At 39.0% G+C, this 47,801-nt stretch carries 46 protein-coding genes and 1 pseudogene; 29 read left to right on the top strand and 18 right to left on the bottom strand.

The annotated features are described in order from the left end of the window. Positions 1 to 95: 95 nt before the first annotated feature. The 3 genes and pseudogenes from BUC12_RS18805 to mobA all read right to left on the bottom strand — a co-directional run. Positions 96 to 1,247, bottom strand: a pseudogene (locus BUC12_RS18805) (YWFCY domain-containing protein); the annotation flags it as partial. A gap of 39 nt (positions 1,248 to 1,286) precedes the next feature. After that, positions 1,287 to 2,516: a conjugal transfer protein MobB gene (gene mobB, locus BUC12_RS18800; RefSeq protein ID WP_062184703.1), complete on the bottom strand. Its 1,230-nt coding sequence runs from the start codon at positions 2,514 to 2,516 to the stop codon at positions 1,287 to 1,289. Then, positions 2,491 to 2,940 carry a conjugal transfer protein MobA gene (gene mobA / locus BUC12_RS18795; protein WP_062184699.1) on the bottom strand — a complete coding sequence of 150 codons (450 nt, stop codon included), beginning with the start codon at positions 2,938 to 2,940 and terminating at the stop codon, positions 2,491 to 2,493. The genes mobB and mobA overlap by 26 nt, the downstream gene beginning before the upstream one ends. Before the next feature lie 1,093 nt (positions 2,941 to 4,033). Between mobA and BUC12_RS18790 the strand changes: the two genes are divergently transcribed. From BUC12_RS18790 to traJ, 14 genes are all read left to right on the top strand, one after another. Further along, positions 4,034 to 4,795, top strand: coding sequence for a ParA family protein (locus tag BUC12_RS18790; protein WP_062184696.1), 762 nt, complete (start codon positions 4,034 to 4,036; stop codon positions 4,793 to 4,795). 4 nt (positions 4,796 to 4,799) lie between these two features. After that, positions 4,800 to 5,240, top strand: coding sequence for a DUF3408 domain-containing protein (locus BUC12_RS18785; protein ID WP_157257597.1), 441 nt, complete (start codon positions 4,800 to 4,802; stop codon positions 5,238 to 5,240). Next, on the top strand, positions 5,233 to 5,934 hold the full coding sequence (locus BUC12_RS18780; protein ID WP_139262125.1) for a hypothetical protein: 702 nt from the start codon (positions 5,233 to 5,235) through the stop codon (positions 5,932 to 5,934). The genes BUC12_RS18785 and BUC12_RS18780 overlap by 8 nt, the downstream gene beginning before the upstream one ends. Before the next feature lie 210 nt (positions 5,935 to 6,144). Beyond that, entirely contained in the window at positions 6,145 to 6,444 is a 300-nt protein-coding gene (locus BUC12_RS18775; protein ID WP_062184687.1) for a DUF4134 domain-containing protein, read from the top strand. 76 nt (positions 6,445 to 6,520) lie between these two features. Further along, entirely contained in the window at positions 6,521 to 6,850 is a 330-nt protein-coding gene (locus BUC12_RS18770; RefSeq protein WP_062184684.1) for a DUF4133 domain-containing protein, read from the top strand. Continuing rightward, positions 6,847 to 9,354, top strand: coding sequence for a TraG family conjugative transposon ATPase (locus tag BUC12_RS18765; protein ID WP_062184681.1), 2,508 nt, complete (start codon positions 6,847 to 6,849; stop codon positions 9,352 to 9,354). Before BUC12_RS18770 ends, BUC12_RS18765 begins: the two co-directional genes overlap by 4 nt. A 136-nt stretch (positions 9,355 to 9,490) precedes the next feature. After that, a complete protein-coding gene (locus BUC12_RS18760) occupies positions 9,491 to 10,033 on the top strand; it encodes a DUF3575 domain-containing protein (RefSeq protein WP_062184678.1) in 543 nt (180 codons plus the stop codon). A 12-nt stretch (positions 10,034 to 10,045) separates the two neighbouring features. Beyond that, on the top strand, positions 10,046 to 12,238 hold the full coding sequence (locus tag BUC12_RS18755; RefSeq protein WP_062184674.1) for a hypothetical protein: 2,193 nt from the start codon (positions 10,046 to 10,048) through the stop codon (positions 12,236 to 12,238). Beyond that, a complete protein-coding gene (locus BUC12_RS18750; RefSeq protein ID WP_062184671.1) occupies positions 12,231 to 13,130 on the top strand; it encodes a DUF5119 domain-containing protein in 900 nt (299 codons plus the stop codon). Before BUC12_RS18755 ends, BUC12_RS18750 begins: the two co-directional genes overlap by 8 nt. A 29-nt stretch (positions 13,131 to 13,159) precedes the next feature. Then, complete coding sequence (locus BUC12_RS18745) at positions 13,160 to 14,101, top strand: fimbrillin family protein (RefSeq protein WP_082141951.1); 942 nt, start codon at positions 13,160 to 13,162, stop codon at positions 14,099 to 14,101. After that, a complete protein-coding gene (locus BUC12_RS18740; protein WP_062184664.1) occupies positions 14,101 to 14,976 on the top strand; it encodes a fimbrillin family protein in 876 nt (291 codons plus the stop codon). The genes BUC12_RS18745 and BUC12_RS18740 overlap by 1 nt, the downstream gene beginning before the upstream one ends. Before the next feature lie 98 nt (positions 14,977 to 15,074). Further along, a complete protein-coding gene (locus BUC12_RS18735; RefSeq protein WP_062184661.1) occupies positions 15,075 to 16,037 on the top strand; it encodes a fimbrillin family protein in 963 nt (320 codons plus the stop codon). Positions 16,038 to 16,140: 103 nt separating this feature from the next. Beyond that, positions 16,141 to 16,770, top strand: a complete 630-nt coding sequence (locus BUC12_RS18730) for a DUF4141 domain-containing protein (RefSeq protein ID WP_062184658.1) — start codon at positions 16,141 to 16,143, stop codon at positions 16,768 to 16,770. A 19-nt stretch (positions 16,771 to 16,789) separates the two neighbouring features. Then, entirely contained in the window at positions 16,790 to 17,782 is a 993-nt protein-coding gene (traJ, locus tag BUC12_RS18725; RefSeq protein WP_062184655.1) for a conjugative transposon protein TraJ, read from the top strand. 2 nt (positions 17,783 to 17,784) lie between these two features. Here the strand turns inward: traJ and BUC12_RS18720 are convergent, their stop codons facing one another. Next, a complete protein-coding gene (locus BUC12_RS18720; RefSeq protein WP_062184652.1) occupies positions 17,785 to 18,126 on the bottom strand; it encodes a hypothetical protein in 342 nt (113 codons plus the stop codon). Between the two features lie 29 nt (positions 18,127 to 18,155). Here BUC12_RS18720 and traK point away from each other — a divergent pair, with 29 nt between their 5' ends. The 6 genes from traK to BUC12_RS18690 are packed head-to-tail and all read left to right on the top strand — an operon-like array spanning position 18,156 to position 22,572. Beyond that, positions 18,156 to 18,779: a conjugative transposon protein TraK gene (gene traK, locus BUC12_RS18715; RefSeq protein WP_062184649.1), complete on the top strand. Its 624-nt coding sequence runs from the start codon at positions 18,156 to 18,158 to the stop codon at positions 18,777 to 18,779. A gap of 11 nt (positions 18,780 to 18,790) precedes the next feature. Next, complete coding sequence (locus BUC12_RS18710; protein WP_082141949.1) at positions 18,791 to 19,189, top strand: TraL conjugative transposon family protein; 399 nt, start codon at positions 18,791 to 18,793, stop codon at positions 19,187 to 19,189. Then, positions 19,143 to 20,450, top strand: coding sequence for a conjugative transposon protein TraM (gene traM / locus BUC12_RS18705; RefSeq protein ID WP_062184646.1), 1,308 nt, complete (start codon positions 19,143 to 19,145; stop codon positions 20,448 to 20,450). Before BUC12_RS18710 ends, traM begins: the two co-directional genes overlap by 47 nt. A gap of 35 nt (positions 20,451 to 20,485) precedes the next feature. Further along, complete coding sequence (traN, locus tag BUC12_RS18700; RefSeq protein ID WP_062184643.1) at positions 20,486 to 21,472, top strand: conjugative transposon protein TraN; 987 nt, start codon at positions 20,486 to 20,488, stop codon at positions 21,470 to 21,472. 40 nt (positions 21,473 to 21,512) lie between these two features. Then, entirely contained in the window at positions 21,513 to 22,094 is a 582-nt protein-coding gene (locus tag BUC12_RS18695; RefSeq protein WP_062184640.1) for a conjugal transfer protein TraO, read from the top strand. 43 nt (positions 22,095 to 22,137) lie between these two features. Further along, positions 22,138 to 22,572, top strand: a complete 435-nt coding sequence (locus tag BUC12_RS18690; protein ID WP_062184636.1) for a TraQ conjugal transfer family protein — start codon at positions 22,138 to 22,140, stop codon at positions 22,570 to 22,572. Between the two features lie 251 nt (positions 22,573 to 22,823). Here BUC12_RS18690 and BUC12_RS18685 read toward each other — a convergent pair whose 3' ends face one another. The 5 genes from BUC12_RS18685 to BUC12_RS18665 are packed head-to-tail and all read right to left on the bottom strand — an operon-like array spanning position 22,824 to position 26,552. Beyond that, positions 22,824 to 23,510 carry a hypothetical protein gene (locus BUC12_RS18685; protein WP_062184633.1) on the bottom strand — a complete coding sequence of 229 codons (687 nt, stop codon included), beginning with the start codon at positions 23,508 to 23,510 and terminating at the stop codon, positions 22,824 to 22,826. A gap of 29 nt (positions 23,511 to 23,539) precedes the next feature. Further along, positions 23,540 to 24,793, bottom strand: coding sequence for a PcfJ domain-containing protein (locus tag BUC12_RS18680; RefSeq protein WP_062184631.1), 1,254 nt, complete (start codon positions 24,791 to 24,793; stop codon positions 23,540 to 23,542). A gap of 3 nt (positions 24,794 to 24,796) precedes the next feature. After that, positions 24,797 to 25,210, bottom strand: a complete 414-nt coding sequence (locus tag BUC12_RS18675; RefSeq protein WP_062184628.1) for a PcfK-like family protein — start codon at positions 25,208 to 25,210, stop codon at positions 24,797 to 24,799. Between the two features lie 8 nt (positions 25,211 to 25,218). Continuing rightward, positions 25,219 to 26,277, bottom strand: coding sequence for a hypothetical protein (locus tag BUC12_RS18670; protein ID WP_062184624.1), 1,059 nt, complete (start codon positions 26,275 to 26,277; stop codon positions 25,219 to 25,221). Between the two features lie 11 nt (positions 26,278 to 26,288). After that, positions 26,289 to 26,552: a hypothetical protein gene (locus BUC12_RS18665; protein WP_073357341.1), complete on the bottom strand. Its 264-nt coding sequence runs from the start codon at positions 26,550 to 26,552 to the stop codon at positions 26,289 to 26,291. Between the two features lie 4 nt (positions 26,553 to 26,556). On the opposite strand from BUC12_RS18665, the gene BUC12_RS18660 reads away from it, so the two are divergent. Next, a complete protein-coding gene (locus BUC12_RS18660) occupies positions 26,557 to 26,808 on the top strand; it encodes a hypothetical protein (RefSeq protein ID WP_139262123.1) in 252 nt (83 codons plus the stop codon). A 363-nt stretch (positions 26,809 to 27,171) separates the two neighbouring features. On the opposite strand, the gene BUC12_RS20210 is transcribed toward BUC12_RS18660, so the two are convergent. After that, positions 27,172 to 27,318 (bottom strand): phosphoribosyltransferase, encoded by a 147-nt coding sequence (locus BUC12_RS20210; RefSeq protein WP_157257595.1) that lies wholly within the window; start codon positions 27,316 to 27,318, stop codon positions 27,172 to 27,174. Positions 27,319 to 27,745: 427 nt separating this feature from the next. Between BUC12_RS20210 and BUC12_RS18655 the strand changes: the two genes are divergently transcribed. Genes BUC12_RS18655 through BUC12_RS18640 form a run of 4 tightly spaced genes read left to right on the top strand, consistent with a single transcriptional unit; the run spans position 27,746 to position 37,238 of the window. After that, positions 27,746 to 28,396 (top strand): hypothetical protein, encoded by a 651-nt coding sequence (locus BUC12_RS18655; RefSeq protein ID WP_062184616.1) that lies wholly within the window; start codon positions 27,746 to 27,748, stop codon positions 28,394 to 28,396. 20 nt (positions 28,397 to 28,416) lie between these two features. Continuing rightward, on the top strand, positions 28,417 to 29,490 hold the full coding sequence (locus tag BUC12_RS18650; protein ID WP_062184613.1) for a phage tail protein: 1,074 nt from the start codon (positions 28,417 to 28,419) through the stop codon (positions 29,488 to 29,490). Between the two features lie 41 nt (positions 29,491 to 29,531). Next, positions 29,532 to 30,005, top strand: coding sequence for a phage tail protein (locus BUC12_RS18645; protein ID WP_062184610.1), 474 nt, complete (start codon positions 29,532 to 29,534; stop codon positions 30,003 to 30,005). A gap of 24 nt (positions 30,006 to 30,029) precedes the next feature. Beyond that, positions 30,030 to 37,238, top strand: a complete 7,209-nt coding sequence (locus BUC12_RS18640; RefSeq protein ID WP_062184607.1) for a LamG domain-containing protein — start codon at positions 30,030 to 30,032, stop codon at positions 37,236 to 37,238. Between the two features lie 85 nt (positions 37,239 to 37,323). Here BUC12_RS18640 and BUC12_RS18635 read toward each other — a convergent pair whose 3' ends face one another. Further along, positions 37,324 to 37,581, bottom strand: a complete 258-nt coding sequence (locus tag BUC12_RS18635) for an HU family DNA-binding protein (protein ID WP_062184604.1) — start codon at positions 37,579 to 37,581, stop codon at positions 37,324 to 37,326. Between the two features lie 127 nt (positions 37,582 to 37,708). Further along, positions 37,709 to 38,905, bottom strand: coding sequence for a hypothetical protein (locus BUC12_RS18630; RefSeq protein ID WP_062184602.1), 1,197 nt, complete (start codon positions 38,903 to 38,905; stop codon positions 37,709 to 37,711). A 1,250-nt stretch (positions 38,906 to 40,155) separates the two neighbouring features. Here BUC12_RS18630 and BUC12_RS18625 point away from each other — a divergent pair. The 3 genes from BUC12_RS18625 to BUC12_RS18615 all read left to right on the top strand — a co-directional run bounded on the left by BUC12_RS18625 (position 40,156) and on the right by BUC12_RS18615 (position 43,085). Further along, the gene (locus tag BUC12_RS18625) at positions 40,156 to 40,923 is read left to right on the top strand and encodes a hypothetical protein (protein ID WP_062184599.1); all 768 of its coding nucleotides are present in this window, start codon (positions 40,156 to 40,158) and stop codon (positions 40,921 to 40,923) included. Between the two features lie 95 nt (positions 40,924 to 41,018). Next, positions 41,019 to 41,795, top strand: coding sequence for a hypothetical protein (locus BUC12_RS18620; RefSeq protein WP_062184596.1), 777 nt, complete (start codon positions 41,019 to 41,021; stop codon positions 41,793 to 41,795). A gap of 561 nt (positions 41,796 to 42,356) precedes the next feature. After that, the gene (locus BUC12_RS18615; RefSeq protein WP_062184593.1) at positions 42,357 to 43,085 is read left to right on the top strand and encodes a hypothetical protein; all 729 of its coding nucleotides are present in this window, start codon (positions 42,357 to 42,359) and stop codon (positions 43,083 to 43,085) included. A gap of 890 nt (positions 43,086 to 43,975) precedes the next feature. Here the strand turns inward: BUC12_RS18615 and BUC12_RS18610 are convergent. From BUC12_RS18610 to BUC12_RS18585, 5 genes are all read right to left on the bottom strand, one after another. After that, positions 43,976 to 44,170, bottom strand: coding sequence for a hypothetical protein (locus BUC12_RS18610; RefSeq protein ID WP_175552653.1), 195 nt, complete (start codon positions 44,168 to 44,170; stop codon positions 43,976 to 43,978). A 522-nt stretch (positions 44,171 to 44,692) separates the two neighbouring features. Further along, complete coding sequence (locus BUC12_RS18600) at positions 44,693 to 44,902, bottom strand: hypothetical protein (RefSeq protein WP_073357313.1); 210 nt, start codon at positions 44,900 to 44,902, stop codon at positions 44,693 to 44,695. After that, positions 44,899 to 45,045, bottom strand: a complete 147-nt coding sequence (locus tag BUC12_RS20490) for a putative peptidoglycan-binding domain-containing protein (RefSeq protein ID WP_139262122.1) — start codon at positions 45,043 to 45,045, stop codon at positions 44,899 to 44,901. The genes BUC12_RS18600 and BUC12_RS20490 overlap by 4 nt, the downstream gene beginning before the upstream one ends. Beyond that, the gene (locus BUC12_RS18590) at positions 45,042 to 45,239 is read right to left on the bottom strand and encodes a hypothetical protein (RefSeq protein ID WP_062185334.1); all 198 of its coding nucleotides are present in this window, start codon (positions 45,237 to 45,239) and stop codon (positions 45,042 to 45,044) included. Before BUC12_RS18590 ends, BUC12_RS20490 begins: the two co-directional genes overlap by 4 nt. Positions 45,240 to 45,379: 140 nt before the next feature. Next, positions 45,380 to 45,571, bottom strand: coding sequence for a hypothetical protein (locus BUC12_RS18585; RefSeq protein WP_317041636.1), 192 nt, complete (start codon positions 45,569 to 45,571; stop codon positions 45,380 to 45,382). Positions 45,572 to 45,757: 186 nt separating this feature from the next. On the opposite strand from BUC12_RS18585, the gene BUC12_RS18580 reads away from it, so the two are divergent. After that, the gene (locus BUC12_RS18580; RefSeq protein WP_062185337.1) at positions 45,758 to 46,147 is read left to right on the top strand and encodes a hypothetical protein; all 390 of its coding nucleotides are present in this window, start codon (positions 45,758 to 45,760) and stop codon (positions 46,145 to 46,147) included. A gap of 682 nt (positions 46,148 to 46,829) precedes the next feature. On the opposite strand, the gene BUC12_RS20205 is transcribed toward BUC12_RS18580, so the two are convergent. Then, the coding region (locus BUC12_RS20205; protein WP_175552652.1) for a hypothetical protein at positions 46,830 to 47,801 on the bottom strand (972 nt) is incomplete at its 5' end.

Raw genomic sequence — 47,801 nt, 5'->3', positions numbered from 1 at the left:
GACGGATAAGCCGGGTGATGATAGGTTATTTTTCAAAGAACGCGAACCTAATAGCTTGCCAAAGCTATATTTATTATATACCCTTACGGGCGCACTTGCAACTGATCTTGCGCTCCGCCTTCCCAAGCATCCATAAAGGGGCTCAGGTAATTCTCAAGTTCGGGATAAGAAGTCAGAATAGTAAATGTATCTGCATATTTCTTATTCAGGAACTCGATAGCATGAGGAAATGTGCAATATTTTCCATTCTTATATATTTTCAGATACCAGATAATGGCGGCCAGTAAGATAATAGGTGATTCCACAAAGAAGTCCCCCTGTTTTTGTATCCATGTCTTATTCAGGTTAAGCATTATCGTATATGCCGATTCGTATGCGTCACTAATGTCGGTCATAAACTCGGGAGCAATCGGGTTACATCGGTGGCTTTTAGCCGGATTATCGAAGTTTATTACATAGAATTTTGGTTTCACCTTGTATTTATCCATATTCTTCAATAATTCGTTATAAGCAATGGTACTCAAATCATCAAATTTGTAATCATATATATACATAGAGAACCCTTTGCTTAATTGCTGCCTGATATAATTATTGACAATAGCATAAGATTTTCCACTTCCCGGAGTTCCCAAGACAATAGAAGCCCGAAAAGGATTAACAACATTTATCCATCCCTTATGTTTCCTCCCTTTGTATTGAAATAATGTGGGCAGGTTTACCGAATATTCGTTCTCCATCAACCGTGTTTCCTGCATGAATGATTCATTCTCGTTGTTGAAAACATCTTCCATCAGGTTGGTCTTTAATAAACGACTCATCCAAAGTCCGGCCATCAATAACAGTATATATCCAATGGTCATGGTAAAAATATAAATACCGGTATTGGCAACTAATGGCAAAGGTAAAACCAGTATCCACCAGTTGAGAAAGAAAAATATAAAGCCAAAGAACAGGAATACATATATCTTGCTCCATGTGATTTTTTCCTCCTTTACACCTTTTGTCCCCAGACAGGATAAAGCCAGAAACACCACAGCAAATAACTTTGTCCATAGGATATTTGAAAATAGTCCTGCGGTATTCTGGAAATTCAGCAGAATTTTATCCACAACTCCTATATTAATACCCGTTTCCCGAATAGACTGGTAACAGAACCAATAAATATGAATGATTACAAATAATATACTAATGGCCCTCATGAACTCCATTACTTTGGCTAAGCCTCTTAAATCATCTTCGTTTTGCATTTTATCTGAATTTTTAATTGTTAGTAATTTTGAAATCTGTTATAATTTCGGCCTGCGTGGCTTTTTCTTCTTGCGTTTCATCCGGTTAGAAAAAACAATCTCTTCATAATTATCCCCGTGCTGTTCCATAGAGAAAAGCCCTGCCATGGCCTCGACTGCCGACTCTTGAGAAGTAGTGTAGTCCTTGTCATTATCGAATACCTGATTATTGGTAGTTTTATCATCAGATTGTCCGTTAAATAGATTCTGAAAAGTATTAGCCGAAAATTCTTTACCCATCTTTGAACCATTGAATACTGCTTTTTCCTGATGGTCGATAAAGGTTACCCCATAGATACGTTTATCCTTATTCTCCCGGAATAATACGGAGATACCATTCTTTGCCAGCTCCTTTTCAAAATTCTTACGCTTCGGTTTGCTGTGTAGAGCATTTGAAACTATGGCTTTAGTTCTGTTATATACCGGATTTTCTCTCATTGACTTTTTAGAAAAGGCAATCCGGTTCTGCAAAATATCATAGCCTACATCCCTCCCAATCAGAGATGCCTTAAATGGATTACCTGTTTTTTCTCCTTTCTTATCCAATGCCGAATAAACCAACCCGTTGTAGGCTTTATCCCGAACCTCTCCTTTTACTTCTTCTACAGTTACACCATAAATATTGAGGAGCGCCCGATACTCATTGATGCTTTGAAAGCGGTAGTCTTTCATCAGGCTTTTAGCAATGTTTCCCACTTGCCTTTTTACATTACCTACTTTGATGTCCACAGGCTTTAGTGGTAAGTTATTACTGTTCTTTTGTTGTTCAGCCGGTAGCAGATTGTACTTCTTTTCAAGTTCCTTTCGGATAGTATCAGACCGCTTTTTCTCAAAAGAATCGTTTATCTTTTTACCATTCTCGTCTATCCGTATTGATACTATATGAATGTGTTTCCGGTCAATATCGTCATGCTTATATACCAGATAGGGTTGCCTGCCATAACCTAACTTATCCATGTACTCCTGTGCTATACAGCTTAACTGTTCGTCGGTCAATACATCATCCGGATGAGGATTCAATGAAATATGGATAGTCGGATTTATAGTTTTATTATTAGCTGCAAGATAAGGAGCAAAGGAGCGCATACATAGAGGAATATTATAAGAACCATCTATTGTGCGGATAATATTTTGACTGAAAAGAACATCTGCCTGACCTTTATCAACCTTGGTCTGGTTATATGATAGTGCTCCGAAAAGCGATTTACCCGAGCTGATTTTGGCTACCATCCGCAAGATATTTTTGTTCAAACTCGTGTGTCAATTCTATAATTTTCTTATTCAACCCAGCCAATTCGATAGTTGCCTGCTCCAGTTTATAAAGAAAAGCCAATGCTTTTTTCTCTCCGAAATTGGAGTGAAGCATCTTTATAAGTTGGTTGTAATTGTGCCCGATTGCACGGAACTGGTCAAAAAATGTTGTCAATCGCATATAATAATCATGCAGCCCTTTATCTATTTTGACGACTTTTACAGGGTTGTCAAATATGCAGGAGGTAATAAAGTGAGCCATATTCTTGGCTTCCGATTGATGATAAAGAGTCGTAAAGCGAATTTCGTCTGCATCGTTCAGGTAAAATACATGCCGGTTCTTCGCCGGATCTGCAAGGGGGATTCGTCCACCCTTGTTCTTTAAATTATTCTTCTGTTTCATAAACATTAATAATTTGGATAATCAGTGAAAAATATGACTTCGGAATATTTTTATCCCCCGATTTCAGAGGAGTGGGGCAAGATGGTTTTAAGGCACTTAAAACAGTTTTGAGTGTACTCAAAACACATCTTGCCATGTTCTGACGAACATTAAAATCCGCCGAGTTAATAATGAGAGCGGATTTGTCATTTTAGCTGAAAGGGGATAACTTTCAGCTAAAGGAAAATATGATGATTGTCATAGAAAAGATAGCTTAGAAACTATCCTTTTACCGTTACAATACTACCCCATATATCCCATTGGCCAGGAGTTTATATTCCAAAGCCACGAAGATATAAACTATTGAAATACAGCGAATGGACATAGTCGGACAAAGGCTGCCAGCCTATTTTGAGGAGCATTTTTTTGTCTGTGGTCATTAATTTTATTGGGAGTTGTAATACTGAAATTTTCTATTTCCATAATGAAAAACAACAATAATAAGATGTCACCATTATAAAATAAAAGCATCTGTTTTAATAGATAAACTATTGTTTTTTAATATTGTATCTGATTAGCTGGCTAGCCAATTAGCCGGATTGCCATATGATTTAGGCATCGGATAAATAATCGGCATTGAGGTTTACTGATTCCCTTGCTTCCTTGTCAAATAATTATACAGCTGATTAATCAGCCTTCCTATTAACTGCATAATCATTACTCTTACCATTTAGTTTGCTTTATGACTACTCACCCAGTTTGCTTACCTGTTAACCGTCAGAATAATCATCCCTCTAATCAACAGGCAAATTAGTCACATTGCTTTACAGTTATTCACTTACCTGATATTCTGGTTTGTGGGCTGGAATGTTATCTACATGAATATGCAGTAAGCCTGCTGATAGGCTATTTATTTAATTAGCCTTTTGGTTATCCTCTCTTCCTGATAATTGATTTTCTAACTACTTGGCTGGTCTTCAAAACATCAAAAAGGCGACATAGCAGGACAAAGACTTCCTGAGTAGTTGATATTGAATGAATTAATGAAAAATCTATCTTCTTTTGTGTGAAAATCAGCCGGAAGGCATCAGTATAAACCTCAAAATATATCTATATGGAACGTGAAACATTATTTATAGCATTCAGTACACAAAAAGGGGGAGTAGGTAAAACAGCTTTTACGGTTCTGCTGTCCAGTTATATGCACTATCTGGATGGAAAGTCGATTGCTGTTATTGATTGTGACTTTCCCCAGCACAGTATCATGGAAATGCGTAAACGGGATTCCGAGTTAGTTTTCAGCGATCCCTTTTATAAGCGTATGGCCTTTAACCAATTCAAGGAAATAAAGAAAAAAGCTTACCCTGTCATCGCCAGTAATCCTATTGATGCGATAGAAGATGCAGAAAAACTTATTGCCGGCAGTGCAGAAAAAATAGATATTATATTCTTTGACCTGCCCGGAACAATGAATAGTAAGGGAGTCGTAAAAACACTGCGAGAGATGGATTTTATCTTTGCTCCGATTAGTGCTGACCGTCTGGTACTGGCCAGTACACTCAGCTTTGCTTCTTCCCTGAATGAAAACCTGATAACAGTAGGTAAATCCAGCATAAAAGGGTTATACCTGCTTTGGACTATGGTCGATGCCCGGGAAAAGACACCATTATATGATGCCTATACAGATGCCATCGACGAATTGGGCCTGTCTATACTTAATACCCGTATTCCCGATACAAAACGATTCAGGCGAGAAATGGACGAAACGCACCGTCCCTTTTTCCGCTCTACAGTCTTTCCCCCTGATAAACAGCTGATAAAAGGCTGCTATATAGAAGAATTAGTAGCAGAAATATATCAAATTATTAATGTTTAGTCATATGGCAAAGAAAACAGAAGAAGATATTGATGAAGACTTCATCATTGCATCCATGAATATGACGGGACCTTCGGCTTTAAATAAGGTCAGAAAGCCGGATAATATTCCTTCACAAAAGCAGGAACAAGAAACATCTGAGGATGAAAAAGAGTATACGGAGTTGGCTACACAGAAGGAAGGTAAAGAGAGCAAAAAGAGAAAGACTAAGGGTAATTATGAGGAACTGTTTATCAGACCTTCCGATATTACGGGCAGGCAGGAAAAGACTATCTACCTCCGAGAAGACCATTATGATCGTATTGACAAGATGCTCAAACTATACCGCAACACAAAGCTGTCTGTCTTTTCTTATGTTGATGCGGTACTGGAACATCACTTTGAACTTTATAAACAGGAGATGAAAGAAATACATGATAAATTATATAAAGCCCCTTATGAGTAGCAGATATGTTGTACAGATAGTTATTGTGATTGCTTCAGTTGTGTTGGGTATGTTTCTTTATCCGATTTTACTAAGAAAAGTGATACGACTTGTTGAATGGATGTATTGGAACCTACCCGGAAAAAAGGAAGACAAAAAAGAGGATAAAGTAAATAAAGTAAAGCCTGATGTAAATGAAAAAACTTCCGTAATCGGGGAAAGTAGAACAAAAATAGGACATAGCCGGACAAAAACTTCCTCAGATGCTGAAAATGAAAAAGTTATAGAAAAAGAAAATACTTTTGTTCCGGAAACGGACGAAGATCCGGGCTTGATGGATGATGTCGATGTCCCATTGGAACGATCCGAAAGTTTACCACAGGAAGAGATTGATCCGGAAGAGGAAGCGATTGAACTTGAATTGGAGAAAGGGGCTATCCTGGCAAGCGGAGCCAGCTATGACGAACTGGTAAACACCGGACAGGTAATTGCCAAAGAGAAACCATCGGATGATGAAAAAGATGAAGCCGGACGTGTCCTGTATGAGAATAAGTTCACCGAAATAGTAGAACAGGTTATTTCAAATGATGAGCAAACGCTGACAAAGGTAAATACCCTTATTCGTTTCCATATGAAAAAGCATAACCTGAACCAAGAGGAGGGAATATCCGGCTCAGAGGAGTTTGAGAGTTTTGACATTAACAGTATTTTTTAGGAGTATAAACAATTTAAAACAATGAGCCTATGTAAAAATCAATTAACAGTAATCAGTCAACAGTTAACAAATAAACGAGTTGACAAGTATTTCCGGTCGTAGATTCTGTAAAACAAGACAGCCTGCGGCTGCACTAATTATCCAGATTATTCAAGTTTAACCCGCCGTGGGGCCTATCCAACCTTACGGCACCTAAAAGAATCAAGATTTATGAGAAAGAAGACCCTTCTTTCTATGGCTATGTTCTTAGCCATAGGTTCAACCCTTTTTGCCCAAGGAAACGGTTTACAAGGTATCAATGACGCTACCAATATGGTAACATCTTACTTCGATCCCGGAACAAAACTCATTTATGCTATCGGGGCAGTAGTTGGTCTTATCGGAGGAGTAAAGGTGTACGGGAAGTTCAGTTCAGGCGATCCCGACACAAGTAAAACAGCCGCTTCGTGGTTCGGAGCCTGTATCTTTCTGATTGTTGCAGCCACTATCCTTCGTTCATTCTTCTTGTAAGGGTCGCAGACCCTCTTATTAACTCAAATGAGAAATAAAAATCTACATGAGTTCAACAACTATTAAAACAAGAAGAATGGAATACTCAATCAACAAAGGGATTGGCAAGCCCGCTGAATTCAAGGGTTTGAAGTCTCAATACCTTTTCATTTTCGCAGGAGGACTGCTGTCCGTATTTATAGTCTTTGTGATTATGTATATGATAGGCATCAGCCAGATAGTATGTATCTGCTTTGGAGTCACTACAGCCGGCATACTGGTCTGGGGAACTTTCTACCTGAATGATAAGTACGGGGAATTCGGACTAATGAAGATGCAAGCCATAAGCCACCATCCTAAGTATATCATTAACCGGAAAAGGATTGAAAACCTATTCCATAGAAAAAGGAAGGAGGCTGGCCTATGAGAAATACAGCCAAAGCAGCAACACTGGAGAGTAAATTCCCCTTATTGACAGTCGAACATGATTACATCCTGAGTAAAGATGCCGACCTGTCGGTAGCCTACCGTGTAGAACTGCCCGAACTGTTTACCGTAACATCCGCCGAATACGAAGCAATGCACTCCGCTTGGCTGAAAGCAATCAAGGTTCTGCCTAATTACAGTGTCGTACATCGTCAGGACTGGTTTGTGGAGGAAAAATACAAGCCAGAACTGGATAAGGAGGATATTAGTTTCTTATCACGGAGTTTTGAACGCCATTTCAATGAGCGTCCGTTTCTAAACCATAATTCCTACCTGTTCGTTACCAAGACGACTAAAGAGAGGGCACGCCAGCAAAGCAACTTCAATGCACTGACACGGGGCTTTATCATTCCCAAAGAAATGCAGGATAAGGAAACCCTTCAGAAGTTTATTGAAGCAGTCGGGCAATTTGAGCGGATTATTAATGATTCGGGGTTTATTAAACTGATTCGTATTACAACTGATGAGATTGTCGGCACGAGTGAGCAAGCCGGAATTGTAGAAAAGTATTTTTCCCTTTCGCAGCAAGACACGACCTGTTTACAGGACATTGCACTGAAGGCAGGAGATATGAAAATAGGAGATAAACACCTATGCCTGCATACACTATCGGATGTGGAAGACCTGCCGGGGAAAATCAATACCGATATCCGTTATGAACGTTTATCTACCGACCGGAGCGATTGCCGCTTGTCCTTTGCTGCTCCTATCGGAGTGTTGCTGTCTTGTAACCATATAGTTAATCAATACATCTTTATTGATGATCATACGGAGAATCTCAAACGTTTTGAGAAACAGGCACGTAATATGCATTCCCTGTCAAAGTACAGCCGTTCCAACCAAATCAATAAAGAGTGGATCGAAGACTACCTGAACGATGCTCATAGCTATGGACTGACTTCGGTGCGCTGCCATGTCAATGTAATGGCATGGAGCGATGACAGGGAAGAACTAAGCCGGATAAAGAACGATGTGGGAAGTCAGCTGGCATTAATGGAATGTAAACCAAGGCATAACACGGTAGATACAGCGACTTTGTTCTGGGCGGGTATTCCGGGTAATGCGGGGGACTTTCCAAGTGAAGAATCCTTCTACACCTTTATCGAGCAGGCATTGTGTTTCTTCATCGAGGAAACCAACTATAAAAGTTCGCCTTCTCCGTTCGGTATTAAGATGGTAGATAGGGTAACGGGAAGACCTCTCCATGTAGATATTTCCGACTTACCCATGAAAAAAGGAATTATTACCAACCGTAACAAATTTGTACTGGGACCTTCGGGCAGCGGAAAATCCTTTTTTATGAATCACCTCGTCCGCCAGTACTGGGAGCAGGGCACGCACGTTGTCCTTGTGGATACGGGTAATTCCTATCAGGGCCTATGTGAGATGATCCGCAGCAAGACTAAAGGGGAAGATGGGGTCTATTTTACCTATACCGAAGAGAATCCGATTTCTTTCAATCCGTTTTATACGGATGACAACCAATTCGATGTGGAGAAAAAGGACAGCTTGAAAACCTTGTTACTGACACTTTGGAAAAGTGAAGACGACAGGATATCCAAGACTGAATCGGGAGAGCTGGGCAGTGCCGTCGATGAATATATCAGGCGGATACAAACAGATCGGAACATTGTGCCAAGTTTCAATACTTTCTATGAATTTATGAGAGATGAGTATAAAGCCGAACTGGGTAAACGGGAAATTAAGGTAGATAAGGAGGATTTCAATATTGATAACCTGCTGACTACGCTTCGTCAATATTACAAAGGCGGACGCTTTGACTTCCTGTTAAACTCGGATAAGGAACTGGACTTGTTGAACAAACGCTTTATCGTATTCGAGATTGATGCCATCAAGGAAAACAAAGACCTTTTCCCTGTAGTAACCATTATCATTATGGAAGCCTTTATCAATAAGATGAGACGGTTGAAAGGTATTCGTAAACAATTGATAATTGAGGAAGCATGGAAAGCCCTTTCTACTCCGAATATGGCCGAGTATCTGAAGTATATGTATAAAACCGTCAGGAAGTTTTATGGTGAAGTCGTTACTGTTACACAGGAGATCCAGGACCTTCTTTCTTCAGCGATTGTCAAGGAAAGTATTATCAATAATTCGGACTGTAAAATACTTCTTGACCAGCGAAAGTATATGAATAAGTTTGACTCAATACAGGAACTGCTGGGACTGACGGACAAGGAAAAGTCACAAATACTATCCATTAATATGTCCAATAACCCGGGACGGTTTTATAAGGAGGTTTGGATCGGTCTGGGGGGCGTACAATCGGCTGTCTATGCGACGGAAGTTTCCAAACAGGAATATCTGACCTATACGACAGAGGAAACCGAAAAGTTGGAAGTATTGAGGTTAGCCAATAAGCTGGGAGGGGATATAGAACAGGCAATAAAACAACTGGCAGGAAGTAAAATAAACAAAAGCTAAAAGCTTTCTACAACAATAGTTACCCCTATATATAGACTCTAAAATTAAAAAGAAGTGTTCGGATTTTTCATGTGGCTTCATTTTCAATCGACACACTTGATTTTATTCCGAATTAACAACCCTGAATAAAAATAGTATGAGAAAGTTATTATTCAAATACATATTGTTATCTGTCTTTCTTTTATCGTGCAGCGGATTACGGGCCCAGTTCTATTCGTTGGGCACCAATATCCCGGCATTAGGAACTGCAACCTTCAACGCGGAGATAAGTATGACCCTAGACCGTAAATGGTCATTGCACTTACCGGTCTATTATAATCCTTTTGTCTTTAGTGATAATAAGAAATGGCAGAATTTCACGATAATGCCCGGAGTACGGTACTGGTTACTGGAATCCTATGTAAATGCTTTTGCAGGGGTTAATGCAATCGGTTCGAAATACCATCTGACATGGAAAGACAGCCGTTATGAAGGAACAGCTTATGGTATAGGGGCCAGTATCGGATATGCGTGGATGTTGTCGACACGGTGGAATCTGGAAGTGGAGGGAGGGATCGGGCTTGTTTGGGCAGATTATTCCCGGTACGAGTGTGAGAAGTGTGGCAGGAAGGAAAAAGATGACTCCCACTGGGTAACGGTACCCGATAAGCTCTCCCTCTCTCTTATTTATTTATTTTAAATCTAAATGAAAATGAAATTGAAATTTTCGACATATCCTTTTGCGTACCTGACCGGTGTTGTCATGATACTTTCCTGTATAATACTGATAACATCCTGCGGCACAAAACATATCAACCGGGATGCTCGGGCGAACATCCATTTGCCGGTCAATCAGGTAGAAGAACAAAAGGATATAAACAATAGTAAAAAGCTGCCTTCTGTCATTGACATGAAAGACAGGCACGGCAATGTGACTACCTATGCACAGACAGAAACGGATGAAAAAGGCAACAGCCATATTTCCGTGCAGCTGGGAGAAGTGACGGTAACCGCAAAGCTAAAGAATGTACCGGAGCGTTTCGGGAAAGTAGATGTGGATTTTATCGTATCGGTACCGGAAGAACTTATAAACAAGAACTGGCAACTGAACCTGACCCCACACCTGATAAAGGCAGACAATATATCGGATTTTGAAGAATTGGTTATTAGCGGGGAAGACTTTAAGAAAATCCAGCAAAAACAATATGCGGATTTTGATAAATACCTTTCACAGATTGTCCCTGACAGCTTATTCAATGAATATTTTGTTAAAACAGGTGCTTTTAACCGCTTTATCAGCCGATATAACCGGAATGAACTGCAACGGGTTTTCAGAGATTCGATGGATCATGTGGGTTATTCAAAATATAAAGCCAGGCTAAACAAACGCTATGAGTTTTTCAATAATAAAATGTGCCGTAGCAGGAATTGGTTATGGCAAAAGCTGTCTACTTCTAAAACAAATGAACGCAATATTGAATTTAGACGGGATACCCTGGCATTAGCTGCTTTATATACAAAACGATACGAACAAATAGTAAACCTGATTCCCCAGTTTCACTTATTACGTGAATTCTCTCCACAGTATATAAGAAAAAAATACCGAGATGAGAAATATTCCATTGGTTTCACAAATGACTATTCACCTGTTTCCGCCGCCGATTCGGCTTTCATCAAGAAACGTTTCCTGAAGGATAAATCGATAGCTGAAAATCAAAAGCTGATTGACAACAAACATATCGCTTTTGCTGATATGGTTAAGTACCCCAGAAACGATAGGGCAAGGCTCGATACGGTTATCTATAACAAAGGAAAATTTGAGTATTACTATAAACAGGAAGTCATGGCTGATGAATACAGCCGCAGGATGAAAATCTATCTCGACGGGTATGTCCAATCGGTACAGGATGAAAATTTTCTGTTGCCTCATTCCGATACGCTCGACTATATCGTTTCATCGATGGTGCAGTTCTTAGATACGACTCCCAGGTATATGCGTAAAATCATTGAACGTAAAGCGACTTCTTCACTCAGAGCCAATATTACCTTCAAAACGGGTAAGCACGATATGGATATTGAATTGGGGGACAACCGTTACGAACTGGAAAAAGTACAGGATATGGTGGACAACCTGACAATGGCAGATGTATTTGAAATGGATAGTATTTCACTGGTCGCAGGATGTTCGCTTGAAGGCAATTACCGTTCAAATATGTCCCTTTCGAAAAAAAGGGCTGAAGAAATTCAAAAATATTTATCCGGATTATTGAGTGATATCGACGGTATTGGCAATATGCTGAAACCATATCCGAAAGGCGAAGACTGGGAGAATTTAAGCATGTTAATACAGGATTCCGTTCACAGCTCAAACAAACAGGCAATACTCGATATAATTGCTGCCAACACAGATCCGGACGATAAAGAAACAGCTATAAGGCAAAAATACCCTGCCGAATATAAAGAGATCAGGGACCGGTTATATCCTTTATTGAGGGCTGTAGATTTTACCTTCCATGTACATCGCAAAGGAATGGTAAAGGATACGATCCATACGAGTGAACCGGATACAATTTATGCTAAAGCGATGGAATTTATGAATAAACGCAGGTATAGCGATACATTACCGATCTTGTCGGAATACAATGATTTTAATACGGCTATATGTTTAATGAGCCTCGGCTATGACGTTGCAGCTTATAATATCCTGGTAAATGAAACTGAAACGGCAAACAGGGAATATTTGCTGGCTATTGTCGCCTCCCGCATGGGAAAGGTAGAGGAAGCCGTCAGCCGGTACCTGCGCTCTGTCGAACTCGACCCTGCAAAACGTTGGAGGGGGACTCTTGATCCTGAAATCAATAAACTGATTAAAGCATATAACCTAAATAACGATGACGATGAATAGGTACGCATATTTAAAAGCATTGCTTTATGCCATTTTGAGTATATGCTGTAGTAACAGTTGTAGCCTGGTCGATTTTTCAGAGGATTGTACCTATTATGGCCATGTGGAAATTAAACCGGACTGGTCGGAATTACCGCAGCAGAAAGGAAAGCCAGGCTTAACGGATATTCATTTCTTATCCTGTAATGCCAATAACCGGGATTTTAGAATTTCAAACGATACGATCGTAAAGGATATGATTGCATCAACCTATAAGGTCCTGGCCTTTAATTCTTATGGTTTACAAAATATCTCCTTTACCGATATGGGTTGTCCGCAAACGGCAAATGCAGTTTTGGATACTTATGAGAGGGATAGTAAGGTGTATACCTATCAGGCACCGGACTTATATGCTGCTAATATCGATCTGACAGTGGTTCCTTTTGATACGGTTATTTGTTCGCCCCTACTCAGGCCGGCAACAAGGCAGGTCAATATCCATTTTATAGTTATAGATAACGGTATTACAAAAGTCGAAGCAATAAATGGGGAATTATCAGGAATTGCCTATATCTACGGGTTGGAAAATCTCGACCAGATAAAATCTTCTGCCCGGATAGCTTTCAATAGTGTCAGGTATTCGGAAAATGACAATATTTACTCTTCCGGGTTACAGGTATTCGGGATAAATCCGGATAAACAGGGACAGGGCAGGATCGATAATCTGCTTGATATATCATTGCTGACGACCAACGGGAACTCATACTCGGAAACAATTGATCTGACTTCTGTTTTCAGTGGATTTACGACACGGATTATAAATATTACAATTGAAATACGGCTCGGACTTTCCGGTATCGAAGTGTCTGTCTCCGGTTGGAATGTCAGTGATGGCGGGCACATCGAGTTATAAATACTAGTAATCATTTAAAATTCATAGAAATGAGATATTTATTAATAAATGTAATCGCAATCCTTACAATGTCCGGTCTCTTGTCATGTATCGATAATGATTTACCGGAGAATACACCCTCTCCGGAAGCCGTGCTGATGGATATAAGGACTGTTATGGTACCTGAAAATGCTAGCTTGGAGGAAAAAGTCGGTGGTACAATCCGCGAGTTTCATGTTGGGGATTCCATCGGTTTATACCTGCCGGATTATTTCTGGGGCAACCAGTTTGTCTATACTTACTGGGATCAATATGCATGGATAATGTCCGAAGCGGTATGGTTGTTCTCCGAACCACAGCGTGTGTTTGCCTTTTACCCGTACCGGTATAACGAACACGGAAATTTCTTTTTATATGACGTAGTTGTCGAACATACATCACAAACCGACTATATGTATGGATGGCCTTATGAGCCATATGTGAATATAGACCAGCCCCATGCCTTCCTGCTGATGCACCATGCGCTTAGTCTGATACAGTTTAGATTCGTTAAGAATGATTATGCCGCCGGAATGGGGCATATACAAAGAATCACAATCCGTAATAAAGAAGGCGGTAAACATTTGCATAGCAAAGGGATTATGCATTTTGAGTTTGAGATGGAGGGAGCTATTGAAACCCTGGATGGATATTATGAGGAGGCAACTGTATATCCTGTCGATCTGGTGATTCCTAATCCGTATGAAGATGACAATGAGTTATTGTCTGTCATGGTACTGCCTATGGACCCAATAATAAACGACGGGGATGTGGTTTTTGAGATTCAAATCGATGGGGCTGTTTACACATGGCCTGTTCCGGCAGGAGTTATCTGGGAAAAGGGAAAAAAGTATACCTATCTGGCCGAAATGGTAGCAGCGGGTAGTAATCTGAAATCTGCTTTGAATCAGGGGAATATTAATATTAAGATAATCCAAACAGCTGAATGGTGATGAAAAAGATATGTTTAATAATTGCATCCGGCTTATTTCTTTTATGTGGCTGTGAACAACAGGATTTTTTAGAGGAACAGGGTAATAGTGATACTGCTTTATCACTTGAAGTTGCCGGTTTAGGCATCTGGACAGCAGACGGAATATCAAAATCAGTATTCGAGCAGGGAGACCAGATCGGTTTACATATATTTTCCGGCAATAACGCTTCACAAAATAAAATAACATATGATGGTACAAAATGGTCTTTGCAAACATCGGTCCTACTGTCCGAATCGGATAAAGAGATATATGCTTATTATCCTTTCAACTCTGAATATACACCGGATAATCCGGTATTCATAGATCATACCAGTGGCATTGATTACCTGTACAGCAGTGCATATACGGTAAACCAATATAACCCTTCTTTATTATTGGAAATGAAGCATGCACTGGCTCTTATAGAATTTGAGTTTGTAGCTGTAAACTTACCGTTTCCCATCATGATTGAACGTATCTTAATAGAAGGTACCGGCCTGCACAGCAGGGCAAAACTAGACCTGCAGACCGGTAATCTGGAATATGTGGAAGGCATATACAATCCTGCTATTATTTATGGATGGCAATTGGATAATGAATATGCCACATATGGAATGAAAGTTAACCTGATGGTCGTTCCGGTCAAGGCGACAGAAGCTGCAATGGGGATCATCGTAAATTTTCAATTTGATAGTTTTATCAAGTCATGGCAATTTCCGTTAAGTACGATCTGGCAAAGCGGTAAAAAGTATACTTACAGGGTATATATAGAAGGAACCCATTTGTGGGTGGTACAGGCAGATATCGCAGAATGGACAGATGGCGGATATACCCGCATACCATTAATTTATTAAGGAGTAGAAAATCATATACTAATCAAAAACTATAAAGCAGAAATAAGGTGCCAAAAATCTGTGATATAGCAATTTCTAAACAATTAATTTATTAAATCATGAAAAGATTCTTATTATCTATGGCGGTTATTGCCGTATCAATAACAGGTTTTTATAGTTGCAGCAATGAGGAGGAAGGAATTAACCGGACTGCAAATGGTACGGCCAACCTGAGTATTGAAACCGAGATATCAGCAACAGGTACTGCATTGAGGTCTACAAAGTCCTCATTAAGCGCCTTTGGAGAAGGTTCTCAGCTTGGATTGTATGTTACTAACGGGACAATGGGTAGTGATTATCCGCAAGGGCCGTATAATAATGTAATGGCTACATTAACATCCGGTAAATGGGTATTGAATCCATCTGTAAAATTAGGGATTACACCGGCGACTATTTTTGCCTATTATCCTTACAACCCGGCTCAGGGCTATACATCTACAAATTTCCATGTTTACCATACGAACCAGGTCGATTATATGTATGGTACAAATGCCGAAGGACAGGGAAGTATCAACCGGGACAACCCGAATGTACGCCTGCGCATGAACCATGCCTTATCCTTGTTGCAATTTAAAATCAGCAAGATGAATTATCCCGGGGAAAGCAAGCTGACAAGGATCGAAGTTTCCAATGCTTCGGGTAAAATGGACTTAAAAAGCTCTGCCACACTGGATATTGCCACGGGTGCATTGACATTTTCGGATGCAGGGTATGAACCTGCCTTTATTGAGAATGTAAACGGGTTATATAATATTTTAGAGCCTTCGGTTGCTGAAGCTGATATTAATGAGGTAATAGTTATACCGGTTGACAATGTGAATGCAAACGGGAACATACTTATACGGTTCACTATTGATTCCACAGTATATAGCTACTCTGTACCGGCGAACACTTCCTGGAAACAGGGGTATAAATATACCTACGATGTTCTCGTTAACGGTACTGAGCTGGTCATCGACGATGTGGTTATTACAGACTGGCAGGAAGAGGCGAATAATGGAGGACGTATAGACTTCTATTAAGTATTACACAAAACGGAATGGAAGAACTCTTCCATTCCGTTATATCTCTGACAGAAGAATCATTCTGTAGAAATCAATTTTATTTAATTAAATATTTTGCTGCATGAAAATAAAAATCTTCATGTTGTGCCTAAGCCTTGTGCTTTTCACAACCCATATAAATGCTCAATGGACAGTTATTGACCCTTCCAACCTGGCACAGGGAATAGCCAATACAACCAAACAGATTGTACATACTTCCTCGACAGCGACTAATATGATCAATAATTTTAAGGAAGTCCAAAAGGTTTATAATCAGGGAAAAGAATATTACGATGCCCTGAAAGCTGTCAACAATCTGGTAAAAGATGCCAGGAAAGTCCAGAAGACCATACTGATGGTTGGAGAAGTATCGGATATCTATGTCAACAGTTTCCAAAAGATGCTTCAGGATCCGAATTACACCATAGAAGAACTCAATGCCATTGCATCCGGCTATGCCAAACTGTTGGAGCAAAGCAATGATGTATTAAGCGAACTGAAAGAAGTCGTTAATATCAGCACCTTATCTCTGACGGATAAAGACCGTATGGAAGTTGTGGATCATTGCCATGACTCGATGGTCCGTTACAGGAACCTTGTTAAGTATTACACCAATAAAAATATTGGCGTTTCTTACCTCCGGGCAAAGAAAAGCGGTGAGACCTCCCGCATAAATGCCTTGTATGGTAATCCGGACGAACGCTATTGGTAATCTTTAAGCAAGAATAACTATGGATTTTGATCAATTTCATGAAACATTACGGACACTCTATGACCAGATGATACCATTATGCAGTAATATGGTCGGAGTAGCCAAAGGGATAGCCGGACTGGGTGCATTATTTTATGTCGCCCACCGTGTCTGGCAATCTCTCTCTCGGGCAGAACCGATAGATGTGTATCCGTTACTGCGTCCCTTTGCCATCGGTCTTTGCATTATGTTTTTTCCGAGTATTGTACTGGGCACCATCAATAGTATATTGAGTCCTGTCGTTCAGGGAACACACGGGATGCTCCAGTCTGAAACATTCGATATGCAGAAATATGCAGAGATAAAAGACAAGCTGGAATACGAAGCCATGCGGCGAAACCCTGAAACCGCTTATCTGGTCGATAATGAAATCTTCGAAGCCCAACTGGATGAACTGGGGATTATGGATGCGGGACAGATAGCAGGCATGTATATCGAACGGGGACTGTACAATGCCAAGAAATGGATACGGGAAGCATTCCGCGAGGTGCTTGAGATCATTTTCAAAGCGGCAGCGCTGGTGATAGATGTAATCCGAACTTTCTTCCTGATAGTACTGGCTATCCTCGGACCTATTGCCTTCGCCATATCTGTCTGGGACGGCTTTTCATCGACCCTAACCCAATGGATTACCCGCTATGTATCGGTCTATCTGTGGCTGCCTGTTTCGGATTTATTCAGTACAATACTAGCCAGGCTTCAATCATTGATGCTACAAGCTGATATTGAACGGATGCAGGCTGATCCGAACTTCTCACTGGACAGTTCCGATGCCATTTACATTGTGTTCCTGATTATAGGTATTATCGGATATTTTACCATTCCGACAGTTGCCGGATGGATCATCTCAGCAGGAGGTATGGGGAACTTCGGTAAGAATGTAAATCAGACTGCAACCAAAGGCGGAGCAATCGCCGGAGGTGTAGCCGGTGCCGCAGGTGGTAATATTGTCGGAAGGTTAAAAGGAAAATAGGATTATGCCGGAGCTAATAAAACTCCAAAGAGAAGAGTACTTAAAACATAAATACAGTGTAAGGCTGTATTTAGAATGATAAGTAAACAATCCATCAGCAAACTCTTTCTATTATTCTTTTCAGCAACTGCCCGAATAATAAAAACACCCAAAAGTATAACGTTTACCATAGAAATTATACAGCCCAAAGGAAGAGACAGGTAAAGAGTATTAAGTAATAAAGAACCAACAGCAGATTTATTACTATCCAAAATAAAAGGCAGTGCAATGAAAGACAGCACCATAATTATTGATGTAATAATGAGGTAATGCTTTAATACTCTTCTGTTTCCGGGTAAAGCCATAGTTCCGCTATTTAAATACAAATATATAAATGGAATTTAAGTCATTAAAAAATATTGAAACAAGTTTTAAGCAACTTCGGATTTTCGGCATTGTGTTTCTGTGTATGTGTGCCCTTGTTACGGGTTACTCCGTATATAGTGCATATAACTTTGCAGAAGCCCAGCGTCAGAAAATATATGTTCTGGATAATGGAAAATCACTGATGCTTGCTCTCTCTCAGGACCTGTCACAAAACCGTCCCGTAGAGGCAAGAGAGCATGTCAGGCGTTTCCATGAACTCTTCTTTACCCTGTCTCCAGACAAAAGCGCCATTGAAAGTAATATCAACAGGGCGTTGCTCCTGTCCGATAAAACAGCTTTCAACTACTATAAGGACTTGTCAGAAAAAGGCTACTATAACCGGATTATATCGGGAAATATCAACCAGACGATCCAGATAGACAGTGTTGTCTGCAACCTGAGTGTCTATCCCTATCAGGTAGCTACCTATGGAAAGCAGATGATTATCCGGGAAAGTAATATAACCGAACGTTCCCTGATTACATACTGCCGTCTGTTGAACTCAGTCCGCTCCGATAACAATCCGCATGGCTTTACCATAGAAGGTTTTGAGATCAAAGAAAATAAGGATATCCGTGTCCTTGCCCGTTAAAACCACTGCCTATGAAAGAACAATTAAAAGAACTGGCTTATTGGTTTGAGGATAAACTCAAAGACCTATGTGGGGAACTGACACCCGACAAACGGATAATAATAATTCTGATTATGCTCCTGATACTGACAGTAGGTAATCTTTATATCACATTCTCGACCATTTACAATTGGGGAAAAGAGAATGAGAAAAAACAGATGGAGATTGAACATATCAGACAATTGGAATTGGAACAGTATAAAATCAAAAAGTATGATTTTATGGACTCTGCTATAAACAAAAGACTGTTCGACCTGCATCGACAGAAAATCAAACAGGACTCTGTTAACAGTATAAAAATTAACAAACAAAGATTCAAAGAATATGAGCGAACAATCAGGAATAAGCCCGGTACAAAAACAAAAGCTTAAGAAATATGTCGTATTCGCATTGATGGCGATTGTTTTTGCGGGCTGTATGTGGCTGATCTTTGCTCCTTCACAAGCTGATAAAGCCAAAGAACAGGAAGGAACCGGCTTTAATGCCGATATACCCGATCCCGATGGAGGAGGGCTTATCGGTGATAAGAAAGATGCCTATGAACAGGAGCAAATGCAGAAACGCCAGCAAGACAGGATGCAATCCCTTCAGGGATACATGGATGTTCTGGAAAATGAGACAAAGGATAAACAGCAGGTTAGCCTTTCCCTTACAGATGAGCCGGAACAGCAGTCCCCAATACCACAACAGAAAGAGAAGAAAACTCCGATCAGTAATTCGGTTTCTGCCTATCAGGATATAAACAAGACACTGGGGAGTTTTTATGAGAAACCGCAGGCTGATCCTGAAAAGGAAGAGCTAAAGAAGAAGCTGGAGGAACTGGAAGCTAAAGTACAGGAAAAAGAAAATGCTAAAAGCTCGATGGACGAACAATTGGAACTGATGGAGAAATCCTACCAGATGGCAGCAAAGTACCTGCCACAGGGACAACCGGACAATACCTCTTCTCAGGAAAGCCTGAGTAAAAAAATATCCAATGGTACAGTAAAAAGTAGTAGTGACAAGGATAAGACAAAAGTTACACCTATCCGGCAGATACAGAACCGGACAGTCACTGCACTTTCTCAAAACCTGAGTTATGAGGAACTGTACCGGATGTATGACCAGTCCAGAAATACAGGTTTTAATACCATGGGCGGAGAGACAGGCGTATCGGAAAAGAATACAATTTCTGCCATTATCCATGATGACCAGGTTATAGTTGACGGACAAACAACCCGTTTAAGACTCACTGAGCCATTAATGGCAGGAACGATGCTTGTGCCGGAGAATACTATTGTAACCGGAATAGCCAAAGTTCAGAATGAACGGCTGGATATACAAATATCCTCCATTGAATACCAGGGAACCATAATTCCAGTAGAAATGTCAACCTATGATTCGGATGGACAAAGAGGCATTTATATTCCAGGTTCATTGGAAATGAATGCCGCCAAAGAAATCATGGCGAATATGGGAAATAGTGTAGGCACAAGCTTTACCATGACAGAGAGCACAGGTGCACAACTGACTTCAGATCTGACAAAAGGAGCCATACAAGGCTTATCTGCCTATATGCAGAAAAAGATAAAGCAGGTAAAGGTTACGCTGAAGTCCGGATATAAGGTAATGTTGATGCCGAAAAACAGTTAGTAGTCAACAACAATAATAACTAAAATAAAAATCAAATGAGAAAATATATAGTCGTATTAGCATTAATGATAGCAAGTCTGAGTATTAATGCCCAGACAGAAGAAACAATTCCTGTTGTAAACAAAACTTCGGAAGATATGCAGGAAGATCTTCAACAAGTTCTCAAACCCACATATGGAGATTATTATGAAGGTTTATCCAAAAAGATAACCTTCGACCGTATGATACCACCATACGGGCTGGAGGTGACTTTTGATAAGACGGTGCATATTATCTTTCCAGCCCCGATTCAATATGTGGATTTAGGCTCAAACCGTATTATTGCTGGTAAAGCAGGAACATCGGAAAATATCCTGCGGGTAAAAGCCTCCATCAAAGACTTTGAAGCCGAAACGAATATGGCAGTTATTACTCAGGATGGCAGCTACTATACCTTCAATGTAAAATATGCCAGTGAGCCGGAGAAGCTGAATATAGAAATGAAAGATTTCATGCATGATGGTATAGCTGCCAACCGTCCGAATAACTCAATGGATATTTACCTAAAGGAATTGGGGAGTGAGTCTCCCCGCATTGTATACCTGGTAAACAGGGCGATTTACAATACGGATAAGCGGTTGGTAAAGCACATTGGGTCTAAACGTTTCGGTATTCAATATCTGTTGAAAGGTATTTACTCCCATAATAACCTGTTGTATCTGCATACTTCCATCAAGAACTCGTCCAATGTGCCTTTCGATATTGATTTTGTGCGGATGAAGATTGTCGATAAGAAAATGGTAAAGCAGACAGCTATCCAGGAAACGGTTATCTATCCGTTGCGTGCCTACAACTTTATTTCGTCAGTTGGCGGTAATCAGGTAGAGCGGACTGTCTTTACTATTGATAAGGTAACGATACCAAACGACAAGCAACTGGTGATTGAACTCTTTGAAAAGAACGGAGGGAGAAATCAATCCTTTGTGATTGAAAATGAAGACCTGTTACGGGCAGAAGAGATTAATGAACTAAAAGTCAAATAGGGTTATAGACCTTTTTATTAAACATTGAATACAATAACATATGTATAGATATAAAATAGCTTTATTATTTGTTCTGAGCCTTGCCCTGATTGGGCAGGCTCAGGCTCAACGCTACCTGCCGGGACAAAAAGGCATACAGGTTACAGGAGGCTTTGTCGATGGTTTTGCATTGGAAAAGAAAGACGGGCAGGCATTCTTCGGTGGTGTCGGATTATCTGCTTACACGAATAATGGTAATCGTTGGGTATTTGGTGCGGAGTATATGCAAAAATCGCATGAGTATAAAGATATACTGATACCTGTATCACAGATAACGACTGAAGGTGGTTATTATCTGAAATTCTTATCGAATGCGAGTAAAACAGTATTCTTCTCGGTTGGGGCTTCGGCTATGGCAGGCTACGAGACTGTGAACTGGGGCAAAGAACTGTTATTTGACGGAGCAACCATTATTACTGAAGAGAATTTCCTATATGGTGGAGCTGTATCCTTTGAGATAGAGACTTTTCTCTCGGACAGGTTTGCCTTACTTGTCAATGTAAGGGAGCGGATACTACTTGGTTCAGAAATCAATAAGTTCCATACACAGATAGGAATAGGATTCAAAGTAATCATTAACTAAGGTCTCAGACCTTTTTATTAACAATACCAAAAACAAGAGAATTATGAGAAAATGTGCATCATATATAATCTTTACGCTATTGCTTGCTGCAATAGCGTGTGCCTGTAGTGACAATATTGATATTAAGCAAGGCTATGAATTCCAGATTACTCACCTGCCTGTTCCGAAAAAACTGAAAGTCGGGGAAACTGCTGAAATCAGGTGTGAATTGGAACGGAGTGGATATTTTAATGAAGCTGCATATCGCTTTCGGTACTTCCAACCCGATGGAAAAGGAGTGTTGCAAATGGATGACAGTGAGCCATTCTTACCGAATGACTATTATGATTTGACAAAAGAGACATTCCGATTTTATTATACTTCCCATTCCGATGAGCAACAAGTGATTGATATTTATTTCTTCGATAATAGAGGAAATTCTTTTACTCTTTCATTCACATTTAATAATGATAGTAGTAGTGAGGAGGAAGAGGTATGATGACAATGATGGTGGTTTCGTATATTATCAGTTGGATAAATATGATTTATTCGTATCTGACTGTAAAAAGTGATACAGAGTTGTGGGGAGAGGAAATTGAATAAATTAAGAAAGGGCTATTTTGTTTAAAAATAGCCTTTTTGCTACTGTTTGTTTAATCTTACTAGGATAAAATTAAAGGGAATCTCACCTCGGTTTTTGTTTCTTTTTTACCCGCACAGGCTCATTGAAAAAAGAAACGGACTGAAAAATCAGTCCACTTGCTCTTTAGATTTTAAATAGGTCGGAACATACCAACTATCCTTATACTTATCCCCAATAAGGTTGAATGTTCCCGATAATCCACTATCATCTGCATATTTTTTGGCTTCCGATATGGTTTTGAACTCACCTAACTTCTTGAATCCTATAAATAGCTTATACATAGTCTTGTTGTTTTTATGTTTTTCTACTTCTGTTTGTAAAATGGCATACGCCTCATTATAATTGTTCTTTTTCTTTTCCAACTTAGCTTTGGCTTTAAGTAGCTGCTCATCTGTATTTTCATCAAAGAACAGATTATTCTGTGTTTCATCTTTTATATATTGGGCAATAACCCTCTCGACTTTTGTTATCTGTGCCTTTGCGGAAGCTACTTTCGATAATAGAAAATTAAATCCTGTTTGTAAGCCTGTACGCTTGTCGTATGCACAATGATATACTGTTATCCGTTTGCGTGGATACTTACAGACAAGTTTTGCTCTTCGCCATTCGATAAGCCACTGCCAACGGTCTACCATTTCTCGGGGTAAATCTATTTTGTGCAGTATCTCCCGATTTCGGTTTTCATCCCTTACTTCAAAAGTGATATATACCCAATGCTCTATCTTTAGTTCTCGTTCAGCTTTTGCCAAATCTTTAGCATACTGCATCCAATCGTCCATTACTTCCTGTGCCATATTAATACAGATTAAATATTACGACTCCTTTATGCTGCCAATCTCTGTTCGATAAGAGGTATATTCTTTTCTACAAGCTGTACGATTTGATTGTGGTACTCGGTGTTCTTGTTACAAACACCCCTGCTTTGTATAACTTGTAGTTTTGAGAGTGATACTTCAATAGTTTCCATTTTCTTTCCGTCAATACAGGCGGTAAGAATCAAAGAATCTATTTTTGAATAATAACCTCCTACACAATGGTGCATCAACTTACCCTCCAATATGATTTCCTCTATGCTTTCAAGTACCCGTACTTGAATATGTCCGTCAGAAAATACAAGTCCGAAGAATTTAGCTTTGGCTTCTCTAAATGATTCTTCCTTTTCCCGTAGTTTTTCGATTTCTTCCTGTGCATCGGCTTTTGCTTTCTTCTGTATATACCTGTCATGTTCTTTGTGCAGGTCATTAGGACATACATATTTAGCATTATGCAGGTCTTTTCCGAACATGCGTAAATAATCGATATAGTCAAACCACATGGTAGCATCTTTTATTTGATACCCGTTACGGATGCAGATACGAATAGATGCCCAGTAATTATCGAGTTTTCGGCTTGTATCACTTAGGAATGCTTTGAATAGATGTGTTTGTCCCGATTTCAAAAAAGTTTCCATTCGGTTATCTTTTAATAATGCCCTGTATACATCAAAAGGTCTTTGATTGAAATGACGCTTTTTAATGCCTGTTCTTTTAAGTTCGGGTATTAACTGCCGTTTCGGATAGTAGTAATACGGGAACAATCTGTTATAAGCATCTACTTCGCTTCTTAGCTCCAAAGGTGTGCTGAATATCCACGAATCATAATACATTGTACCCATAGTTTGGCGAAGCTTTGCAAAGGTGCAGTATCTGCCATCAGGTGCAATCCATCGTTGCATAACTTCCGCATGAGTGTATTCGGGATATGAGTCTGCTTTTGCCGTGCATTTTATCATCAGATAGCGGATGACCTGATAGCCTTGGCATGTCGTTATGAAACATAGGTATTCACAGCTTTTAAAAATCCGCTTATTAGTAGTCTGAACTTTCAATTTTGCTTTGCAATTAGGGCATTGGTGTTCTCCTTCCTCGCCTGTGAATACATGGTTACATTCTGTACAGGTGATTTTAGCTTTGGAGGTTCGCTGTCCGATATGCTCGATACAGTTTTGATATCCCCATTGTATCTGTTCTTGTGTGATAGACGGTAATTTTTTACTCGCTTCTACAACTGCTGCTTGGAACTTATTTTGTGGTTTCATAGGTCAAAAATCAAATAATGTGGGTTGTGGATTCAATTCTACTCTTTTAGCCTTTTTAACAGGCTGTTTCATCTTGGTATATGCTTCGTTCTGTAATTTCTTGATAGCTTCCTGACGTGCTTCTGCCTTTTCTTCTTCGGTGAGTTCTACGACATGATTGACTGCTATATGACAACCATTCATAGAATTACCGACTTCAATAATATCTTCATCATAATAGTGTACTGCCATTGAGTAAACCTCTATATCTGTAAAGCCGTTACAACCGCTTTTCTGTACTGTATTCAGAATATATGTGATACAGTCGTCTATGTTCTTATCTGTTTTTGCAAATGATTTGGCAAACAACGGGTCTGTTTCTGCCCGTTGCTCTAAATACGTTAATATGGTTCTTGTAAAATATGCTGTTGATTTCATATCTTGAGTTATTTGTTGTTGTTATTATTATTATTCAGATTCAATACTCCTTCTAATTCTTCTCTCTTGGTTTTGGAAAATATCCATCCTGCTTTCTTTTCGTTGTTGTGGGTTAATCTTGGATTGAATTTCCCACCCATAGCAGATAATAAGTTTTTGATAGGCTTCGTATCTCCGAACAGGGTAATCGCTTTCTCTGAATAATCGACTATCTCAAATTGCAGGTTCTCAGATTGTATTTGTATGGACTCTTGTTCCGAATCGTTTGGATTGGTATTATCGGTTTTGTTGATATTCTTCTCTGTCTTATTCGGTTTAATATGAATACCATCGGGAGAACCTGCTGTATAAGCAAATTCTTCGATTGCCCTTTCTCTGTTATAGATAGGCTCTTTCTCTATTATCCAACCTCTGTATTTGCTTTCCCCTAAATAATAGCCTGCCCCCATAGAGTATTTTTCCCTATGCTCGTAATCTTCATTATATTCCGCTAAATAAGCTGTTCCTTCAAAGTTGGATGCGTGTTTACGCATTTCGGAGAATATATCCCTTGTGTGTTTGGAAAAACCTAATATTACATTACTTACGGTAGAGGATGCAAAGTAGTCTGTCTGTGAATCGGATTCATCCTGTTTCAGACGACCGACAATAATTGCTTTTGCATCGGCAGGAAGATTGTTCCGAAGCCATTCACGACCAACAACCCGAACTTCTTCCCTGCGTTTTTCTTCGGCTCTCTGCTGTTCCATTTCATCTACCCGTTTGGCTTGTGCCTTGGCGTAGAGTTCTGCTACTTCTTCTTCGGTCATAAACTCGATGTTCTTATCATCGTAATACATACCGATACCGAACTTTTGACTCAATGGTTTAATTATTTCGGATTGGTGGAAATCAAGCGTTCTGAGGTTGATTAAGTGGTAATGATAGCCAAATTGGTTATGTGTTATCTTATGGACTACATCCCTGCTGTATGAATAGCCTTCCATTTGTATAATTTGGTTGACTTCTACTGATTTAACTTCCGTATCTGTTGTTGTTCCTCCGAAAAGGGAATATAATTTTGTCATGGCTGTAAAGTTTAAAAGATGAGTAATAGAATTAATGCGGTAATGAGGATAAAGGAGAGTAACGAAAAAATGACCTTTAGTACAAACTTCACTACCTTAAATACAAGGCATATCCCCATATAGGCAAGTATACAACCCAACACTATGGATGTGTTTATACTCAGATGAACAACCACCCATGCACACAAGGCAAACCCTGCTACCCACAAACCCAATTTTATGATGATTCCAGAGGGGAGGGAGTTTTGTTTCAATATGTTTTTTCCGTTTCTCATAATTATGACATTTTTTTTCATGCGTCATCCGTCAGGTCGGTCGTTTTTGTTTCATAGAGCAACAAAAGGTATTGTGCTTTCAGTACAGGCATATTTTTTCGTCAATAAATACGCTCGCCGAAGGAAAGAGGAAGATTTTTACGGAAACCCGTCAGGGCTCGAATATGAATGTCTGAAACACTATCATACCTTTGCTCTGATGAACAATAGACCGAACAAGGATGGCGCCCAGACAAACGTGGAATGGTTATGGTAGAAACGGGAAAGGGCATCGTTAGAAAAGAGAATAGTAGAAATATATGCTGTCGCAGCATATCAGATACGGTAGAAAGTTTAATACTCAAGTGTAGCCTGAAAGTAGCTACTCTTGGTTTATTATCCGAGACTGTTTCCGAAATGTAGGTTATTAATGTAATTATAGAATGCACAGTAATAGTGTGTATTCGAATTACTGATTATATAACCTATGGAGGGAAGGGTCGCAGGATTCATTATAATATAATTTTTATGTTTTATTATCATATGAAGTTTAAGTACAATCCTCTTTATTCGAAATAAAAAATAGAGAATATTTGAATAATAATACTGGATTCTATAATAGACAAGAAGAACTAAGTTCTTATTTTGAAATTGTTTTTCCCAAAAATATACCAATAATGGATTTAGCTCCGAGTTCTGTCAATTTTCGCTTTATTTGAATAAAACTGTTTCCGCTTGTAAGTATATCATCTATCAGTAGGTATTTCGCCAAATTCAAATTCTTCATGTGACTCGTTTTTTGTATATCTCGTTTGGGGTGCTTACGTCAAAATGAATCTTCTATAGCCATAATATTTGTAGATTATTTTAAACAATTTCCTCAAACATATGTTCAAATGAGAGGTTTATATTTGGACTCAATGTTGACTTGCCGTCTGGATTATGAGCCTAGTGATGCTAAGATGAATGTTATTTTATTATTGGGTACAAACTTTATTATAAGGCTATTGGATTTAGACATGGGAGAATCTACGCATATTTGTAATAAGCTTTTGGAAAATAGCTTTTTTATTATCAGGAGATTGTACCTTCAAATTTAGGACGGAAATACCATACAAAATGTAGTGGTGTAAGATTTCAAATACATACTTTTCTAAACATATAAGGAAGTTAACTAAATGTCTCAATTATATTCATCTAAAACCCAATACAACATGGACTATTCAATTTCTACAAACGAAAAACAAAAAATCTTAGAGAAAAGGATTTCCTACGACGACCTGAAAAAATGGAACGCACTTCCCACATTACTTGCCACAAAAGAACATCTGGATACTCGAAAAAGTGTCTACCTCGGAATCAATAACATATTTGACGAAGAAACTTTCCTGAAATGGATCGGTCTGAAGAATCCACACTCTTTTACGGTAGCCGAAGTGCTTCAAACCACCATACACCCACATTTTAAATGCTGGTTGCTCTTCCGGCAAGAACTGATACCCCCAGCTATTATGGGATATTGGGGACTCGGTATGTGCCGGAAAATACTTTCAAAAACAAACGCCACGAATCAGGACTACCGGTATGACTACCTTCTGCAAATAAAACAAGCCTGGTTACGGCATGAAGTCAGCCTCGGTAACCTGATGCATGCCACCCGTAAAGCCAAAACAATATACGAAGACAGCTATATGACCGGAAATGAAAGTGTACAAACGGAAGCTTATGCCCTTTATGCTGCCATGCAGGAAGACCCTGTTACCAGCTACCGAATGCTGTTTGATGCCATGAGCTGGACAGCGGAAAATATATCCGAAGTGTATTCGGACATCCTTCAAATCATATCGAATAGTTTACAATCGTAATAAACTTAAATATACTCACTATGAACACAGATGTTTCAGTTTTTTTGCCCATAGGAACAATCCTGTCCTATGCCGGAGCTATAAATAGAGATAAGGAAAAAGAACTCAAGGAATTGGGTTGGCTCTATTGCAACGGACAATCACTCGCGCGTACCGGAGAGTATGGAGAACTTTTTAATGCAATAAGAATGAACTATGGACAGGCGGATGATAACCATTTTAATGTACCCGACCTGCGCGGAGTATTTATTCGCGGTACAAGCGGTACAACAAATAATGACCCCGATAAAAATGACCGCACATCACTCTTGTCCGGTGGTGCAATAGGAAATAAACCTGGATCATACCAAGGTTACGCTACCGCCGTACCGAAGAACAGTTTCAAGGCTCGTATAGATCGCAACAATATTGTAAACAGGAGCGTTGATGCCGGCTGTAATGTTGCTAGCTCTGGAAAATACGGAGGAAACAGCGCTGGAGTATCTACCGATGGTAAGGGAGGGGATCTGGAAACCCGCCCTAAAAACAAATACATATATTATATCATAAAGCACTCATTCAAAGACAAATACAATGAGGATGTTATTCCACCCATAGGTTCAGTTATTCCTTTTTCGGGAATAAAGATTCCGGATCAACTGACCCAAAATTGGATGCTTTGTGACGGGAAAGAGGTGTCGGCTAAAGGATCATTCGATACATTATATAAAGTGATAGGAACCGCGCATGGCAGTTCGGGGAATTTCCTTTTTAATTTACCTGATTACAGAGACTATTTTCTAAGAGGAGTAAGCGAAAATACCAATCGTGATCCTGATGCCGGAAAAAGGGAAACTTCTTTGGCAGGAGGAAACATAGGCAATGCTGTTGGCTCTAAACAAAATGATGCCACAGCCTATCCGATGAATGATTTTGTTACTACAATACCTGGTTTGCCCTCAAAAGAAGGTAGCTCCATTATTTCCGGAACAGCAAAAGACGCTTTTATATGGAATAGTGGTGTAGTAAATAATGTAAATGTTGCCACCGGAGGCGGAGATTCTGAAACAAGACCCCGGAATTGGAGCGTAGATTATTATATCCGTTTCCGCTGATTAACTACTTAGAGGATTTTATAACTAAAAAAACGAGTAAGATGAATAAAGATATTTTTCCGATAGGTGCCATTTTGTTGCAAGGAAATGACTTACCAAAGAATGATCGTTGGCTTCCATGTGATGGACAGAACCTTTCGAAGGCAGAATATGCCGAACTTTTTGATATAATCGGCAACAGATACGGAGAAGATAAGCAAAAAGGAACATTCCGGATACCCGATTATCGGGGTGAATTTCTGCGCGGAGCCAAAGCCGGAACTAATCTGGAAACTTTAGGTCCGGGACTGTTCGAAGACTGTAGCACAAAAAAGCCGAATGGTACATCTTTCTCAGCTAATATTCCACATCTCCCTACTTCCGATAAGGGAACACACGGAGTTACAAAAGGTGATAATATCGGATATAATGATAACACAAAAACCATAGAACAAAATACCTGTACCAAAGGAGGGGACAAAGAAACCAGACCTATAAATGTATATGTAAACTACTACATAAAAGCTCGTACCTAAATCTCACTAAAAAATCCTGTTCACATGAAAAATTCATTCTCCGATAGCCCTGTAGCAATAAATCATCAGGGAAAAGCCATTTATTTTTCGGCAGCGAAAGATCGCGATAACGCTACCGTAATCTATAAATACAACATATTAAACCTGAAAGTAGATTCGCCCGACGACAACGGCTGGCAGGGAAAACTGACCCTCAGCTTTCCTGAAGAAACAGCAATGATGGGAATAAATATCCTCCGTGTTCCCCAAACAATAAATACAACAGACTACTTTCAGGTAGTCACCGATCAGGAATACATATATCTAATCCGCAGCCATGAGAACATACTCTACCTCAACCGCTACCTTATGGTACAGAAAGAAAAGGCTGACGTTCAGACCGACGCGCAATATGAGCTGCAACCCTCATGGGAGGTGCGTTTTCAGCGAAGCGGAAAACCCGACACACCGCTCAGCAAAAAAGATACCCAGAGTTTCCTCAATCTGGACGGGAAAAATTTCGTGGAACCCATTTATATTCTTCCGCTAGGTACCGCTAACGGATATGTAAATCTCGGAAATGGTAAATTCAGTGCCGAACTGCTTCCTACCGGAGTACAGGGAGAACTACGTTGGCAGTTTATTTTAGTCAATGAAGAAGACGGATGCCTTTATTCATATTCTTTTGCCAGAACCCAAAACGGTTGGATCTCTTTAGAAGATGTACCATTTTCAGGAGAAAAAAAAATACTATTGCCAAACCGCGTAATGAGATTAACACTCGAAGAAGAGAATTTCACTGTACAAGGAATACCCGAAGCGGTAGTATACAACAAACAAGAAGCCGTCAGGACCGCAGACAACAACCGCCTGCAAATGCAACGCAGCTACCGATATCTGTTAACTGTACAAGGAAAATCTACGAATGGAAAAGTTTCGTTAGCTACTATCGACAGTGCGATATCAAAAGACGGAATCCCCGCATTCTTCGATGGAAATGGTACTTTACTTACTATCCAATTGGGGACTATCCAGCCTGCGGGGTTCTGTCTTCATTTTGATAACAAGGCGTATCTCACTATTCCTTCGGGAGAAAAACCGTTAATACTTGATTCTTCTTTCACCATCCAATTATGGATATACCCGGAAGAAAATAATGAAGGGAAAAACTACATATTGGGACCCGACACCGGAACACAGGAAAAAGACTATCCACCACTACTGTGGATTACAAACAAATATCAAATTGGTATGGGATTTGGAAACGGGACAAAATTCCTATCTACCCAAACGGAAAACAATGTGCTTGTTAATGATAAATGGAATAATGTGGCTGTAATATTCTGTCAGGGAGAATACAAAATATACATCAATGGCAAAGAACAGGCTTTAAGCCCCGAAGGAGATGTATTTAAAGATCAGCAGCCCACAGCCAAACCAATAAACCGGATAGGTTTTGAATCGGGTTCTTTCCGGGGCGACCTGGATGAGGTGAGGATATGGAGCGGAAATCAACTTGCCAAAGTAACGGAATTTTTATATAAGGAATTACCCGGAAAGGAAACTGCCGACAGTGCGTTGCTTGCCTACTGGAAATTAAATGAAGGAAGCGGTACACGAGCATACAATGGAGCATCAACATATCCTGGTCGCGATGCAATTCTTGAAGGTCCTATATGGAAAGACAGTAGTTGCCCTGCTGTCCCCCCCACATTCAACACGCTGACAGATGACCAGGGACTCACTCTTGAAGCAGGATTGCTTACTGCCGAAATGAACAATTTGCAATCTTTTAACCTCTTTGGCGATATGCAGCCGGGAACAAGGCCATGCTTGCTAAGTAGCTACGATGGTATGATACATCTGTATTATCAAGGTGCAAAACAGCGATTTCTTGCTGCACAGTATAATACAAATATAGCAAGAGCAGTAACAGCGCTTAACTGGGGGGCGGGTGATCCGCTAAACGACAATTACCTGCACGGTACCATTTTGTTTGCCTCACGCCAACCCGGTACGATCATGAATAACAGCACTGCTGTAATAAAGAAAACAGAAGAAAATAGTTACAGCCTCCAATTATCAGATGGGCTCAGCGCGTCCGAAAAATGGCAAGGCATGCTTCCTCGTGCCGATTATATCCTTTCCGTTGTAGGTGGTCAATATGTAACAGACCCCGTGGACCTCAAATCCCAGGAAGAAAAATTTGTTTTTTATGACGAATCAGGAGCTTATAATATAGCCTTCATGCATATGGGCAATCCGAGGTTAGAAAGATATATGCTCTATATCAGTAATCAAACAGATCATTTCGTAGTACAAACAATCACCATCGAAGCAGAAACAACAAGCAATTACCTATCCGTTAAAATAACAGGCCCCATAGACCCGCAAAACCCACAGGCGGGAACTTTTGTGAGCGGATGGAAAAATGTACCCTCAAACGCTTCTCTTTTCACGGCTGTACTAAACGGAACATCCGATAATTACGATTATACAACCGGAGCAAACATATACCCCGGCAGTACCCGTGTATACACTCTACAGGCCAGTATGTTTAAATTACTGGTTGCTGTTCCCGATTTGCAGGCCTCATTAAAAGAATTTGTTATAACCCCTGCCGACAATGATACAGAAGCATATTGTGATGTGAAAATTATCCTTGAAATCGGTGGTGAACGATTAATCGGAATCTGGAAAAAAGTGGACCGGAAACTCATGCTGTTTGTCAATACCATGAAAAACAGCGGGGCGGAAACAGAAAAAAAGATTGCAGGTTATTTATTCTTTAATCATTCCCGTCAGGCTGTAGACACTTCAATAGATAATACTATTGTAAATATGCCGTCGGAGGCAAGCTTATATTCTCTTTGTTCGTTCCTTTCCGTTGTGAATATGGGAGTAGAAAACGATGTAGAAGCGCATACGCTACAATTGAAAAAAACACAAGGCTTGGAAACAATGGGATGGTCCAAAATGGTGCGAAGACAACAAATATCAGTAAAATCCAAAGGTTCCGCTATGTTTGCAGCTTATCTGTCTCATCAATCCGATAATGGATATCCACCCGCTATCCTCACAGACAGCAAAGGAGAACAGACAGGCATTCTTCAACAGGTAGGACAAGACGGCGGATGGCGTGTCTTTCCCCCGGGAAATGCTGTGAAAATCATCAACAAACGATCGGGAATAGAGATACCAGCTGTAGAAGCAACAAAAACACTTGCAATATCTACCGGATTAACCCTCGAGTCGTGGTTAAACATACATCAACTCCAGATAAGAGACATACAATATTCGCGTGTAATACATGCTAACTTGGGAGAAGACCAGAACAATTTCCCGTATATGATGGGATGCGCGAATACAGCATCCCTGAAATTTTTAAAGGGAACCCAACTCCAAACAAAAGATGACAGTGTAGCAGAAAGTGAGAAAAGATTATTCCAATCATCAACCTACACTATCCAGTTTTATATAAAACCCGATTTAAATACCCTTGTAGACAAGGCAGGGCGGTTATATGTAAAATCGACAATTAACGCAGATCAATATGAAGAATTACAGGCCAGCCTGGAAGGAGAGTTAATATTTGTAATAAAAAATAACGGGCAACAAACGACACACATACTCGGTACAAAACTTACAGACAAGGAATGGAATATGGTGACCGTTGTGCGGAATGGAGATAACTGGAGTTTTTATATAAATGGACAAGCCGATCAAAAGGCACCCTTCAGATTAAGCGGCTATACCATTAATACATTCCATTCGCTAATACTGGGAGGAAACACCCATCAATATGCGCTCGAAATGGAAATGAACCTATTCACTGTATGGAATAATGCATTTGCTCCAAAAGAAATTTCCGACCAGTATCAGAAAGCAGTAGCTCCCGATGCCCTCGGATTGTTGCTTCGCTGGGGAATGGATATATATCAGAAAGAGGACAAAGTGAATAATACCGCCACAGCCACCGAAGGACGATATAATACATCGGTAACCGGTGCGTATTATTGGGAATATGGAGGTTTGTTCTACCGCGTATATGCAGCTGTATATAACAGCGCAGTGCAAACAAGAGACGCCGTTATCGCTGGAAATGACTGGCACCATATCGCAGTCGTGTATACTCCACATTTTGGTGTGAAATTGGAAAATGAAAATTATGCTGATTGCGGAAATCAGGAATTATTAAATGTGGAAAACGAAATATCTTCCGAAGCATGGTTTGTTTCTTCTGAAAAAGAAAACAACCAGAGAGTAATATGCAGCAAATTCGGAAAAGATTTGGAAAACCAAAGCTACGAGTTGGGTATTACAAAAGATAACTATCCTTATTTTACTATCGGCCTGTCCGGAATAAGCGAATATGAAGGGAAAGCAGTAGATAAAAATAAGTTATTTACAGTAACAGGGAAGGATAAAATAGTTATCAGCGGAGAGTACTATATAGTCGCTACTGCAAAATTAAGTGAAGAAATAGAGGAAGTGAAAGCAGGAGGGGTGAAAAAATATTTCCTGCTCGAAATGTATATTTATATAAACGGTGAATTAGTGGGTACAATATTTGACTCTAATAAGAAAATGTACACAAATAATACCGTGTGTATAGTTTCATCAACCGCAGCTTTTAATATCGGACGCACTAAACCCGACAGTAGCGAGCAAAGGGAGCATACGTATTTTTATGGAAAATTATCGGACTTGTATTTGTGGAATAAAGTTTTATCCGCTCCGGAGGTTAAAAATCATTATTCTTCTCATGTACTCGACCGTAGCCAATTAGATGGAATTATAGCTTGTTGGACATTTGAGGAACAGGTGGGAAGGGTTGGCTATGATAAGAAAGGTGATAGTAACGCAACTTTTCGTGATAGCGATATGTGGATTCTGTATCATGATAACGCTAACCTTATTCTACTTATAGACGGAAAAGAAGAAATACTAGAAAGCTGTGATTCCAGTGCCTTTGGCGGGTTTGAGCCTCAGTTAAAACAATTCACTATAGGTAATATGTACAGCCGTGATAAGGCTTTCCTCTATCCGTTCCTGGGAAGTCTCGACGAGTTGCGTATATGGAATCAGCCCCGCACTTGGGAGCAAATTTCCGATAATATGGAACGAAAACTATCGGGAGCAGAGTCCAACCTTGTCGGATACTGGCGATTTGACGCAGGATCGGGAAAAATAGTTGTAGATTATTCCGTAAATGGTAACGACGGTAAATTTGTAAGTATGAAAGATACAGAATTACCAGTATGGGTATTATCAGATGCTCCCGTAAGCAACGAAGCTTCAGTAGTACTCAATGCCCTCGGAGGAGTGACAACAAGTAAACAGGTTATGATTGATGGTAGTCCCGCGGTTATTGAATATTCGGACAGCCAATACGACAGCAGAGGTAATCTTTTCAGCGTATTAAAACGCGCCTATATCTACAAAACAACCGATGGAGTAATGCGTCTTATTACGGGATACAAGGTTGGCGATTTGCAGATGGTGTATCTCGGACAAATACAAATGAAACCCTCACTCATCGGATACATAGAAGGAGCACCACCTATTCCAAGCGAAAATATGACACGTCCTTATTATCAAGATCCCGCCTTTTATGGTTCATACAATAACGTAACCTCCGTAAAACTCACGCAGGAGAAAACAGATAAAATCACCATCAACGGACAGCGTAATAGCGGCAGTCAAACCAATTTTGCCTTTCAGATCGGAGGAGGGTATTCAGGCGAAAGCGAAGCTGGACAATTCATATACAAGAAAATAACCAAACTTGAAGCTAAATTTCTCGTAGCCACAAATATTGACTGGGCCGAAAACGAAACTAACGGAAAATCCATAAGTTCTTCTTTCCATACAGCTGAAAGCCACCTTATGTATAACTGTGGCGACTGGGAAGCCCCAGATATCAAAGGGGGATTTTTCCTACAATCCGGCGAGAGGAGGTTTATTCCAAGTAACGAAGGGTATGCTCTTGTAAAATCCGGCTCGGCGGACATGTACACCCTACTATTAGAAGATACAGGTACTCTTGTCGGTGTGTCGGTCGTACCCAATAAAGAAATTCCCGAAGACGTAAATATAGTGTACTTTCCGATTAATCCGGCCTATGTGAAAAATGGATGTCTTGATGGAAGAATAGGCTTACAACAAGACCCCGAATCCTCCGACCGGAGTTATTTCAAACCTGGGGAGGCTTATGCTCTGAAGCAGAAAATAGAGCGCGAAGAAGAAAATCTACGAAGCACCTATACCCAGTTCAACGCAGCAAAAAAAGGGAAGAGTCACGATGAAAACCTTGACAGTGTGATTGACAACAACCTATTGTACGAATGGAAAAATAACGTACCTAAGAAAAATATGGTAAACACATACGTTTGGACAGCAGCCGGAGGTTTATATAGTGAACAAAAAGATTACGTATCTGAACTAACTGAATCACAAAGCGGAAACTATGATTTCAATTGGAACTTAGGATTCAACTTTAATCTGGAAACCGTTTTTGCCGGTACTGCTCTCTGGAATGAAACATCATTACTAGGAGGAACACACTTCTCCGTAACCGTCGAGAAACAAAAAGAACAAGGCTCTGCCCTTAACCTCGAAATAAATGCCGACCCGGAAGGATTCCTCAACAAATATTTGGGCGATTCAGACCCTCTCCGCTACTACACTTCAAAACCCGAACCAGGAAAAGTGGATACTTATCGGTTTATGACGTTTTATCTCTCGCCCAACGAAGACAATTTTACCCATTTCTTTGAAAAAGTGGTGGATCCGCTATGGCTCAACACGTCCAATGACTCGCGTGCCATATTACTAAGAGAGGCAAAAAGTAACTTCAATCCTACATGGAAAGTAATGCACCGCGTAACATTTGTAAGTCGTATACCACCCGAATATCAATCTTTTCCACTCGAAAGCCAGGCGGTGGATACTAATCCTCCGGTTAACCTGCTCGAAAATATTTTCATACTCGATTTGGTAAAAGAACGGGTTTCTTCTATAAATCTTGCCGACACTCCCGCCCCCGCAGCCATCGGACAAGCCGTCAGGGAGGTGTTTTACAAAGATTTAATTAATCTTATTCCTTGGTGGAAGGATTTTCTGGATAAGGCGAAGATCGAAAATTCTGAAGAGTATGTTTTGTTGAATTCACTGGTTTTTGATACAATTCAGTATGTTTCGAATTATTATAAAATAACAGGAGGGAAAATGACTGGTTTTTTGAAGTATTGAGTACGAAAGGGTGATTTCTATGCTTGGAGGGCAGGACAATAAGCTTTGTTCTGCTCTGTCTTTCCATAATCTAATAACCGATGGACTAGATTTTGAATGAATGCGAAGGTTTAAAAGCAGGAATTACATGAGCCGGAATGATAATTATAGTGTTTTTCGATATATTGTGGGCAGTCTTTTTTGCTCTTTTTTTTATAATGAAACAGCCAAAGCCACGTAGATAAACTTTTTTCCCACTACTCAAAGAGTCTTTTACGATCTCCATAAAGGATTCAACGATTTTCAAACTTGATGTTTTGATATCTGCATATTCTATATTAGCTTTATTGATTTCTGTTTTCATCTCAAAAAAAGTAGACGTTCTTCTAAGATTTCATAAAGAAAATAAGGAAGCATTTGCTTCCTTATCAATATTGGACTCAAATTTAATAGTTAGTATTTTTTATTGAATAACTATTTCATCAAGACTATCACATAGAGGTAATTTGCTCTATCTTAATAAAAACTTTTTGTTTTGTGGCATCTGTCAATGTGGCTCCCGGGTCTATCCCAGCCATAATGGTAGCGATATATGCCACTTTAGTAGATGTAGAAGTATCTATCCACGAATAATACCGGTACTCGGGCCCACTATTATTTCCATTATATATACCTGCATTTCCCCATGGAGCATAGGCTGTAGTAGAATTACTGGTCCAGGTATTTCCCTGCCCACCACCAAATATATGAGAAGGTACTTGTAAGTTTCCACCGGCATCGGTTATTTGTCCGCCATAGAAAGTCGAGTAATTCCACATCAGGGTTTTCTGCACAGTCGAGTTATTTCTTATCTGAACATTATTATTTGAGCCTGAAGCTACCGATTCGGTATTATTACTTGCTGTCGCTGCTGATGTCTGGTTCGAGTGTCTTAGAAAAACCCTTAAAGTATATAGCCCGTCGGGAGTGTTACATTGCACAGAGAATCCTTTGGCGCCGGTATCCGCATCTGTAATAAATGCCATATAGTTCATAGTCGCAATTGTTTTAATATCGGCATTTGCCTGATCCCCAACTTTGATCTGACAATTTCCACTCCAGAAGTTAATATCCAATTTGGGTGATGACGATCCATTTATTGGTATGGTGATCCCCTCCGGCGTACTTATATCAGGAGTTCCTTGTACAATAAAAAGAAGATCGCCGGAACCATTCTCCAATTGGCCCTCCTGTAAAGTAAACGTCAATCCATGAGAGGTAAAAGTACTTCCCCCTGAATAAAAACCACCATTACCTCCTGTGTATGAAACTTTCATAACTCCCGAATAAGCCATGCCGGCTTGGTAAGAAGCCGGATTTAGTGTTGCGCCTGTGCACAATAAATCACCTATCAAGGGGGCTACAGATGTGGCATTTGTAAGAATACGCCATTCCTGTCCGTTCCAATAATAAAATCCTTGAGCTAATGCTCCTCCGGAATTAAAGACCATCAGGCCAGCGGGTTGACCTGAAACCTGATCCAGATCCATCGTTGAAGAAGTTAAAACAACCCGAGGTATTAATATTCCTTTGTCTGAACTGACAGCATCAAAAACAGACGATATATCAGGTGTTTGAGTGTTTATTCCAACCTGAGCACTTAAACAAACGGGTAATAACCCGGTCAGTAGGAGAATCTTTTTTTTCATATAACTTTTATAGACAAAATATATATTCCGACTTTTTTTTTAATAAAGTTTACTTGTGTGTGTTTTTTATTCGCTGGTACTACACTTTTTAATAATTATCTAATCATAGGGGTAAATACTTTCTTGAAAAAAGAGTCTTCTGTTTATTAATAATGAAATTAAGAAAACAACTAAGCAGGTAATGTGTTGTATGCCAATTCATAACTATAAGTGAATGAGGTAAAGTTTTGTTTATTTATAATAAAATTAACAATAAAGTGTTTAAAATAAAATATCTTTTTAGGGTAAACAATTTTTGATTAAGTTTAGTTTTGAGGAAATATAATAAAAATTGATCAATGTATATTAATTAATGTTAATCTGATTTAAACGTTAATTATCGCTATTTTAATTTTATAAGATTGGAAGAGGCTACAACATGGCTAAAAAAGGTTTAATCGTATAATCTATTTGACTGAAAAATGAAAGGTTTTTGGATAGAATAGACCGTTTGTCCTTGATACTCTTAGATATAGTTTTTTCTAAGAGAGACTTTGAATACGAAAAGGAAATATTATAGTCGATCTTCAAACTGATTTAGTTGTTCCAACGCAACAATCTTCAAAAGATATCACTCTTAAAAGTATCGATGATATAAATTTGAAAGAGAGTGGGGGAGTGTCAGAAGAAAAACAAAAAGAGAATTTTTTGACTTTACTCTTATTTTTTTTCTCAAAAAAAATTTGCAGAGAAAAAAAAGCATATTACATTTACAGCCGAATTCAACTCTCATTCAGATGGTTAATAGTATTAAAAATAGGCGCAAAATCAATAGCAATCTAAGTTTTAACAATTTAGATTTGTTTTTTTGTGCTGAAAAATTAGAGAGAGAGAGAGAGAGAGAGAGAGAGAGAGAGAGAGACGCATTTAAATAAAGCAAAACCCGTAAAGTTACGAACTTTTTCGTCGTATTTAGGCAACGATACGCTTTTTAGTGTATTTGGTGCTCTTTTTTGTGTATATAGCACTTTTTATTCATCTATTTCATACAACACATTTAGTATATCATTCAATAAAACATGTTGGCTGGGCAGATTGTGCCGGGTTGAGTCGTTGTTGTTTTTGTTGTTATTTTTTTCGAGTCTTATCCGAACAACTGCCTGCACGCAAGCCAGCAACCTAAGACAGCAGGGTGCAGGGATTGCACTTTGCTGTATTTTTCTATCCCTAAAAAATTACTCTTTTATAACAACAATTTAGAATTAAAAGCAATGAAAAATAAAAAAAGATATTTATTAATATTATGCTTAGTTAGTATAACGACTTTACAGGCACAGGTCGGGATTAATACCCAAAATCCTTTGGGTATTTTCCATGTAGACCCATTGGCTAACACGAGCGGAACAACATCTTCTCCCCTTAATGATTCCGATGATGTAATTATAGACAATAAAGGTAATATGGGGATAGGAACCGCTACCCCTGTGACTAAACTTGATATTGTTTCTGCAACTCCCGGAGCTATCAGAATTGTCGATGGGAATGAAGGGGAAGGGAAAATATTGTCGTCTATCGATGGTACCGGTGTCGCAACGTGGCAGAATGTTACAGGTTCGTGGTCGGCTGCATTAACAGGTGGAGAACTCCCTTATACATCGGTTATCGGATATCGGGATATCAAGTCTTTTTCCGGAGCGTTTACTTCTCAAGCCGGAATTGGAGCTGCTGATATTGTAAATGGATCTATTAAAATTCCGTATGATGGTGTATACCGGATATGTATATATGCTACTTCTTTGATGAACAGGTATTCGGGATACTATATTGCCGGTTTCTTCATTGTATATCAGAATTCGGTAAAAATATGGGCACCTCACAATTTAGGAAATACCAATATCAGTAATGAAAAACAGGTTAGTTATATGTCGTTTGCGCAATTAAATAAAGATGATATAATAACCATTGCAGGAGTGGAGACTATTACAGAATATTCGAATGGGGTAAAAGACCTTACTCTTTTAGTCGAATTTGTGCAGTGAAAATACTTTTCGGAATTTATTCCGTAGTAACCGGTATTATATCTTTTAAAGCTTAAAATAAAAAACATAACTTCTGTCTAAAATAAAAAACCGAAATGAAAACTTTTACAATAACAGTCATATTTATATTTATTCTTAATAACGGAATATATTCTCAGATCGGAATAAATACAACTAACCCTAAAACCTTATTACATATAGATGCAGCTTCTTCTGTTGCAGCAACTAATCCGCCAACCGGAACTATATCGGCTACGCAGGCTTCCGATGATGTGGTTATAGACAATCAGGGGAGTGTGGGTATAGGAACTGCCGCACCCGGTACTAAACTCGATATACGAAGTTCGTCTGTAGGCGCTATCAGAATATCGGATACCTCGGAGGGGGTAAATAAGATGCTTCTCTCCGATGCCAATGGGGTGGGTACATGGGCTTCTGTTGCGGGTTCGTGGTTTGCTATTCTCAATGGTAAATGGACTCCAACTTACTATACTTCATATGCGATGAGACAGGTTACGGGCTTCTCTACACAAATAATATCTAATCCGGCTCAGGGAGGTGCGAATGCTACAAATGGAACTATACAGGTTCCTTTTTCGGGAAAGTACAGAATCACGATATCCGGACACTGGGGGACAAACAGGGTTGGAGATAATCCATATAAAATTGTTCCGGCGGTTTATAGAAACGGGGTAATAGTGTGGACCGGTAATTGTATCGGATATAGTAATACTTGGGGATTAAATCCCACCTTTATTACTGTTTTAGATTTTAATCAGAATGATATAATTACAATGTATACAGATGAGACAGGAACTTCAAATGCGAATAATATAGATGATTGCACATTTGTCTGTGAGTTTCTTCATTAATGAGTCTGTTATGAGCAGGAAGAATTTATTATTTCAGCAAAAACAGTAGTTGAATAATGCGGAGATACCAATCCATTGAGATTTATTATACTGGACTCTTACAGGTGTTGTTATGATGCGAGTAAGTGCAACGATAACTGGTAGTGGTATGGATACTACCTTATTCTATTCCAGATATACACTACTTTGCAAAACTTCTTGTTACTTATGAACTATTACAGTCGCCATTTCCCAACAATTTATAATATGTAAACACTAATTATGGGAATAATGTGAAGATTGATAAATTTTACAATAATGTATAGATTACGAAAAGGGCCTTCTATATATTCTTTTCTGCATAATGTCAAATTAGATATATGTCCATATATCAATAGATTAGATCGGTAAATGACATTGGCTAAACCATTGGTGTATAGTGGAATTTTAGAATTAAAAAAAATTAACTTTTTGTAACTACTTTTTTTAGTTAGATCTAAAAACTTTTTAGCTACTATATTCGTTTATGATGAAATGAATAGCAAAACAAACTTACAAATACCTATTTATTAATACAAACTCATGAAAAAAAGACTGGTTTCGACGCTTATTGCGTTTATGTCTATCACATTGTTAGCATATAGTCAAGTAGGAATAAACACAGAAACACCTATTACAGCTCTTGATATCAATGGAGATCTCCGGGTAGTCACTGTACCAACTAACACATCGTCACAAAATGTTCTGGTATTAGGCACCAACAATGTAGTTTCCCAAAATACGGTAGCAAACCTTATGGGTAGTGCATCAGGGCTAAAGTCATTTGTCCGGGCAGCGGGAGGTTCTTCCACTAGCCTTATCTCGTTAGCAACAAGTATACTAACCTCCGGTTGGTTTCAGATTGCAATGCCTGTAGAAGATTTTGACATTAATACTGATGTAACTACACGTCCTAATGGAGATTACAATACAGGCACTTACGAATTCACTGCACCTGTCACAGGCTTGTATGAAATCTTTGTCCAATTCAAAACATCAACTGTTGTATCGGCTTCGGAAGTAGGGGTCGGTATTTTCAAAAGAAATTCAGGTGAAACAGCCTTTACGCTGATTGCCGAGGAGACATTTTTAAGTGTAAATGTATCTGTCCTAACAATAAACTTGGATGTCTCTCCTCCCACCCGTAAAACGCAGACCTTAGTACAACTCAATGCCGGAGACACTATTATCTTCGGAGCTAAAGTTCCTTTAGTTTCTGTAACCTTAGTGGGAGGAACAAGTACTTATTTCACAATTAACCAAGTCAGATAAAGACGACACTGATTGTTTTTGCTATTTATGCTGATCCGTTAGAGGATACAACGTTTTAGTTGTATCCTTTTTTATCTAAATAATAATAGTGAATAACAAAAAGCTGCTTCTTTATGTTCTTAGAATTATGTATGCGAAAAGATGGAGAATTTTTCAGATTTTGGGTGCAAGTAGATAGCGTAGCCTAATTATATTGTTGGGGGATGAAATGTCCTACCATTCTAAATTGTTTACATAGAACAAACACAGTTGATGATGGTTTATATTTAAAAGAAATCACTTTCCTAAATAAAACAGATACCTTTCCTCTGTATTATATCCGAGATATAAAGCTAGTTTAAAGCTTATACTTAATCCTCAAATCATTATACCTGAAATCTCGTTGAAACTGATATTCAATTCCAAGGTTATGATAAAAGAATCCGCTGCCGACATTGGTAATATCTAAAGTCAAATAGCCAGCAGAGGCATATAGCTGAAATACTTTTTCTTTGGTTATAGTTTCTCCTTTTACGTACTTTGTTTCCGTTTTAAATTATCCGTTTTTTTTTGTATAAAATACATCAAAAAAACAACCGGAAAAAAAAGAAATAATTATAGGATAAATTATGGATTTTTTCGTTATATTCATCCATTATATTTTTTATACATTTGTACCGTAAATTATTTATTTTATTAGTTTTTTAAGGAAATAGGATAGATGATAGAAATTACTACCATTGAAACAGAGTTGTAGTGATACAATTCTGTTTCCTTATAGATTTTAAGTACTACGTTTGACTAGTTAAAGGCTGTATCTCTACAGCCTTTTTCCTTGTAGATGAGACTTACTCGCTTTGAAAGATATTTTAAACTGTCGATCTCCAGTTTTCTAACTTCATATCGGTTTGCTACATATATGATCCATTTAGAGGGCACTGTCTACGGGACGAATGTATTTTTCCGACCCTACGATGTCGGCGTTCTTTATGTACCGGAATATATTCCTTATCTACAACAATACCCGAAAATGGTTTATCATTACATCCAACTAATAGTGTTAATAAAATAACAGCTGTCAAATAAATTTTTATAGTTCGTTTCATATTATCGAATTTTTTATACATTTGGGACACAAATTTCTTATTACAGTAAGTAAGTAAAGAATTTATACAAGTATTGTTTTATGTGGAACAGAGTTGTAGTGATACAATTCTGTTTCTTTCGCTTTTAATTACAATTCTATTCTTGTTTAAGTTGTTTCAATCCAATGAAGTACACCCGCAAAAAAGAATTAATTACAGGATAAATAATGGACTTTTTCGTTATATTTATTTATTGAATTTTATATACATTTACATCGTAAATCATCTAGAATAAGTGAGTAAATAATTTACATGATTATTGTTTTTTATATGGAGCAGAGTTGTAGTGATACAATTCTGTTTCTTTTCATAATCTTGTTTTTATTCCGGTTGTATAATTATATTTATATCCTAGAATAGATAATGCAATTACACTATATTCATAATGGTAATCACAGGGTATATCTTTAATCCTGCTTACTCCATATTTAGACAATGAATACCTAATCCATTCCCTAGCCCACTGTTTAGCTTTACGCCTCTTTAATCGCATCGGATAATTATTATTTTATAGTTACCTTTTAAGTATTTAGATGTAAATACACTATCTGCTTTATGAAACTGAGCTTCAAAACGATTCGGCTTACTTATTTCTTTTCTGGGCTTTTCCTTACTTTTCGCTTGGACTCCATAACAAGCCGAGACCCCGGTTACAAGAGCGAATGATAGAGCAACTAAGATATATTTTTTCATTCCTCGAATTTTAAGTCATTTATCCTATTCATCCATCCGGCTAGGAACTTCCTTTGCGAAGGGTTTTTCTTGATTATACTTTCATATAAGCTCTTACGGGCTTCTATATTTTCTGAAATAATTCTTTCTGGTCCGATAATCATTTATTGCCGAAAGTGTCTTCTTCCCGACAATACCATCGGGAAGAACCCCTAAAATATTCTGTATGTTTTTTATCTTGCCGGTACCGCATCAGTAGTGAATATACAGCACTCCAAATACCGCATTCCTGTACTTTTTTGCTGGATGTATTGACCATTTTAGGGATGAATGTTAATTGCTCAAATATCTGTTTCATTTGGCTTTCTTATTTAATAAATACTTGATGAATTCGAATCTCTTTCAGGATACCTAAATATCCCAGATCAACCTGATTGCTGTAAGTTTCGCGTTCAAATGATATATTGTAATAAGCGGCTTTGGTATTCCGGTACTGGATCAGTCGAAAAAGCCATTCGACACCATAAAGAATAAATACAGTAATTCCTTCATTTGTGCTGTGTGAATGGTCTCGTGATTAACGAGGGCAGCTTTCAAAGGGTTATATTCTTTTCGGGCAAAGATGATTCCGAAAAGATTAATCGCTATATACCCTTTGATCGGTAAAATCGTGTTGTAGATTATTTTCATATGGTTATTTACCCTAAAATATAAAGTGGCTGATTACCTTTATGTTAAAGGTAAGGACAGAGAAAACAATTACGGAAGAAAATGTAAGTCGGGAGTAAACAGTATTTTTTTTATTTATGCATTAAACAATGTTGTATTTTGTGCTGTTAAATAATAAAATTTGCTCTCAAACTTTAAAAATGAATCATGGATAAAATGTTTCTAACTGAAACAGAGAAGCGCATTATCCGAGTCTTGGCAGAATCGGATAATCATGAAACGGGAAGAGATACTTTCTGTATTGAAAAACAAGATTTCAATAAAACTGTAGAAACTTTACAACTCAAAGGCTTAGTACAAGGATTATGCGAGACAAATGAATCGGAGTATTTGGCATGTCGTCTAACAAGTACAGGTATTACTTATCACCTGTTCAACCCGCGCCTCAGGAACCCAAAAACAGAGGAAGAAATAAAAGCGGATAAAGCGAAAGCCAAACGGCGGGAATTGAAACTAAAAGCTATCAATTGGACGGTAGTTGTTATTTCAGCCGTTATATCCGGATCACTGGGATTTCTTATAGGGGAGTTTTTATAGAAATCGTATTTCATAGAAAAAGAGGATATACAACATATCCTCTTTTTTATAGGTTTTGTGTAAGACTAAAGATAGTCGTTTTTTTGTAAATTCCAAGCATATATTTTTTTTAACTGATTATGAAACTGATTTGTCAAAATCACTTCTATCAAAAGTGAGTAAATCTATTAAATTGACACGAGAGACATTGTTTGGTATCTCTTTATCAATAGGTGAGGAAAAATCCCCCTTAAATGCCATATAAAATATATGAACTGGCTTTAGTTGGATTTTTGTGATTGGGTAAATCAAACAATTTAGTACATTCCTCTATTGTCTTGCCTCGTTGGCGAAATTTTCAAATTTAGATAGCATTTCTTCGAATATTTTTGCATTAAAGGCAGGGCCAGCGATAAGAATCGTAAGGGAAATAGAAAAGAAACAGCAAAGTGCAATCCCTGCACCTTGCTGCCCCTATGTTGGTTTTACGCTCGTGGCAGTTGTTGTAAGGAGAGTATTCAAATACAAAATTAAACACAATAAAACAACGTCTCTACACAACACAACTTACCATACCAACATTTATAGGAAAAAAATATATAATATAATTAACCGGATATATCTAAACTATTATTTTCTTGAACAGTACTTTATAGTGATTCATACGAATAAAATTTAATTATTGTCGATCCCTTAATTCCCATTAGTGCGCAACAAAAATGAAAGGTTCTGATACACCTGAAAGAACCCATGTTGCGGTTGACGATCCACCACCAACATATCCCCACAGATAAAGAGTTATGTTTGCAGTGCCTGTATTGTTTACAAAAAAAGTGGCTTGTCCGACAGCTTGAGCATCTTTATGTATAGGAAATCCGGCGAGACGCGGAACCAGAGTGAACCCAGTCGTAGAACTGGCGGATGAACTAGAGGTTGATAACGTAAATGTGACATGTCCTGACATATCGGTTGCACCTACCATACCACCGACATATACCTGAGATTTTCCGGGAGGTACGCTCACATACATACCCAAATAACTATAAGTATAGGCAGCTGTGAATGTTCTGTTCGCGCTACTAATAGTACCATTTGTTGTTCCGGGAACCAAGTCTGTCCAACTGGCATTACCCGAAGCATCAGAGGTTAATACTTTACCAGCTCCCGGAGTGCGAGGATATTTCCATACACCGTTCTGAGTTGTTGTTCCTGTAACTGTAAGGTTATTGCTTAAAGTAGCAGCACCGGTAACCCCTAAAGTACCGCCAACCGTTTCGTTACCCACTACCGTCGAACTGGCAACGCGGGAGTTCCCCGTTATATTACTCGTACCAGTAACCTGAAACTTATACGAATCAGCAGTATTGGACCCTATAGCCACACTTCCAGTCTGATAAATATTCTGCGCATTAGTCGAAGCAAGGGTTGTACCCCCTTGTACCAGCCAAGGCTCGGTTGTCGCAGTAGTCGGCAAAGCAGTCCAGGTTCCTTTACCCGAAGCATCCGACATCAGAAAATTGCTAGCCGCCGCACCATTACCAGCTAAAGTAAAACTTCCAGTAGAAGCTATAGTCGTAGCACCAGCTACCCCTAATGTACTCGATAGGGAAGTAGCACCGGTTACAGCAAGTGTATTGGATAGAGTAGCAGCACCGGTAACCCCTAAAGTGCCGCC

Origin of the sequence: Indolivaga macrotermitis (assembly GCF_900128985.1) — a bacterium.
In the GTDB taxonomy this organism is placed as follows: domain Bacteria; phylum Bacteroidota; class Bacteroidia; order Bacteroidales; family Dysgonomonadaceae; genus Dysgonomonas_A; species Dysgonomonas_A macrotermitis.
Note: the sequence above shows the minus strand (reverse complement) of the source record. Positions and strands in the feature narration are given on the sequence as shown.

Coding starts and splice junctions, on each gene's coding strand:
- mobB (WP_062184703.1), bottom strand. CDS start 2,516: ATGGTAGCCAAAATCAGCTCGGGTAAATCGCTTTTCGGAGCACTATCA.
- mobA (WP_062184699.1), bottom strand. CDS start 2,940: ATGAAACAGAAGAATAATTTAAAGAACAAGGGTGGACGAATCCCCCTT.
- BUC12_RS18790 (WP_062184696.1), top strand. CDS start 4,034: ATGGAACGTGAAACATTATTTATAGCATTCAGTACACAAAAAGGGGGA.
- BUC12_RS18785 (WP_157257597.1), top strand. CDS start 4,800: ATGGCAAAGAAAACAGAAGAAGATATTGATGAAGACTTCATCATTGCA.
- BUC12_RS18780 (WP_139262125.1), top strand. CDS start 5,233: ATGAGTAGCAGATATGTTGTACAGATAGTTATTGTGATTGCTTCAGTT.
- BUC12_RS18775 (WP_062184687.1), top strand. CDS start 6,145: ATGAGAAAGAAGACCCTTCTTTCTATGGCTATGTTCTTAGCCATAGGT.
- BUC12_RS18770 (WP_062184684.1), top strand. CDS start 6,521: ATGGAATACTCAATCAACAAAGGGATTGGCAAGCCCGCTGAATTCAAG.
- BUC12_RS18765 (WP_062184681.1), top strand. CDS start 6,847: ATGAGAAATACAGCCAAAGCAGCAACACTGGAGAGTAAATTCCCCTTA.
- BUC12_RS18760 (WP_062184678.1), top strand. CDS start 9,491: ATGAGAAAGTTATTATTCAAATACATATTGTTATCTGTCTTTCTTTTA.
- BUC12_RS18755 (WP_062184674.1), top strand. CDS start 10,046: ATGAAATTGAAATTTTCGACATATCCTTTTGCGTACCTGACCGGTGTT.
- BUC12_RS18750 (WP_062184671.1), top strand. CDS start 12,231: ATGAATAGGTACGCATATTTAAAAGCATTGCTTTATGCCATTTTGAGT.
- BUC12_RS18745 (WP_082141951.1), top strand. CDS start 13,160: ATGAGATATTTATTAATAAATGTAATCGCAATCCTTACAATGTCCGGT.
- BUC12_RS18740 (WP_062184664.1), top strand. CDS start 14,101: ATGAAAAAGATATGTTTAATAATTGCATCCGGCTTATTTCTTTTATGT.
- BUC12_RS18735 (WP_062184661.1), top strand. CDS start 15,075: ATGAAAAGATTCTTATTATCTATGGCGGTTATTGCCGTATCAATAACA.
- BUC12_RS18730 (WP_062184658.1), top strand. CDS start 16,141: ATGAAAATAAAAATCTTCATGTTGTGCCTAAGCCTTGTGCTTTTCACA.
- traJ (WP_062184655.1), top strand. CDS start 16,790: ATGGATTTTGATCAATTTCATGAAACATTACGGACACTCTATGACCAG.
- BUC12_RS18720 (WP_062184652.1), bottom strand. CDS start 18,126: ATGGCTTTACCCGGAAACAGAAGAGTATTAAAGCATTACCTCATTATT.
- traK (WP_062184649.1), top strand. CDS start 18,156: ATGGAATTTAAGTCATTAAAAAATATTGAAACAAGTTTTAAGCAACTT.
- BUC12_RS18710 (WP_082141949.1), top strand. CDS start 18,791: ATGAAAGAACAATTAAAAGAACTGGCTTATTGGTTTGAGGATAAACTC.
- traM (WP_062184646.1), top strand. CDS start 19,143: ATGAGCGAACAATCAGGAATAAGCCCGGTACAAAAACAAAAGCTTAAG.
- traN (WP_062184643.1), top strand. CDS start 20,486: ATGAGAAAATATATAGTCGTATTAGCATTAATGATAGCAAGTCTGAGT.
- BUC12_RS18695 (WP_062184640.1), top strand. CDS start 21,513: ATGTATAGATATAAAATAGCTTTATTATTTGTTCTGAGCCTTGCCCTG.
- BUC12_RS18690 (WP_062184636.1), top strand. CDS start 22,138: ATGAGAAAATGTGCATCATATATAATCTTTACGCTATTGCTTGCTGCA.
- BUC12_RS18685 (WP_062184633.1), bottom strand. CDS start 23,510: ATGGCACAGGAAGTAATGGACGATTGGATGCAGTATGCTAAAGATTTG.
- BUC12_RS18680 (WP_062184631.1), bottom strand. CDS start 24,793: ATGAAACCACAAAATAAGTTCCAAGCAGCAGTTGTAGAAGCGAGTAAA.
- BUC12_RS18675 (WP_062184628.1), bottom strand. CDS start 25,210: ATGAAATCAACAGCATATTTTACAAGAACCATATTAACGTATTTAGAG.
- BUC12_RS18670 (WP_062184624.1), bottom strand. CDS start 26,277: ATGACAAAATTATATTCCCTTTTCGGAGGAACAACAACAGATACGGAA.
- BUC12_RS18665 (WP_073357341.1), bottom strand. CDS start 26,552: ATGAGAAACGGAAAAAACATATTGAAACAAAACTCCCTCCCCTCTGGA.
- BUC12_RS18660 (WP_139262123.1), top strand. CDS start 26,557: ATGACATTTTTTTTCATGCGTCATCCGTCAGGTCGGTCGTTTTTGTTT.
- BUC12_RS20210 (WP_157257595.1), bottom strand. CDS start 27,318: ATGAAGAATTTGAATTTGGCGAAATACCTACTGATAGATGATATACTT.
- BUC12_RS18655 (WP_062184616.1), top strand. CDS start 27,746: ATGGACTATTCAATTTCTACAAACGAAAAACAAAAAATCTTAGAGAAA.
- BUC12_RS18650 (WP_062184613.1), top strand. CDS start 28,417: ATGAACACAGATGTTTCAGTTTTTTTGCCCATAGGAACAATCCTGTCC.
- BUC12_RS18645 (WP_062184610.1), top strand. CDS start 29,532: ATGAATAAAGATATTTTTCCGATAGGTGCCATTTTGTTGCAAGGAAAT.
- BUC12_RS18640 (WP_062184607.1), top strand. CDS start 30,030: ATGAAAAATTCATTCTCCGATAGCCCTGTAGCAATAAATCATCAGGGA.
- BUC12_RS18635 (WP_062184604.1), bottom strand. CDS start 37,581: ATGAAAACAGAAATCAATAAAGCTAATATAGAATATGCAGATATCAAA.
- BUC12_RS18630 (WP_062184602.1), bottom strand. CDS start 38,905: ATGAAAAAAAAGATTCTCCTACTGACCGGGTTATTACCCGTTTGTTTA.
- BUC12_RS18625 (WP_062184599.1), top strand. CDS start 40,156: ATGAAAAATAAAAAAAGATATTTATTAATATTATGCTTAGTTAGTATA.
- BUC12_RS18620 (WP_062184596.1), top strand. CDS start 41,019: ATGAAAACTTTTACAATAACAGTCATATTTATATTTATTCTTAATAAC.
- BUC12_RS18615 (WP_062184593.1), top strand. CDS start 42,357: ATGAAAAAAAGACTGGTTTCGACGCTTATTGCGTTTATGTCTATCACA.
- BUC12_RS18610 (WP_175552653.1), bottom strand. CDS start 44,170: ATGAAACGAACTATAAAAATTTATTTGACAGCTGTTATTTTATTAACA.
- BUC12_RS18600 (WP_073357313.1), bottom strand. CDS start 44,902: ATGAAAAAATATATCTTAGTTGCTCTATCATTCGCTCTTGTAACCGGG.
- BUC12_RS20490 (WP_139262122.1), bottom strand. CDS start 45,045: ATGATTATCGGACCAGAAAGAATTATTTCAGAAAATATAGAAGCCCGT.
- BUC12_RS18590 (WP_062185334.1), bottom strand. CDS start 45,239: ATGAAACAGATATTTGAGCAATTAACATTCATCCCTAAAATGGTCAAT.
- BUC12_RS18585 (WP_317041636.1), bottom strand. CDS start 45,571: ATGAAAATAATCTACAACACGATTTTACCGATCAAAGGGTATATAGCG.
- BUC12_RS18580 (WP_062185337.1), top strand. CDS start 45,758: ATGGATAAAATGTTTCTAACTGAAACAGAGAAGCGCATTATCCGAGTC.